Below are 51,547 nucleotides of genomic sequence, written 5' to 3' on the forward strand. Positions count from 1 at the left end.
TCCACGGATACCTCGGCGACGTCCCGCCCGCCGAGTTCGAGCACGCGTTCTATGCTGTCCAAGCCGACCGCGAACAGCTGGTCGGAATCAAATAGCGCGAGTCTCCATCAAACCCAGGGCGCTTCAGCGAGTCGCCTTTGCGGCTCGTCGTGCGAGCTTTCCCTAGGCCTGTTGAGCGAGTTCTTCCTTAGGCCCGCTGCGCGAGCATTTCCTTAGGCCTGTTGAGCGAGCTCTTCCTTCGGCCAGTTGAGTGGGTTCTTCCTTAGGCCAGTTGAGCGAGCGGAGCGAGTCGAAACAGACATGCACACATGTTTCGACTCGCTGCGCTCGCTCAACAAGCCTTGAGGAGGACTCAACAAGCCTGCGGGAGACTCACCGAGCGCGGGCAAGCGGTCAGACGCGCGGACGCGTCGTGGCGGTCAGATGCGGATAGCCCTTGCGGCGGTTCAGGATCGACAGGTCGTATCCGTCGGCCACCCGGTCGGTGTACATGTTCACCTTCGCGGGCAACAGGATCGGCTTCCCGAAGCGGACCGAGTACACGACCGATTCGGGGAGCTGAGCCTCGACGTTCGCGAGCACGGCGGCCGCACTCCACATGCCGTGGGCGATGGCGCGGCTGAAGCCGAAGGCCTTCGCCGTCAGGTCGGCCATGTGGATCGGGTTCCGGTCGCCCGAGGCGTTCGCGTACTGGCGGATCAGACCGAGGTCGACGCTGACTACGCGATCGGGCGGCGGCGGTGCGACGTCCTTGGGCGCCGGGCCTCGTTCGGCGTCCGACAGGCTCGTGCGCTGCTGCTTGAGGAATGTGCCGGTCTGGACGGCGACCAGTTCGCGGCCGACGCGGAACTCCGAGACCACGTCCACCAGCATGCCCTTGCGGTGCTCCCGGAGGTTCTCGGCGTGAGTCGAGACGGTCAGCGGCTCGTCGACGCCGATGGCCCGGATCCGCTCGATCCGGTTCTCCAGATGCACCGCGCCGACCGCGCCGAACGGGAAGTCCGGCGAGACCATCACGGTCATCGCGAGCGGGAACTGCAGAACGAACAGGTATGTCAACGGTACCTGCGCACCGAACTGCAGACCCGTGGTGCGGCAGTACTCCTTGAGCTGCGCCTCGTCGACGCGCAGGTTCTCGATCCGGTAGACGGTGTCGGGCAGTGACGCGTCCGCGCTGACGCGGGCCGGCTTGCCGATCACCGGGAGCATCGCGCTCACGGCTTTCGGGTAGATCTGGCCCGCGCCCGGCAGGGACGTCAGAGTGACGGTCTTGGTCATGGCAGGGTCCCGTCAGGCGCCGAGGAGGCTCTGACCGCACACGCGGACGACATTGCCGGTGACCGCGTTGGACGCCGGGTTGGCGAAGTACGCCACGGTCTCGGCGACGTCGACGGTCTGTCCGCCCTGCTGCAGCGAATTCATGCGACGGCCCACCTCGCGCGTGGCGAGCGGGATGGCGGCGGTCATCGCGGTCTCGATGAAGCCCGGGGCGACGGCGTTGATGGTGATGCCCTTCTCAGCCAGGATCGGGGCGTAGGTGTCGACGAGGCCGATCACGCCGGCCTTCGACGCGCCGTAGTTGGTCTGGCCGCGGTTGCCCGCGATGCCCGCGATGGAGGAGACGTCGACCACGGCGCCGCCCGACCGGAGGGCCTTGCGCTCGACCAACTCGTTCACCAGCGTCTGCGGTGCGATCAGGTTCACGCTGATGACCGAGTTCCAGCGGCCGGCGTCCATGTTCGCGAGCAGCTTGTCGCGCGTGATGCCCGCATTGTTGACGATGATGTCCAGGCCGCCGTGACGCTCGAGAACGTGCTCGGCGACCTTGGCTCCCGCGTCCTCGGCGGTCACGTCGAGCGGCAGCGCGGTGCCGCCCACCTTGTTCGCCGTCTCGCTGAGGGCCTCGCCCGCGGCCGGGACGTCGGCGGCGATGACATGGGCGCCGTCGCGCGCCAGCACCTCGGCGATCGTGGCGCCGATGCCGCGTGCGGCACCGGTGACCAGGGCCACCTTGCCGGCGAGGGGCTTGTCCCAGCTCTCCACCGAAGCGGCGTCGGCGGCGCCGACCCGGATCACCTGGGCGTCGACGTAGGTCGACTTGGCCGACAGCAGGAAGCGGAGGGTCGACTCGAGACCGGACAGGCCGGTCTTGGCGTCGGGCGAGACATAGACCAGCTGGGCGGTGGCGCCGTTGCGGAGCTCCTTGCCGAGCGAGCGGGTGAAGCCCTCGAGTGCGCGCTGCGCGACGTGCTCGTCGGGCTCAGCGGTCAGCTCGGGTGTGGTGCCCAGCACCACGAAGCGCGCCGAGTTGCCCACCGAACGCATGATCGGCGTGAAGAACTCGAAGAGCTGCTCGAGATCGGCGGGCTTGGAGATGCCGGTGGCGTCGAAGACCGCGGCGCCGAGCTTGTCGGCGCTGCGTCCGCCGGCGTTGTTCTCGACCAGCGTGTAGTCGTCGCCCGCGCTGAGGATCTCCCGCACCGGCTCCACCAGACGTCCGGCGCCGCCGAGCAGGACCGGACCGGCGAGAGCGGGCTGAGACGGCGAGTACCGACGCAGTGCCGGCGGCTGCGGAAGACCGACGCGCGAAGCGATGAAAGCGCCCGGGCCGCTGTTGACGATGGACGAATACAGGTCGGTGTTGCCTGCCACGACTATCTCCTTCGATGTCTGTGAAACGAATCCGTGTCCCGTGTCGGGTACCGGTCCTGCCGGAGACCCTAAGCGGATGCCGCCGACGAGCAGTAGCCCGCTCGTCTGTGACATGTGCCGCAGGTTCAGGAGTCGACAATTAACTTACTCGGGAGTAAGAATACTCTCAAGGTCGATCTGTCGACATCCGAGACTCTCCAGGAGAAGTTGTGGCCTCGTACACGCCCCGCCAGCCGGAAACCCGTCAGCAGCGCCCGGTCGCCATCCTCGGCGGCAATCGCATTCCGTTCGCGCGTCAAGACCGCGCGTACGCGACCGCGAGCAATCAGGACATGTTCACCGCCGCCCTCCAGGGGCTGGTCAGCCGTTTCAGCCTGCAGGGCGAGCAACTCGGCATGGTCGCCGGCGGCGCGGTGCTCAAGCATTCGCGTGACTTCAACCTCATCCGCGAGTCGGTGCTCGGTTCGTCGTTGTCGCCCTACACCCCGGCGGTGGACGTCCAGCAGGCGTGCGGCACCGGTCTCCAGGCCATTCAGATCGTGGCCGACGGTATCGCCGCAGGCCGCTACGACGTCGCGATCGGCGGCGGCGTCGACACCACCTCCGACGCCCCGATCGGCGTCTCCGAGGACATGCGCAGGCAGATGCTCGAGGTGAACCGGGCCAAGAGCACCGTGGACCGGATCAAGGCCGCACTCGGTCTGGCGACCAAGCTGGGCATCGAGATCCCGCGCAACGGCGAGCCGCGTACCGGCCTGTCGATGGGCGAGCACGCCGCCATCACCGCCAAGGAGTTCGGCATCAGCCGCGCCGAGCAGGACGAGCTGGCCGCCGCCAGCCACCAGAAGATGGGCGCCGCCTACGACCGCGGCTTCTTCGACGACCTCATCACCCCGTTCATGGGCCTCACCCGCGACGAGAACCTCCGTCCGAACTCGTCGGTGGAGAAGCTGGCCACCCTCAAGCCGGTCTTCGGCGTGAGCCTGGGCGACGCCACCATGACCGCGGGCAACTCCACCCCGCTCACCGACGGCGCGTCGGCCGTCCTGCTCGCCACCGACGAGTGGGCCGCCGAGAAGAACCTCCCGGTGCTGGCCTACCTGCGCGACACCGAGACCGCCGCGGTGGACTACGTGAACGGCCCCGACGGGCTGCTCATGGCACCGACTTACGCGGTCCCCCGCCTGCTGCAGCGCAACGGCCTCACCCTGGCCGACTTCGACTTCTTCGAGATCCACGAGGCTTTCGCCTCCGTGGTCCTGGCGACCCTGCAGGCGTGGGAGTCGGAGGAGTACTGCACCGAGCGTCTCGGCCTGGACGGGGCGCTGGGCTCGATCGACCGCAGCAAGCTCAACGTCAACGGCTCCTCGCTGGCCGCCGGGCACCCGTTCGCCGCCACCGGCGGCCGGATCATCGCGCAGGCCGCCAAGCAGATCAAGGAGAACGGCGGCGGTCGTGCGCTGGTGTCGATCTGCGCCGCGGGCGGCCAGGGCGTCACGGCCATCGTCGAAGGCTGATCCCCGCATCGGATCGCAGGCCCCGGTCGGCCGCCGCACGGCGCTGACCGGGGCCTTCGCGATCATCGATGAGAACTCCGAAGTTTTTTCCGCGGATGTGTAACGCCCCCGCACCCGCCACCTATAAACCGGATAGCTCCGGCTGAACCGCCAGACCCCCGACCCGGCGGTTCAGCCGGAGCTCTTGTTCCCGGCTAGGATTCGACAGTTGTGACCTCTTCCGACGATCGCTCCGATCACCGCCGGTGGGTCGCCCGCGCGCTCATCGGCGCGCTGCTGCTCGTCGGCGCGATCTTCGGGATCGACGCGATCCTCACTCACGGCCACACGGCCCGCGGCGCACACATCGCCGAGTTCGATCTGGGCGACCTCACCGAAGATCAGGCGCGCGCGAAGCTCACCGGACTGACGGTGGCCGCACACAGCCCGGTCTCGGTACGCACCGACTCCGGCTCGGCGCAGATCGATCCGGCCGCGCTCGGTGCCGATTTCGACGTCGAAGCAACGCTCGCGCGCCTCATGGACCAGCCGCGCAATCCCTGGGACCGATTCCTCGGCATGATCGGCCTCTCCCGCGATGTGGCCCCGGTCGTCTCGCTCGACGACGCCGACTTCAACGCGGCGCTCGACGAGCATCGGGAGTCGCTCGAGAAGGCGGCCGTCGAGGGCGGTGTCCATTTCGACGGTCTGCAACCGGTCGGCGACTTCCCGTCCAAGGGACTGCGTATCAAGCGCGAGGCCGCGAAGCAGGCCATCGCCGACAACTGGCTCAGCGGTCACCCGATCGACCTCGAGATGGAGCCCTTCTCGCCGACCGTCTCGGCTGAGATGGTTCAGGCCACACTCGACGGGCCGGCCCAGAACGTGACGGCGTCGGCGGTCCCGCTCGCCGGACGCGGAGCGCGAGTGATCGTCTCACCGCGGGAGGCGGGCGCGCTCGTGTCGTTCGTGCCCGACGGCCACGGCGGTCTGACCCCGCACGTGGATCCCAAGAAGGCGCGGGAAGTCCTCGGCGACCGCGCAGCCAAGACCGAGTCGACCCCGGTCGATGCGAGTTTCCGGCTGACCGGCGGCGCGCCCGTCGTGGTGCCGTCGTCCGACGGCGCCGCGGTCGACTGGACCCGGACAGCCGCCGAGATCGAGAAGCTGGCTGTCTCCGCCGACTCCCGATCGGGCCGGGTGGCCTACAAGATCACCCGACCCAAGGTCGACACGAAGCGGGCGAAGAAGCTGGGGGTGAAGGAAGTCGTGTCCGAGTTCACCACCGGCGGGTTCAGCGGACCGTCGGGGGAGAACATCCGGCTCGTCGCCGAAGAGGTGGACGGCGCGCTGGTGCTGCCCGGCCAGACCTTCTCGCTCAACGGTTATACCGGACCGCGCGGGACGGCCCAGGGCTACGTCGAGTCGGGGATCATCGATCACGGCCGTCCGTCCGAGGCGGTCGGCGGCGGCATCTCGCAGTTCGCCACGACGCTGTACAACGCCTCGTACTTCGCCGGGCTGGAGGACGTCGCCCACACCGAGCACAGCTACTACATCTCGCGCTATCCCGAGGCGCGCGAGGCCACGGTGTTCGAGGGCGCCATCGATCTGCAGTTCAAGAACAACACGCCGTACGGGATCGTCATCGACACGTCGTGGACGCCGTCGAGCATCACCGTCCGGATGTGGAGCACCAAGACGGTCGAGGTCCAATCGGTGACGGGCGACCGCACCGATCCGACCTCACCGACGACCGTGGAGGTCCCGGCGGGGCAGAGCTGTGTGCCCAGCAGCGGTCAGCCCGGCTTCACCGCGTCCAACACCAGGATCATCCGCAGTCTCAAGACCGGCCAGGAGACCTACCGGCACACCCGGACCGTCAAGTACGACCCGGAACCGGTGGTCCGCTGCCGCTGATCGGCCCTGCGGAAGCCGCGGACTGAAACGTGTTTCAGCCCCGGCGCTGTGCTGCCGGTCACCGGCAGATATGCTCCCCGACATGGATATCAATGGAGCAAGTGCAATCGTGACCGGAGGTGCCTCGGGCATCGGCGCCGCGACGGCTCGCCGGCTCGCCGCGCGGGGCGCCAAGGTCGTCATCGCCGACCTGAAGGCCGAGGACGGCGAGGCCCTGGCCAAGGAGATCGACGGCGTCTTCGTCGCTGTCGACGTCACCGACACCGCACAGATCGAGGCGGCGGTCAACAAGGCTGTCGAGCTCGGACCGCTGAAGGCCGTGGTCAACTCGGCCGGTATCGGCTGGGCCCAGCGCACCATCGGCCGCGACGGCGAGTTCGCCTCGGCGCACAACCTGGACCTCTACAAGAAGGTCATCGCGATCAACCTGATCGGTACCTTCGACACGGTCCGCCTCGCCGCCACCGCGATGAGCCGCAACGAGCCGAATGCGAACGGAGAGCGCGGCGCCATCGTCAACCTCGCATCCGTCGCGGCCTTCGACGGCCAGATCGGCCAGGCCGCGTACTCGTCGTCGAAGGGCGGCGTGGTCGGCATGACGCTGCCGGTCGCCCGCGACCTGTCGGCGGCGGGCATCCGCGTGAACTGCATCGCCCCCGGCCTGATCGACACCCCGATCTACGGCTCGGGTCCGGAGTCGGAGGCGTTCAAGGCCAAGCTCGGCGAGAGCGTGCTGTTCCCGAAGCGACTGGGCGTGCCGGACGAGCTCGCGTCGATGGTCGAGGAGCTCATCACGAACTCGTACATGAACGCCGAGGTGGTCCGCGTGGACGGCGGCATCCGGATGCCACCGAAGTAGAGTCTCCGCACCGGATCGACGCCTGCGACGGCCCCGCACGAATGCGGGGCCGTCGCTCGTCTTTCAGCGGTGCTCGGCCGGCGGTCGCAGCCGCAGTGCGCGGGCGGTCTCGGCCGTCGCGCGGCGCACGTCGTCGTGGGTCCACTCCTCGACGCGCAGATCGGGCACTGCCGCGTGCAGGTCCTCTGCCCACCGCTGCGACCATTCGGCGGGGAAGGCGCGTCGGAGCAGATCGATCATGATCGGCACGGCCGTCGATGCACCCGGCGATGCGCCGAGCAGTCCGGAGACCTGCCGGTCGGCGCTCACGATCAACTCGGTGCCCTGCTGCAGCACTCCGGCGACTCCCGGGCCGGGCGTGACGAGCTGCGCGCGCTGGCCGGCGTGCACCAGGGTCCAGTCCGCGTCGCGGGCCTCGGGGAGGTACCGCTGGAGCTGTGCGAAGCGTTTCGCGCGCCCCGCGAGCAGTTCGGAGACGAGGTACCGGACGAGATCCAGGTTCGTCGCCGCGGCCGACATCACGGTCCACAGATTCCGCGGATGCAGTGTGGCGAAGAAGTCCCACAGGTGCCCGCCCTTGAGCAGCCGGGTGCTGAACGTGGCGTACGGGCCGAACATCAGATGGTCGCGGCCGCGAACGGTCCGGCGATCCAGATGCGGCACAGACATCGGCGGGGCGCCGATCGGGGCCTGCCCGTAGACCTTGCCGTCGTGCCGTGCGACCACCTCCGGCGCGTCGCACCGGAGGAAGGCCGCTCCGACCGGCAACACCCCGTAGCGGCTCACCTCGTCGAGCTTCGCTTTCTGCAACTGCCGCAGGGCCTGTCCGCCCGCGCCGACGAAGACATGCCGAGCGCGGATGCGGAAGCGGCCCGCCCGACCGCGGCCGGTGACGGTGGACCGGCCGTGAGCGTCGCGGGCGATCCGGCGCACCCGATGGCCGAACAGGACCTCGGCACCGGAGGTCTCGAGCAGACCCGTCGACAGCGCCCCGAAGTCGACGTCCGTCCCGTCCGGATGCCGCGTGGCGGCGATCGGTCCGGGCGCGCGACCGTCGGTCACCAGTGGGGCCCATGCGCCGACGGGATCGTCGGTGAATTCGAGGCGGTCGAAGAGCGGCGACCGGCGCAGTGTGGCGTGACGGCGCCGCAGGTAGTCGGTGTCCCCGTCGAAGACGACGCTCAGGTGCCCGGTGGTGTGGATGAACGACGCGGGGTCGAGCCCGCCGGCCGCTGCCAGATGTGCCCACCATTCGCGGGTCAGGAGGAACTGCGCCGCGATCGACTCGGCCTTCGCGGAGTCCTCCGGGTCGGGCATGTAGTTGAGTTCGCAGAAGCCCGAGTGGCCGGTGCCCGCGTTGTTCCACGGATCGCTGCTCTCGGTTGCGGCGCGATCGGCGGCTTCCAGCACCACCACCGACCACTCGGGTTCCAGGTGACCGAGCATCGAGGCCAGGGTGGCGGACATGATGCCCGCGCCCACCAGGACGACGTCGGCGTCGGGAAGGTCGACGGCTGCGGTACGGATTCTCATCGGGCTCTCCTTCGCGTCGAGGTGACGTATTCGATGCTCGTCCGCCGCTAATGATCCGTCTAATGTGATTCGTCTGGAATATGATCCGATTGTGCATGAATGGACCGGGGAGCTGTCCCCTCGGCTGCGCGCGCTGACCGCACTCGAATCCCACGGCGGTTCGATGACCGCCGCGGCGGCTGCGCTCGGCGTCTCGCAGAGTTCGATGAGCAGGCGCCTGCACGCGCTCGAAGCGCAGATGGGCGTTCCGTTGTTGATCAAAGACGGACGCAAGGTGCGGTTGACTCCGGCCGCGCTGTCGTTGGTCGCCGACATCCGCGCACCGCTCGCCGCGCTCGAACACGCTGTGGAGCGCGCGGTCGACGCAGGAGACGGGAGCACCGGATCGGTTCGTTTCGGCTTTCCGCTGACGATGGGTTCCGGCGAGGTGCCCGAACTGCTGGCGGCCTTCCACCACCGCAATCCGGGGATCCGCCTGGAGCTCAAACAGGCTCACGGCGCACAGTTGGTGGCCGATCTGCAGTCCGGGGAGCTCGATCTCGCGATCACCATTCCGCTCGCGCACGAGGTGGAGCACGCGATGGTCGGCTCACAGGAGATCGTCGTGGCGGTACCCGAGAATCACTGGAGTGCGCGGCGTTCCTCGGTGGCGCTCGCGGAGCTGTCGGGCGAAGACTTCATCGCGAACCCGGAGACGTATCATCTGCGGCGCGCGACGCAGGAGTGGTGCGCCGCGGCGGGATACACGCCGAGGGTCGCGATCGAGATCACCGAGTTCGCGACCGCCCGCGAGTTCGTCGAACGAGGTCTGGGCATCGCGTTGCTGCCGCGGGCCGGGCGCCCGATCGCCGGCGTGGCCGAGGTCCCGGTGGCGCCGGAGACGCTGCGCCGCGACATCGGGCTGGCCTGGGCCTCGACGATCCGTACGCCGGCTGTGGAGAGATTGAGCCGATTCCTCCGGGAGAACCTGCCGGTGCGACCGCCCGCGTGAGCATTCCCCGATACGCTTCGACCATGCGGAATCTGGTGCTGTCGGTGATCGGGGACGACCGTCCGGGGCTGGTGTCGGCGCTCGCCGATGCGGTCGCCGCGCAGGGCGGCAATTGGGAGCGCAGTCAGCTGGCACAACTCGCGGGCAAGTTCGCGGGCATCGTCGTCGCGGCGGTTCCCGACGAGCGCGCCGACGCACTGATCGCCGCGGTCACCGGACTGGACGGGCTGCTGGAGGTGGCGGTCCATTCGGCGGACGGCGCCGAACCGAGCACCGCCGATTGGCCGGCGCTCACGATCGGACTGCTCGGGAACGATCGTCCCGGCATCGTTCACGAACTCTCGGCGGCGCTGAGCGCCGGCGGGGTCTCGATCGAGAAGATGACGACCGGCACCCGGGAGGCCCCGATGGCCGGTGGGATGCTGTTCGAGGCGGAGTTGGAGGTCCGGCTGCCGCCGAATGTCGACCCCGCGCGCATCCGTGCCGATCTGGAGCGGATCGCGGAGGAACTGCTCGTCGATCTCGGCATCGAGGGCTGACGGGTCCTTCCGCCCTAGGCACCGGCCGCGGGCACCCGATCCGGCCGACCGCCTCGGAGGCCGAGCACCGCTGCCGTGAAGCACGCCAGGGCCACGGCACCGGCGAACCACGGGAACACCTCGGCGGTTCCGTACGACGACGACAGCGCCCCGGCGATGACGGTCGGAACGCCCATCGCCAAGTAGCCGAGCAGGTAGTACGCGCTCATCACCCGGCCGCGCGCATCCGGGGGCGTGACGTCGTTCAGATGCCGCAGAGACCCTCCGAAGGCCAGACCGAAGGCCGCGCCGAGCACGATGGAATCGACGATCACGAATGCCGTCGACCCGGTGTGCAGCGCCCAGATCGCCGACAGCAGTGCGACGATCATCCCCAGGTCGCCGGTGATGGCGGCGGTGCGGGGATCGAGCCGGCCGCCCACCCACTGGGACGCCGCGGAGGCAGCGGCCATCACGGCCACGACGACGCCGACGAAGATCACCGACGTGTGGCCGGTGGCGTGCTGGGTCAGCGCGGGGTAGAGGCTCAGGAAGACGCCGAGGACCGACCACGCCGTCATGATGCCGATTCCGGAGAACCAGAAGTCGGAGGTGATCTCCTTCGGGATCGACGGACGCTGCAGGCGGATGCGGCCGCCGGTGCGTTCGGTGTGCGGTTCCACGAGTGCGATCACGGCGACCAGCATCACCACGACCACGGCGCCGACGATCGCGAAGGGCACGCGCAGCGGGTTCGACGCCCACTGCGCCGCGGCGGCGGCACCGAAGACGGTGATCGTGATCCCCACGTTGAGGGCGATACCGCTGGCCATGCCGTTGCGGGCGCCGTCGCGCGGTCGGACGTCGAGCAGTGCCGCGCCCGCCACCACGGTGATGGCACCGATCGCGCCTCCGTGCAGGAAGCGGGCGATCATCAGCTCCCACGCATCGGTGGCGATGAGGAACAGGCCGAGTCCGGCGAGGATGGAGATCAGTGCGGCGATGAGCACGGGTTTGCGGCCCACGGCGTCGGAGACCGGGCCCACGGTCAGCGCCGATCCGAGCGCGCCGATCGCGTACACCGCGAAGACGATGGTGATCGTCAGCGGGCTCATATGCCATTCCGACTGGTAGATCGGATAGAGCGGCGACGGCAGTCCGGAGCAGCCCAGTGCCAGCGCGAGAAGCGCGAGCAGGAGCAGGTACGACCACGCCTGCGGATGCGTGGTCCGCTCCACCGGTCGGTCGGTGACGGTGCTGCTGGTCATGGCGTCCTCGAGTATGTTTGATAGAGATCGAACAGTGACGACAGTACCGCAACTGTTCGACAACCATCAAACTGTTTTCGAGGAGGTGGACCCGTGACGGGGACGACTGCGCGGTTGGACGTCGCCGACCTGCACGCGGTGCTGAGCGCGTTGGCCGATCCGGTCCGTCTGGAGATGGTGCGGCGGTTGAGCCGCGCGGGCGCGCCCGTCTCGTGCGCCGGGTTGTACGACACCGTCACGAAGGCCACCGCGAGCCATCACTTCAAGATCTTGCGCGAGGCGGGCGTGATCGAGCGCCGACCCGCCGGCCAGGGAGCCGAGTACGTGCTGCGCGACGCCGAGATGGAAGCCGCCTACCCGGGACTGCTGACCGCGGTGATCGCGGCTGCGAACGCGCGGTAGCGGATCGTCGCTACGCGGTGAGCACCACCTTCAGCGCCTTGGTCTCCGCGGCGCGTTCGAAGACGTCATAGGCATCCATCATGTCGTGCAGTGCGAACCGGTGGCTGATGAACACGTCCGGGTCGATCTTCCGCTGCGCCACCATCTTGAGCAGGGTGCCGAGGGTGTCGGTGTTCACCAGTCCCATCGTCATCGTCACGTTGGTGATCCAGAGATCCTGCAGCGGCAGGTCGACGCCGGTGCCGTGCACGCCGACGTTCGCGACGTGTCCCGCCGGGCGCACGATATCCAGGCACATGTTCCAGGTCTGCGGCACTCCGACCGCTTCGATGGCGACGTCGACGCCGAGGCCGTCGGTCATCGCGAGGATCTGCTCGCGCCAGTCGTCGTCGGACGATACGACGCCGTCCGTGGCGCCGAACCTGCGGGCCTGCTCGACGCGGCCTGCATCCACATCGACGGCGATGACGCGGCTCGGGCCGTAGAGTCCCGCCGTGGCGATGGCGGCCAGGCCGACGGGGCCGGCACCGATGACCGCGACCACGTCCCCGGGCTTCACCGCGCCGTAGCGGACGCCGATCTCGTGACCGGTCGGAAGGATGTCCGAGAGGACGACGCCCTGTTCCGGACGCATGGTGTCGGGCAGCCGGTACACGGAGGTCTCCGCGTAGGGCACACGGACGTACTCGGCCTGCGTCCCGTCGATGAGGTGGCCGAAGATCCAGCCGATCCCCGAGGTGCCCTCGTCGCCGAGGCAGTGCGAGAACACGCCCTGCTTGCAATAGGCGCACTTACCGCACGCGCTGATGCAGGAGATGATCACCTGATCGCCGACAGACAGCGTGGTCACCGCCGCGCCGACCTCGGTGATCGTCCCGACGCCCTCGTGGCCGAGGATGCGTCCCGGCGTGACAGCGGGGACGTCGCCCTTCAGAATGTGCAGGTCGGTGCCGCAGATCGTCGTCGCGTCGATCTTCACGATGACATCGGTGGGCGCCTGGATCCGGGGTTCGGGCACGTCGTCCCACGACTTGTTCCCGGGCCCGTGATAGACGAGTGCTTTCATTGCCTCGCGCTCCAATCGGACGAAGTTCCCCCGATCCGACCGTAGACCGGATTCGGTGACGAGAGAACCCCGCCGGGAAACTGGCTGCTCCCGGCGGGGTCCCTGCGCTTGCGCCGGTCGGAGTGGACCGGATCTGAACCGCCCGATCAGAACGCGGCTTCGTCGAGCTCCATCAGGTCGTTGTCGACGTTGTTCTCGACGATCTGGCGAACGGAGCTCAGCAGCGGCAGCATGTTCTTCGCGAAGAACACACCCGAGGCCACCTTGCCCTCGTAGAACGCCTTGTCGTCACCGGAGGCACCGGCGTCGAGCGCGGCCTGCGCGACGACGGCCTGACGCAGCAGCAGCCAGCCGATCAGCAGATCGCCGACGGCCATCAGGAAGCGGACCGACGCGGTGCCGATCAGGTACAGCTGCTTCGGATCCTCCTGCGCGCTCATCAGCCAGCCGGTGAGCTTGGCGGCCATGGCCTGGACGTCCTCGTTGGCGGTCTTGAGCAGTGCGCGCTCGGCCGCAAACTGTTCGCCACCGTTGCCCTGGCCGTTGTCGATGAAGTCCTGGATCTGGCCCGCGACGTGGGCCAGTGCCTGGCCCTTGTCGCGGATGATCTTGCGGAAGAAGAAGTCCTGCGCCTGGATGGCGGTGGTGCCCTCGTACAGCGAGTCGATCTTCGAGTCCCGGATGTACTGCTCGATCGGGTAGTCCTGCAGGAAGCCCGAACCGCCCAGCGTCTGCAGGGACTCGGTCAGCTTCTCGTAGGCACGCTCGGAGCCGACGCCCTTGACGATCGGGAGGAGCAGGTCGTTCACCTTGTGCGCCATCTCGGCGTCCGCGCCGGAGACGATCTTCGCGGCGACGGCGTCCTGGTGCGACGCGGTGTACAGGTACACGGCGCGCAGACCCTCGGCGTAGGCCTTCTGGGTCATCAGCGCGCGGCGCACGTCCGGGTGGTGCGTGATCGTGACGCGCGGAGCGGCCTTGTCGGTCATCTGCGTCAGATCGGCGCCCTGCACGCGCTGCTTGGCGTAATCGAGAGCGTTGAGGTAGCCGGTCGACAGCGTCGAGATGGCCTTGGTGCCGACCATCATGCGGGCGTGCTCGATGACGTCGAACATCTGGGCGATACCCTTGTGGACCTCGCCGACGAGCCAGCCCTTGGCCGGGGTGCCGTGCAGGCCGAAGCTGACCTCACAGGTGGCCGAGGCCTTGATGCCCATCTTGTGCTCGACGTTGGTGACGAAGGCGCCGTTGCGCTCGCCCAGCTCGCCGGTCTCATGGTCGAAGTGAAACTTCGGAACGAAGAACAGCGACAGACCCTTGGTGCCCGGTCCGGCGCCCTCGGGGCGGGCCAGGACCAGGTGGAAGATGTTCTCGGTCATGTCCTGGTCGGCCGAGGTGATGAAGCGCTTGACGCCCTCGATGTGCCAGGTGCCGTCTTCCTGAAGGGTGGCCTTGGTGATGCCCGCGCCGACGTCCGAGCCGGCGTCCGGCTCGGTCAGGACCATGGTGGCGCCCCAACCGCGCTCGGAGCAGATGGCGGCCCACTTCTTCTGCTCGTCGGTGCCGTTGTCGTAGAAGATGTTCGAGAAGCCCGAACCGGCGGCGTACATGAACACCGGCGGGTTGGCGCCCAGGATCATCTCGCCGATCGCCCAGTACAGCGAGCGGGGTGCGGGCAGGCCGCCGAGTTCCTCGTCGACGCCGACCTTGTCCCAGCCGGCCTCGATCAGGGCGTTGTACGACTTCTTGAAGCTGTCGGGAATGGTGACGCTGTGGTCCTCCGGGTTGAAGACCGGGGGATTGCGGTCGGCGTCCGCGAACGAGTCGGCGATGACGCCCTCGGCGAGGTGCTTGACTTCGCGGAGCATGTCGACCGCGGTGTCGTGGTCGAGGTCGCCGAACTCGCCGGAGGCGAGGACCTCGTCGAGCTTGTACATCTCGAAGAGGTTGAAGTGCAGATCGCGCAGGTTGGACTTGTAATGGCCCATGGTTTTCCTTACTCGCTGTTCTAGAAGTTCGTTTCCCGGGGGCGTGGCTCCGGTGGCTGACTCGGTGCCGACTATGTTACTTGCCGGTAACTATTGACAGCGTACCGCTAGCCGTTCAGACGGACAATATGAGTGCGGTGTGGCCCCGCTAACAAATGCAAGCGGACGGCGCCCGGTGCCCGTCAGAGCGATCGCAGATACGCCAGATCGTCGGGAATGCCGTCGGCGGGCGTCTCCAGCACACCGGGTGCACCGGCGGTCTTCATCAACTCGGCGAGCACCTCCGCATCGATCTGGCCGGACTCGAGGTTGGCGTGCCGGTCGCGGCCCGAGTCGAACTCGTCACGCGAGTTGTTCAGATGGATCAGATCGATCCGGCCGGTGATCGACTTGATCCGTTCCACGAGGCCGACGAGGTCTTCACCGCCGGCCCAGGCATGGCAGGTGTCGAGGCAGAACCCGGCCTCGGGGAAGTCTCCGACGGCGTCCCACAGGCGCTCGATCGACTCCAGTGTCCGGGCCATCGCGTGATCGCCGCCCGCGGTGTTCTCGATCAGGATCGGCACCCCGAAGCCGCCCTTGTCCGCCTGTCGTTCGAACAGCTTGCGCCAGTTGGCGAATCCGTCGGCCGCGTCCTCCCCGTCCTTCAGATGGCCCCCGTGCACCACGAGGCCGATCGCGCCGAGGTCGGCGGCCGCCGCGGCCTGCTGCTCCACAGCCTTGCGTGACGGCATCCGCAGGCGGTTGTTCAGGCTCGCCACGTTGATCTGATAGCTCGAGTGCACGACCACGTCGATCGGCGACTCGCGGATCTGCTCGGCGTGCGGATGCGGCTCGGGCTTCTTCCAGCTCTGCGGATCGGTGACGAACATCTGGAAGATGTCGATCCCGAGTTCCTCGGCGGTGGCGACGGGGTTCTCGTCCTGGCGAAGATGGGCTCCGACTCGCATGAACCCAGCCTATCGTCTGGCCGACCGCCTCCGGGGTGGCCGCAAGGAAGACATCCGGTGCACTGACAGCCAATTCCCGGAGAACTTCTATAGAGTTCGCCATGGACGGTGGCACCGTCCTCGACTGGGGCAGGAGGCTCGGGCGTGAGCGTGGACACGGCGTCGCCGGGTACGGCGGGTGGATCCGACCCCGACCCAGACGATCCTCCCGCCGGTGCGGACTCGATCCCGGATCTCCCCCCGGACGACGCGCCCATCGAAGTCGTCGAGGAGAAGGTGCGCGACTTCCGGTTGCTGCGCCGGATCCTGCTGACGATCTGGGCGGTGAGCCTGGCCGTCTACTTCTGGCGGTACGGCATCGCCGCCGACCGGACGAGTCTCATCTTCTTTCTCGCGTTCGGGATGGCGGCCGCCACCATCGGGCGCCGTCGCGTCAGCACCGTGCTGATCGACTGGCTGCCCTTCGTCCTGATCCTGATGCTCTACGACTGGACCCGGAACATCGCGGTGTGGCTCGACATGCCGACGCACTGGCAACTCGCGCCGGACGTCGACCACTGGATCTTCGGGACCAACCCGACCGTCTGGCTTCAGTCGCATCTGAAGGAGTCCTCGCCGCCGTGGTGGGAGGTCATCACCAGCGCGGTCTACATGTCGTACTTCATCGTTCCGTACGCGACCGCCGCGGTGCTGTGGGTGCGCGATCGGGCGCTGTGGCGCCGGTTCGCCGCGTGCTTCATCGCGGTGAGCTTCCTCGGCCTGGTCGGTTACACGCTGGTCCCGGCGGCGCCGCCGTGGGCGGCGGCCCGCTGCACCGTCGCGCAGGTCGCCGACAGTCCGCACGATCCGCCGTGCATGTACCGGGCCGACGTCGAGGTGCCCGGCAACCTGCTCGGTGAGGTGCATCCGGAGAATCCCGGCGCCGAACCGTACGTGGAGCGGATCTCCGACCGCGGCTGGAGTGTGATCGGCTTGGACATGGTGCTGCGGGCGGTCCGGTTCGGTCAGACGAAGTCGAATCTCGTCGCCGCGATCCCGTCCCTGCATGCGGGGCTGACGATGCTGCTCGCGCTGTTCATGTGGCCGCGAACGCGCTGGTTCGGCAAGACGATGTTCATGGGGTACGCGCTCACCATGGCGTTCGCGCTGGTCTACAGCGGCGAGCACTACGTCTTCGACATCCTGCTCGGCTGGGGCCTCGCCGGAGCGGTCTTCACGGCCTATTGGCTCATCGACACCCGGTACATCCTCCCGCGCAATGCGCGCCGGCGGGCGGAGAGAGCAGACGCGGCTAAGCAGGAGCGTCGAGATACGGCTCCGTCTCAATCGTGATCGGCACCCTCGCGGCGATCAGCAGCCGGCACTCGGCCTCGCTGTCGGGGTAGAGGTTGAGCCACTCGTGGCCCGCGCTCCCGTCGGCGTAGACCTTGTCGAGCGCGCGGTGAAGGCGGGCTTCCGTCTCGCGATTGATGATGAAACGACGATCGCCGTACCTGAGATACCTGTTCGTCACGACAGCCTCCGGAAATAGCTCGCTGTGACTTAGAACACTACTCGCCCAGGTGTGGTCGCCGCCGGTTCTCCCGGGTCAGCTCAGTTCGGGGGCCCGGTTGGTGTACGGCTTCACGGTCGTGAAATCGATCATCGCGCGGGTGTTGTCGACGGCGGTCACCATTCCCACCCCGAACTGTCCGTGCTCGTCGTACAGGTTGGCGGTGCCGACGGAGACGCCCGCGTTCTCGATGTGCGAGTCGGCCTCCACGCCGACGCGGACGCCCTCCGGCAATCGGGCGACCGCGACGGTCAGATCGCAGTTGATGAACCCGATACCGCCGTCGCCGATGTTCGTGACCAGGCTCGTCGACTCGGCGGCGATCACCGCGCGCTGGAAGGGCGTCAACTCCTCATCGGGGACGGCGTTGAACGGCCTGCTCCAGATCGTGAGCCGCTCGGAGTTCTGGTACTCGCCCATGTCGTTGGACCACGTCCCGCCCTCGGTCCGGAACCACGGCCGGTAGCCGTCACCGGCGTCGGCGGGCGGGGTGAAGGTCCGCTCCCGCGCGGGGCGCTCCCATCGCTCGCCCGGCGGATTCGAACCCGTCTTCAGGAACACGACGTTGCCGCGCGCGACGAGGATCTCGGCGTCGCCGTCGTACTGCCGTACCGACACCTCGATGACCCGGATGCGGTGACCGTCGCGCAGGACGGTCGTGGTGGGCACGGTGGGCAGCCGTCGTGCGCTCTTGAACAACTCGAGGGTGAACCGTGCGGGAGTGAAATCGGCACTGCCGCCAGCGTTCTCGGCGGCGCGGGCGGCGATCGCGCAGACCGACGGTCCGTTCAGCGCGTCCGGGCCCCACAGTCCCACCGCATACCCGGTGGGGTCGTACCGACCGGCGCCGTCGACGGTGAAGAAGGCCTTATCAGTCATAGGTCTGCACGCTACGCTGCGTGCATGACCACTCAAGCATCGCCGTCGGTTCTCCCGAACGACGCGGTCGGCGCCGTGCGGACCTTCGTCATCTTCTCCTCGCTCGTCGGAATCGCGCTGGGCATCGTCGCGCTCGTCTGGCCCGCCGCGACACTGGCCGTGATCGGTGTGCTGTTCGGCATCTCGCTCATCGTCGCCGGGCTCTTCCGGCTCTTCGTCGCCTTCGCGCTGACCCGGGCGACCGCGGGGACCCGGCTGCTCCTCGGCGTGTTCGGCGGAATCGTGCTCGCCGTCGGCGTACTCGCCACCATCAACCCGTCCAAGTCGCTGGTGCTCCTGGGTGTCTTCATCGGCATCGGATGGATCATCGGCGGTCTGCAGGATCTGCTCGGGTCGCGCTTCACGGTCACCATGGCGCCCCGCTGGTTGGTGATGCTCTCGGGTGTGGTCTCGGTGCTCGCGGGTATCGCGATGATCGTGCTGCCCGCCGTCTGGACCCTCTCGACCATCCTGTGGATCCTCGCGGTGCTGCTCATCGTGGTCAGCGTCGTCACGCTGTTCACCGTGCCGGGCAAGGTCAGCGCGCTGGCCGCCAGGATCGAGCGTGAGGAACCGGTGATCTGACCGAGCTCAGCCGGTGAGCGCCAAACCGTCCAGGGTGAGGGTCGGCTCGGCGTCTGCGTGTTCCGCGAGCCGTTCGGCGACGGCGCCCAGCACCGCCAGCAGTTCGTCGGTGTGCGCGATCGGGACACCGTCCACCCGGCCCCGCCACACCATCTCGGCCGGTCGGGCGTCGGGGACGACGGCCGCCGCGCCGATGAGACGGCGCGCGCCCGGCGCGTCCGCATCCCACATGGCGTCGGCGGTGGTCAGATACAGTGCTGTGGCCGGTCGCAGGTCGTGGCGGTGCACCATCGCCCACGCCCAGTGTTTGGCGACGTCGACCGTCACCTCCTGACCGCGACCGAGCGTGCGCACGTACTTGCTGTGCAACTCGCTGCACAGGAGGTCGGCGTCGTCCCACATCTCCAGCATCGACATGCAGCGGACGCTGTTGTGGAGTGCCTCGAGGTACTTCACCGAATACGGGCCCTCGCGGCGTGAACGGATCTCGCGGAGCACCGAGAAGCCGGCGAGTGCCGTGCTGAACTCGCCGGAGTCGTAGTCGGCGCGGGCCTGGTCGTTCAACTCGTCGAGCATGCTTCAATGCTCCCCCTGTGCGGAAGAATCCGCAGCGTAATGCCGACTTTCCGTGGCGTCGGATGGTGCGCGACCCGCCGGCGTGCGGGATGATTCCGGTGTGGTGGAACAGACACGGGACCTGACCAGGTGGGCACTGCTGAGCATCGTGACGGCGATCGTGGTGATCGCGCTGAAGATGGTCGCGTGGTGGATGACCGGATCGGTGGGTCTGCTCTCCGACGCCGCCGAGTCGGTGGTGAACCTCGTGGCCGCCGTGGTGGCGTTCATCGCCCTGCGCATCGCGGCGAAGCCGGCCGACGACGAGCACAACTTCGGTCACGTCAAGAGCGAGTACTTCTCCGCGGTGGTCGAAGGAGTGATGATCGTGGTGGCCGCGATCGTCATCATCGTGACGGCCGTCGACCGGCTGCTCAATCCGCGTGACCTCGAATCGGTGGGCGTCGGTCTGGCGGTCTCGGTGCTGGCGTCGGTGATCAACGCCGCGGTGGCGTGGCAGCTGATCCGCGCGGGCCGACAGCACCGGTCGCTGACGCTCGAGGCCGACGGCAAGCATCTGATGACCGACGTCTGGACCACCGCGGGCGTGATCGCCGGAGTCGCGGTGGTGGCACTCACCGGCTGGACGATCCTCGATCCGCTCATCGCGATCGCCGTCGCGGTCAACATCGTCTTCGTCGGCTACCGCTTGGTGCGCCAGTCGACGCGCGGGCTGATGGACTCGGCGGTGCCCGATGCCGAACGCGCGGCGATCGACCGGGTCCTCGACCGATTCCGGGGCGACGGCGTCGACTTCCACGACGTACGCACGCGCGAGGCCGGCCATCTGCGATTCGTCCAGCTGCACATGCTGGTGCCGGGCCAATGGACCGTGCAGCGCGGACACGACCTGCTCGAGGAGGTCGAGGCCGCGCTGCACGATGAGGTCGAGGACCTCGTACCCACGATTCACCTGGAACCGATCGAGGATCCGCGCAGCTACGAGCCGTGGCGAAGGTAGCGGAGAACACGTCCACGCGCGGACGCCGAAGCATTAGCCTGGAAGTATGAGCGCTCGTGATTCGTACGAAGGTGGCGAGTACGACCAGGACGACACCGATCAGTTGCAGCCGGCGGACACTCTCGCCGACAGCGAACTGTCGGACGTCCTCGACCGCGGTTACTCGCCGCCCGACTACGCGCCTGCATCCCACGAGCACGACTGTCTCGACGAGAGACTCGCTGAAGAGGTGCCCGACGTCGGCTATGCAGACGAGGACGGCGACCCGGACTTCCCAGAGCGCGACGAGGTCGGCGACCGGCGGGCGGGGCGATTGATCGCGCCGGACGAGGGCGTCGGTCCGGATGTGGACAACCAGTTGCTCGCGACCGACGCCGGCGTCGACGGCGCGGGCGCTTCGGCCGAAGAGGCGGCCATGCACTACATCGACGAGGAGTGAGTGATTCTCGTCCAATCGAGACGAGACATCCGCCCGGAACGGTAGTGGGATTCGATACCGTTCAACCCATGGATCGTGACCGGTTGGTGGAAGTGGGCGTCGCACTGGTGTCGCGCTTCGGGGCCAAAGCCCTCAGCCTGACCTCGGTGGCGCGGCAGGCCGGCGTCGCACGCGCCACGGCCTACCGCATGTTCGGCGGGCGCGATGCGCTCGTCGCCGCGATCATGGCGCGCGAACTCGAGCAGCTCCGGACGCAGCTGCGGGTGTGGGGTGCCGATCAGCCCGACCCCGGCGAGCGGATCCGTGAACGCGTCCGCGGCAGCCTCGCCTACATCCGCGAGCACGAGGCGCTGCAGTACGTCCTCCGGAACGAACCCGAGGAAGTGGTGCGGGCCCTGATCACCACGCACGATTCCGAGCGGCCGTCGCTGATCGAGATGATCGTCGACGCCACGGCGCCCGATGTGCAGGACGACGAGGCAGCGGTGCTGTACCCCGACCCCCGCGCGGGCAGCGAGTTCATGGTCCGCGTGGTGTACTCCTGCATGCTCGTCCCCGACAGCGTGATGTCCGACGACGAGATCGCCGAAATGGTGGTGCGTGCCGTCGTCCGGTGACGGGCCGGAGGCGGCCGGTCCGAGCAATGCGTCCCGACCGACTACGCTCGGATGCATGACTGGCACGGGCGCCCGCAGCATCTACGTCGCGTCGGCGGAAGGCGATACCGGCAAATCCACGATCGCGCTGGGGGTGCTCGCCGTCCTCACGGCGGCGGGCGGACGGGTCGGCGTCTTCCGGCCGATCTCTCGGGCCGCCGCCGGCGAACACGACTACATCCTCGACCTCCTGCACCAGTTCGCGTCGGTCGACATTCCGTACGAGCAGTGCATCGGCGTCACCTACGACGACGTGCACGCCGACCCCGACGCCGCCGTCGCCGAGATCGTCGACCGGTACCACACCGTCGCCGAGCAATGCGACAACGTCCTGGTGATCGGATCCGACTACACCGACGTCGCCTCGCCGTCCGAACTGAGTTTCAACGCGCGGATCGCGGCCAATCTGTCGGCGCCGATCATTCTGGTGGTCAAGGCCTTCGAGCGCCAGCCGCAGGAGGTGAAGGCGGTCGCCGAGATGCTGATGGCCGACATCAAGGCCGCGCACGCCACCACTGTCGGCGTGGTCGCCAACCGTTGCGATCCCGACCGGTTGCTCGAGGTGGTGGCCGCGCTCGGATCGGTGGACGTGCGGACGTGGGCGCTGCCTGACGAGCCGCTCCTGGTGGCGCCGACGATGGCCGAACTCTGCGAAGCGCTCGACGGAGTTCTGTACTCCGGCGAGGCGGATCTGCTCGAACGCGAGGCGCTGGAGGTGATGGTCGGCGGCATGACCGTCGAGCACATCCTCGAGCGGCTCAGCGAGTCGATGGTGGTGATCGCACCGGCGGACCGGTCGGACGTTCTGCTCGCACTGGTGAACGCCAATGCGGCGGAAGGCTTTCCACGGCTGTCCGGGATCATCATCAACGGCGGTCTGCGACCGCACCCGATGATCGACGCCCTGGTCAAAGGGCTCCGTCCGACGCTGCCGATCATCGCGTGCGATCACGGAACCTATGAGACGGCGCGGATCGCCGCGCATACCCGAGGCGCGATGGTCAGCGGGTCGGTCCGCAAGATCGACGCGGCGATGAGTCTGATGGAACGGTACGTCTCCCCGCAGGACCTGCTCGCCGAACTCGATCTGCACACACCGGAGGTGGTCACCCCGCAGATGTTCGAGTACCAGCTGCTGGCGCAGGCCAAGTCGGACCGTCAGCGGATCGTCCTGCCCGAAGGCGGCGACGATCGGATCCTGCGGGCCACCGACCGGCTCGTGCGTCGCGGTGTGGCGGAGTTGACGCTGCTCGGCGACCCGGACTCGGTGCGGCGCCGCGCCAACGAACTCGGCGTCGACCTGTCCGAGGTGGACATCATCGACCCGGCGACCTCGGAGCTCGCCGAGGAGTTCGCGCCGATCTACGCCGAGCTGCGCAAGCACAAGGGAATGACGCTGGAACGGGCCTCGGAGGTGGTGCGCGACGAGTCGTACTTCGGCACCATGCTGCTGCACACCGGCCGCGTCGACGGCATGGTGTCCGGTGCCGTGCACACCACCGCCCAGACCATCCGGCCGGCATTCGAGATCATCAAGACGGTGCCCGGGGTGTCGACGGTGTCGAGCGTCTTCTTCATGTGCCTGGCCGATCGGGTCCTGACCTACGGCGACTGCGCGGTGGTTCCCGACCCGACGGCCGAGGAACTGGCCGACATCGCGGTGTCGTCGGCGCAGACGGCCGCGGCCTTCGGGATCGAGCAGCGGGTCGCGATGCTCTCGTACTCGACGGGCGGGTCGGGCTCCGGCAAGGATGTCGACAAGGTCCGCACCGCCACCGAGCTGGTTCGCGAGCGAGCGCCGGAACTGCTGGTGGAGGGGCCGATTCAATACGACGCGGCGATCGAACCCTCGGTCGCGGCGGCGAAGATGCCCGATTCGCCGGTCGCCGGGCGCGCGACGGTGCTGATCTTCCCGGACCTCAACACCGGCAACAACACGTACAAGGCGGTGCAGCGCAGCGCCGGTGCGATCGCCATCGGCCCGGTGCTGCAGGGACTCAACAAGCCGATGAACGATCTCTCTCGCGGCGCACTCGTCTCCGACATCGTCAACACCGTCGCCATCACCGCGATTCAGGCGCAGAACATCAAGAAGGCCCTCGCCGCCACGGAGCGGGGACCGCGAACCGAGACCCCGGGCGGGGAAGAGAACGGGAGCGACGCATGAGCCGGACACCGATCGACGGGACGGTGCTCGTGGTCAACGCCGGGTCGTCGTCGCTGAAATACCAGGTCCTCGATCCGGTGACCGAAGAGGTGATCGCCGACGGGCTCGCCGAGCGGATCGGGGAATCGGCGTCGCGGATCAAGCACTGGTACCGCGGTCACGACGTGGAGGTCGAGGAGACGCTCGCCGACCACGAGGCGGCGATCGCGCGGGTTCTCGCACTCTTCGCCGCCGACGGTGTGGACGTCGCCGACTCGGGGTTGGCGGCGGTCGGCCATCGCGTGGTGCACGGCGGGCGGTCGTTCTTCGAGCCGACTCTGATCGACGACGTGGTGCGCTCGGAGATCGAGCGGATCTGCCCGCTGGCCCCGCTGCACAATCCGGCCAATCTCGTCGGCATCGACGCGGTGTCGGCACTGTTGCCGGACGTGCCGGCGGTCGCGGTCTTCGACACCGCGTTCTTCCACGACCTGCCCGATGCGGCGGCCACCTACGCGCTCGACGCCGCCGTGGCCGAGGAGTACGCGGTGCGGCGTTACGGTTTCCACGGCACCAGCCACGAGTACGTCTCGCGTCGGGCCGCAGAGTTCTTGGGGCGCGACTACGCCGACGTCGACCAGATCGTGCTGCATCTGGGCAACGGCGCCTCCATGTCGGCGGTGGCGGGCGGGCGCCCGGTCGACACCACGATGGGGATGACGCCGCTCGAGGGGCTGGTGATGGGCACCCGTACCGGAGACATCGACGCCGGGATCGTCTTCCAACTCGCGCGGGTGGGCGGGATGTCGGTCGATGAGATCGACACGCTCGTCAACAAGCGATCCGGGCTCAAGGGACTGTGCGGGGAGAACGACTTCCGCGCGATTCTCGAGCGGGTCGAGGCGGGCGACGCCGCGGCGCGCCTGGCCTACGACGTGTACCTGCACCGACTGCGCCGGTACATCGGGGCGTATCTGATCGAATTGGGCGGCGCCGACGCCATCGTGTTCACCGCCGGAGTGGGGGAGAACGCGGCGGCGGTGCGCGCCGATTCGCTGGCGGGGCTGGAGAAGTTCGGCATCGAGATCGACGCCGAACGCAACGCGGTCCGCAGCAGTGAGCCGCGTGTCATCTCCACCGACTCCTCCGAGGTGACGGTTCTCGTGGTGCCGACCAACGAAGAACTCGCCATCGCCCGCCAGGCCGTCGCTGTCGCCGGCTCTACCTCACAGGCCGGTTGAGCGACTTCCCCCGCAGGCTGGTTGAGCGACTCCCACCCCCTCTCAGGCCTGTTGAGCGAGCGGAGCGAGTCGAAACTGCGTTGTGCAGTCGACTCCCTCCCCCCTCAGGCTTGTTGAGCGACCCTCCCTCAGGCCTGTTGAGCGAGCGGAGCGAGTCGAAACTCCCGCACCCCGGCAGAGTCACACGACCAGGTCCTCGTACCGGAACTCGGTGACGATCTCCTCTCCCGCCGCATGCGACGCGGCTTCGCGCTGCTGCAGTTCCACACGTCGAATCTTCCCGGAGATGGTCTTCGGGAGTTCGAAGAACTCGACGCGGCGCACTTTCAGATACGGCGCCAGATGGTCCCGGGCGTACTCCATGATCGTCTTCGCGGTCTCGGCGGTGGGCTCCCATCCCTCCGCGAGTGCGACGTAGGCCTTCGGCACCGCGAGACGGGTGTCGTCCGGTTGCGGAACCACCGCGGCCTCCACCACGGCGGGATGCTCGATCAGCACGCTCTCCAACTCGAACGGCGAGACCTTGTAATCGGACGACTTGAAGACGTCGTCGGTGCGGCCGATGTACGTGATGTAGCCGTCCTCGTCGCGGTGCGCCACATCGCCGGTGTGGTAGTAGCCGCCGGCCATCACCTGCTCGTTGCGTTCCGGATCCCCGAGATAACCGGTCATCAGGTTCATCGGGTGCCGGGCGAGGTCCAGACAGATCTCGCCGTCGTCGGAGACCTCACCGGTCAGCGGATCGACGAGCGTGACCGGAACGCCCGGCATCGGACGGCCCATCGAACCCGCCTTCACCGGCTGGCCGGGTGTGTTGCCGACCTGGAGCGTGGTCTCGGTCTGCCCGAAGCCGTCGCGGATCGTGAGACCCCACGACTGTTCGACCTGGCGGATCACGTCGGGGTTCAGCGGTTCGCCCGCGCCGAGCAGTTCGCGCAGCCCCTCCGGCCGTTCTCCCAGATCCGCTTGAATCAGCATGCGCCACACCGTCGGCGGGGCGCAGAAGGTGTTGACGCGGGCCCGTCGCAGCTGCCCCATGAGGGCGGCGGCGTCGAACCGTGAGTAGTTGTAGACGAAGATCGTCGCCTCCGCGATCCACGGCGCGAAGAACAGGCTCCACGCGTGCTTGGCCCAGCCGGGCGAGCTGATGGTCAGGTGGACATCGCCCGGCTTCACGCCGATCCACGCCATCGTCGTGAAATGGCCGACGGCGTAGCTGATCTGCGAGTGCTCCACCAGCTTCGGCCGGCTGGTGGTGCCCGAGGTGAAGTAGATGAGCATCGGGTCGCCCACCAGGGTGGTCGACTCGAACGGTCCGGCCGACTCGGCATCGGCGCTGTGGGCGTACGACGTCCAGCCGGCGACGTCGTCGCCGACCACGATGCGCCGATAGTCGCCCTCGACCGTGTCGAACTTGGCGGTGTCCGCGGCGTTCGCGATCACACAGCTCGCGCCGCCCCGCTTGATCCGGTCGGTGAGATCGGCCGGGCCCAGAGCCGCGGTCGTCGGCATCACGATCGCGCCGAGCTTCATGATCGCGAGCATCAGCTCCCACAGTTCCACCTGATTGCCGAGCATCAGGACGATGCGGTCGCCCTTCGTGATGCCGAGACCCCGCAGCCACGTCGCCACGCGATCGGAGTTCGTGGCCATCTCGTCGAACGTGACTCTGACCTCCGACCCGTCCTCTTCGGTGATCCACAGAGCGAGACGGTCGTTGCCGCGGGCGAAGCTGTCGAACCAGTCGATGGCCCAATTGAACGTGCCGGTGATCTCCGGCCAGCGGAACTCGCGGACGGCGCGGTCGTAATCGTGGATCAGCTCGATCATCTGGTCGCGGCTGCTGCGGTAGAGCTCAGTGTTCGTGGTCATGGTCACATGATCCACATCACAGTCCGGTGCGGCCACCCTCCGAAGAGGGGTGTGGGTGTGGTGGGCGGGTGCGGTGGGTGGGTGCGGTGCCGGTGGTTTCGACTCGCTGCGCTCGCTCAACCAGCCTGGGGGAGGACGAGCTCAACGAGCCTGGGGGCGCTCTACCAGCCTGGGGAGTTGCGGCGGTCAGAACAGGGTGGCGGGCCGGATCAGGTTCGCGAGGTCGACCAGCAGGAAACGGTGGGCGCGATTGTCGCGGGTCGCCTTCGCCAGCTCGCGGAGAGAGCGTTCGGTTCCGGCCCGCAGACCGTGCTCGTTGAACGGGAAACCGAGGAAGTCGTCGGCCGGATAGTCCTCGTCGACGTGAGCGTCGATCCACCCGAGAGCCGTGCCGAGGATGATGAGCTGGAGGCGGCCGCGCCGGGGATCGTCCCAGCTGATCTCTTCGAAGCGCTCGGCCGCCTCGAACAGCTCCGACCTCGTCACCTCGCTCGGCGGGCGACCGTGGACGAGGGTGATAATCGCCGAGATCTGCGCGGTGCCGTAGTGCCGGCTCGTGGTGGGTACCTCGTCGAGGGGCTCGATGGCGGCGTCGTACCGTCCCTCCGCCAGGATCATCCTGGCCAGCCCGAAAGCTGCGGACACGATGCTGTGATCGGTCAGCCACAGATCGTGATAGTTCTGCCGCGCGATCTCGTACCAGCGTTCCACCTGCGCCATCTGGTCGTTGGAGGTGTACTCCTCGGCGGAGAGCCAGTAACCGATCAGCTCGGCGGTGCCCGCCACCGCCAGTTTCGGCGCCACCTCACCGGGCATCGCCTCCAGCACTTCGTGAAAGCGGTCGAAGGCGAGTTCCGGCTCGGCGTTGAGCAGCGAGCAGATGCCCAGATACCAGTGCAGCCGCCACGAGTCCCCGTGATGGACCGCGACCTCCCGAAGCAACTGCAGCGCCGTGTCGAGATTGCCGAGCTCCAGATGGGCGCGCGCTTCGGCGAGGTCGAGTTCCATCGACGGGTGCTGCGGTCCGGCGCCGTCGTCGGCGTCGTCCGTCGCGATGAGCGCCTTGTACCCGTCGGCGCGCGCGGCGCGGATGGTGTCGAGCGTTTGCCGCGGGTACGAGAGAGCGGCCGAGGTCAGGACGCTCGCGGCGGGATCGGTCGGGTCCACGAGCGGCACCGGCAGCGCTCGCGCGATGTCGGCGGGGTCGTGGATCGCCGCGTCCTTCGGGTCGAAGAAGCCGTCCACGGGCGCCAGCAGGAGTTCGGTGCCGAACGTCGAGCGCTGCGGGGTGAAGACCGTCGACATGGAGGGCCGGGGGACGCCGGTGTGCAGCGCCACGGTCTCCCGCAGCACGTTGAGCACCTGCGTGGTCATCTCCTCCGCGGACGAGAAGCGCTCGGCGGGGTCGGGGGATGTAGCCCGGTGCAGTAGGAAGTAGAACGACGGATTCTCCACGAACAGCGGAGTGGTTCGCGGGTCGGGCAGTCCGTCGAGGTATCGGCCGTCGGCCATCGGCATGTCGACGGTGAGGACGGCCAGCGTGCGGCCGATGCTGTAGATGTCGGTGACGATCTGCGGGCCCGTCTGCACGATCTCCGGAGCCTGGAACCCGGGCGTGCCGTAGAGATGCCCGGTCCCGTTGATCGCGGAGACCGCACCCAGGTCGATGAGCTTGACCTCATCGCTGGTGATCATGATGTTGTCGGGTTTCACGTCGTTGTAGACCAGGCCCACCGAATGCAGGTATCCGACGGCCGAGAGCACTTCGAGGATGTAGGCCATCGCCTGCTCGATCGGGAGCAGCGATGAGGTGCCGTCCTCGTTGGTGGTCAGCTGTTTGAGCGTGTGACCACCGACGTACTCCATCACGATATAGCCGACGGACCGCCCGTCCTCCGTGACGCCCTCCACGAAGTTGAAGATCTTCACGATGCCCGGATCGTTCACCGAGGCGAGGAACTGCCGTTCGGCGATGGCTACCGCCTGAGCCTGTGAGTCCGACGAGTTCAGCAGGCCCTTCAGGACGACGGGGCGGTCGGAGACGTTGTGGTCCACAGCCAGGTAGATCCATCCGATGCCGCCGTGCGCGATCGCGCCGGCGATCTCGTACTGATCGGCGACCATCGTGCCCCGTTTGAGACCGGGGACGAACGAGTACCGCGACCCGCAGTTCCAGCAGGTGCCGCTGAGCGGTCCCTTGCCGCGGCCCGACTTCCGGCCCACCGGCTCGCCGCAGTTCCAGCACTTGCGCTTGCTCGGCGCGATCACCGGGTCGGCCAGGACGGCGTCCGCGGGGTCGATGTCGGTGATCTCGGGAAGCTGGACCAGTTCACTGCCGAGGCGGCGGTCGTGGACGTGGGCGCTCTTGCGGCTCTTCCTGCGTGAGGCGGCGATGTCGTCGAGGATCCGCCGCACCTGCGTCGACTGGGTGACGGTCGCCGTAGGCGCGGTGTCCCCGACAGTGCCCATCGGCGCGGGGACGGTGCCCGCCTGTGTCTGGACCGACTCGGAGGCCTCGGTCTGTGCGGGTTCGACTGCCGAGGCCTGTGTCTCGGCCGGGAGCTCGGTCGCCTCGGTGGCGACCGGCTCGGCGTCGCGGTTCTTGTTGCGCTTCTTCTTGATATCGCTCATCACGTCAATCCCGGTACATCGTCGGCGGCGGGGATCCGGGCCCGAGGATCGACAGCCACTCGTCGTAGGACCGCTGCCAGCTGCCGTCGGCCTCGCGGGCCGCGATCACGCCGTTGATGAATCGCGCGAAGTCATCCTGCCCCTTGGGTATCCCCACTCCGTAGTACTCCGTTCCGAGGCTGTCGCCGACCACGTGGACCCACGGGTCCTGCGCGGCGATCCCGGCGAGTATGGAGTCGTCCGAGGTGATCGCGTCCACCTGCCCCTGCTGCATCATCACCAGGCAGTCGGCCCAACTCGCGGTGGTGAGATATTTCGCGCTCGGAACAGCACGTTCCACACGCGCGATGGAAGTGGAGGAGCGAGTGGCGCAGACGTTCTTCCCGGCGAGATCGGATGCCTGTGAGATACCCGAATTGCGGTACGCGAGGATCTGCTGGGCGGCGGCGTAGTAGGGCACCGAGAAGTCGATGGACTTGAGTCGATCGCACGTGATCGACATCGTTTTGACGACGACGTCGACCGCGCCGTTCTCCAGCGCCTGGATGCGGTTCTCGTTGGTGATCATCCGGTACTCGATCAGATTCGGATCCCCGAAGATCGCCTCGGCGATCCAGTGCGCGACGTCGATGTCGAATCCTTTGACGTCGCCGGTGATCGGATCGCGGAAACTCAGCGGATTGCTGCCGAGGTCGGTGCCGACGATCAGCCGTCCGCGCTTGGCGATCCGGTCCATCGTCGATCCGGGCGGCATCTGCCGCGGTTCGGGCAGCGGTCCCGGCCGGAGTCCGGCGATCGTGGCGCAGTCGGAGTCGGGCGCCGGCGCGTCGGGCTGCGCGCCGAAACCGACGTCGGGCGGGAACGGCGCGTGCGCGGTGGTGGACGGCGGCTCGCTGGGGGTGCTGGTCACGGTGGCGCATGAGGTGAGGCCGGACGCGATGAGACACAGCAGTACGATCAGGCGGCGGGCGGACGCGGAGGCTGTCATCGGTACTCCCGGATCCGGGGGAACAGGCCGATCGCGACCGCCACGGCGGCCACCCCGCACAGCACGCCGATACCAGTGCCGGTGAAGCCGAGCAGACGCTGGGCGGTGCTGATGTTGTCGCGGAACGTGGTGCGGGCCTGGCCTATAGCCTTGACCAGCGCGTCGTTGACCTCGTTGTATCCGGTTGCGGTGCTGATCTTGCCGTTGCCGATGGTCAGGGCCCGCGCGGCCGTGTAGTCACCGCTCGCCAGCCGACGGCCCACCTCCTCGTGGGCACTGCGCCAACGTTCGAGCGCCGACTGGACGTCGGTGAGCGGCTGCGTCAGGCCGTGGTCGTCGGCGTGGTCGGGGTCGTTCGCGAGTTGGTCGGCGTGATCGTGGATCTCCTCGAGATCCTTGCTGAAGCCGACGTCGAGTTCTCCCGGATCGGACCGGCGGACCAGCGACAGCGTCTCGGCCGACCGCGCCTGCTGTGTGAGGATCCGCATGGTGGTCAGCGTGTGCAGCGGATCGGCACCGGCGGTCTTCGCCGTGTTGGCCGCGGCCACCGACAGCAGTCCCGAGATGAGCAGCCAGACCGTGCCGAGGATCATCGCGGTGAGCGCGCCGATGAGACCGATGTTGAAGTGGCGCCGCGTGCGCCGGGCCAGATAGCGTCCGGTGACGATCAGCATCGCGATGATGATCAGCAGCGCCACGTAGACGCCCCACGGTGGGACGGTGAGGGTGCGCTGGGGGTCGGAGATCGCCGACGACCGGTCCTCGTAGAGGCGTTGCGCCGCGGGCAGGATGGTCTCGATCATCAATGACGAGGCCTCGCTGAGGTAGGCCGATCCGACGGGGTTCGCGAGCCGGTTGTTGGTGCGTGCGGTCTCGATGAGGCCCGTGTACACCGGGATGTTGGTGGCGATGGTGTCGAGATCGTCACGCGAGGGCTTGTCGCGCTCGGACACCTCCGCCGCCGTGGACAGTCCGTCCGCGGCGGCGATGAGCGCGGAGGACGCCGTCGCGATGGAGTCGGTGTACTCCGCGCGGAGGTCGGGGGACTCGCGGCCGCCGGAGATGAACGCGGAGTTGGCCGCGGCGTCGGCCACCGACAGCGAACTGTAGAGGACCTCGGCGGCCTCGGCCTGCGGCTCGGCGCGGTCGACGAGTGCTTCGAGGGTCTGGCTTCGCTCGGTGAGCGAGACGGACGAGTACCAGCCGGTGAGACCGCATGCGAGGACCATCGCGAGCAGGATGATGACGAGTTTGCCGGGCGTGGTGGTCGCGTAGAAGCGCATCGTCAGCAACGGCGACGAGACCCGCTCGCGGGTCATGGCGGCGATCTCGCGCCGGTCGGCGATCACCTGGCGCAGAGTGGGGCTCGGCGCGCCACGGTCGGGCAGCACACTGCGGCCCGCATGCGTGAGTGCCGAGCGCACTCGGTAAACCTGGCCGGCCACGAGTTGTCCCTTTCGGATGTGCTGCGCTCAACCCTAGTCGGCGCGGCTGCGAGTAGACGGACAGCCCGGTACGGTGATTCGTCAGAGAAGCCGATCTGAAGTCGGTGGGTCGGTGCAGGAGGTCGCAGGGTGCGCGGTGACGGTGACGGCTGGGTGTTCGGTGCGGACGGTGCGCGCTACTGGGGACGCTTCGGGGCGGCGGGTCTGCTGCTGTGCGCGCCGGCCGACTCAGGCGTCGTGGTGCTGCTCCAGCATCGCGCCGTGTGGTCGCATCAGGGCGGCACGTGGGGGCTGCCGGGCGGTGCCCGCGACTCGCACGAGAGCGTGGAACAGGCCGCGGTGCGTGAAGCGCACGAGGAAGCCGGGATCGCTGAGTCGGACGTCGCGGTGATCGAGTCGATCGTCACGCACTCGGCGCCGGAGTGGAGTTACACGACGGTCATCGCCAAGGCCGATTCGCCGGTCGCGACGGTCGGCAACGGGGAGTCCGCCGAACTGCGCTGGGTGCCCGCCGAGTCGGTGGCCGAGCTGCCGCTGCATCCCGGTCTGGCGAAGGCGTGGCCGGGGCTGCTGGCCCGGCTCACCTGAGTCCGGCCCGCCCGAGCTCGGGCCCACCTGAGCGAGCTCACGCCAGCTGATTGGCTCCCGCGATCAGCGCGTTGATGGTGGCCTCGTCGCCGGTGCGGCCCCGGCCGTACGACCAACTCCGGTGCAGATCGCGTTCGCAGAGCAGGTAGGTGACGGTCTCGCCGTCCTCCTGATGCTGGTACAGCGAGACGATCTCGACGCCCGCGCCCAGTGCGTACAGCACCTCGGTCATCGCGCCGATGGCGCCGACCGCGGTGGCGCTGACGTCGTGGCATCGTCGGCCGAGATTGATCCGTGCGCGGCAGGTGACGGTGTCGCCGCGACCCGGCTCGATCGTGATCGCCTCCAACGCGATGTCGCCGGCGGGTGCGTAGGTCTGGTCGAAACTCGAAGTGGTCATGTCGGCCGCCTCCCGTGGAAACCAATTCGGCAGTCGCCGAGAGGAGCGGGACTGCTGCGGACGGTCGTATCCGTTACGGGTACAGGATGTCGGCAGGATCTGAATGGAACGCATCGGGAGCCTTCATTTCGGTCGAAGATTCGATGACCGACGAGCTCAGATATGTGGAGAGACGACAACCCCGCAGCGGGGGGTCGGTCGAATCAGACCCCGCTGCGGCGGGCTACAAGAAGCTTCCACGTCATGATGGCAAGCAGCTTACTCCGCCGTGCCGGAAAGGCAAGCCGTCCGGAGGTCGCGCGCGGCGGTCGCGGGATCGTCGGCACCGGTGATCGCCCGGACCACCACGATGCGCTCGCCGCCCGCGTCGGTGACCTCTCGGACGCGGGGCAGGTCGATGCCGCCGATCGCGAACCACGCCTTGCTGGGCCGCGCCGCGGCGACCGCGCTGACGAACTCCAGTCCGGTGGCCGCCCGGCCCGGTTTGGTCGGCGTCGTCCAGCACGGGCCGGTGCAGAAGTAGTCCACGTCGGGATCGGCATCGGCGGTGAGCGCCTGCTCCACGGTGTGCGTGGAGCGGCCGATCACCACGTCGGGGCCGACGATGCGCCGGGCGGTGGCGGGCGGCAGATCGTCCTGGCCGACGTGGAGGACGTCGGCGCGGGACGCGACCGCGACGTCGGCCCGGTCGTTGACCGCCAGCAGCGCACCCGCGGCGTGCGTCAGTTCGCGCAGCCGCCGCAGCAGTTCCAGCTCCTGCACGGCGGTGAGCTCGCCGAACTCGCGTTCCCCGGGCGAATTCTTGTCGCGCAGCTGGACGATGTCGACGCCGCCCGCGAGAGCGCTCCGGACGAAGTCGATCAGGTCGCCGCGCTCGCGCCGCGCGTCGGTGCACAGGTACAGGCGGGAGGTGGCGAGACGAGTGCGGGCATCCATGACCGACACCGTAGTCGCCGATGCCGGGCGGTAGACTGTGAGGCGTTATCGACACGGGAGTCCGGAGGTCCGCCGGGCTGAGAGTGCGCTGCGCCGGCGCTGACCGTCACACCTGATCCGGGTCATGCCGGCGAAGGAAGGCTGACGTCATGTCTGGTGAAAGCGCATCCGGCGAAGAGTTCGCCTCCCCGAGGGGACATAGCACCGAGCGGCTCGGTGAACTGTCGGTGATCGGGGGCGGCGTCGTCGGCCTCACGTGCGCCCTGTCCGCCGCCGACCGCGGATGGCGGGTGCGCGTCTTCGACGCCGGACCGCAGGAGCGGGCCGCGCACGTCGCGGGCGGCATGCTCGGCTGCTTCGCAGAAGGACATCCCGGCGAGGACCGGCTGCTGGCGATCTCGCGGGACTCGGTGGCGCGATGGCCCGCCCTGCTCGAACGACTCGGCGATCCGACCGTGCGGACGGCCGCCGACAGCTTGCTGATCGGTGCCGCGCCGGCCGATCTGGAGCACCTGCGGACACAGGTGCGGTTCGGGCTGTCCACGTCGCCCGGCGACGCCGACCGGCTGCCCGCGATGACACCGGCCGAGCTGCGTGCAGCCGAACCCGCGCTGGTGCGCGGCGTGGCCGGAGGGTTTCACGCGGTCGGTGAGGGGTCGCTCGACAACCGGCGGCTGATCGCCGCGCTGCAACGCGCGCTCAAGAGCCGCGGAGTGATCTGGGAGCGCGGGCGGGTGACCGATCTGTCGACGATCCCCGGGGATCAGGTGCTGGTCGCGGCCGGCCTCGGTTCCCGCAGGCTGCTGCCGAGCGTGGAACTCCGCGGTGAGAAGGGCGAGATCCTCCGACTGCGCCGCACACGTTGGTCGGTGCCGCCGCCGACGCATGTGATCCGGGCCCGCTGGCATGGGCGCGCCCTGTACCTGGTGCCGAGGGATGACGGGGTGGTCGTGGGCGCCACCCAGTACGAGGCCTACGACGACGGTGATCGGATGCCGCTGGCGGGCGGGGTGGGCGATCTGCTCGCCGACGCCGCCGAGCTGATGCCGGGACTGCGCACCTACGAACTCGCCGAGGCGGGCGCGGGGATCCGCCCGTCGTCGCCGGACGGTGTGCCCGTGGTGCGGCGGGTGGACGAGCGGATTCTCGTCGCCGCCGGGCACGGCCGCAACGGCATCGCGCTCGCCCCGTGGACCGCGGCGCGCGTGGCCGCCCTCCTCCGACCGCCGGATCGGCGCGGACCGGACTCGCGGGTGGATCCGATCGCAACTGACAACACCGACAACAGGGAGCCGACATGGAACTGACCGTCAACGGCGACACCGTCACCTTCGATGACGCGCCGACCGTCACCGGGCTGCTGGCCCACCTCGACCTGCCCGACTGCGGAGTCGCGGTGGCCGTGGACGGGGTGGTGCGTTCCAAAGCCGAGTGGGACCGACCGCTCGGTGCGTACGCCGAGATCGACATCCTGACGGCGGTGCAGGGTGGCTGACACAGCACAGGGACCGGTCGGGGAGGTGCCGCCGCTGTCCGTGGCCGGCCGCGAGTTCGGTTCGCGGCTCATCACGGGGACCGGCGGCGCGCCGAATCTCGCTGTGCTCGAACGTGCATTGATCGCCTCCGGAACCGAGCTGACGACGGTGGCGATGCGCCGCATCAGTCCGGAGTCCGGGACCGGTGTGCTCGACCTGCTGCGTCGCCTCGGAATCGCGGTCCTGCCGAACACGGCGGGCTGTCACACCACGGCCGAGGCGGTACTGACCGCGCAGCTCGCCCGTGAGGCGTGCGAGACGGATCTGGTCAAGCTGGAAGTGGTGGCCGACGACCGCACGTTGCTGCCCGATCCGCTCGAGTTGGTGGACGCCGCATCGGCGCTGGTCGCCGACGGCTTTCAGGTTCTCGCGTACACCAACGACGACCCGGTCCTCGCTCTGCGTCTGCAAGACGCGGGGGTGGCCGCGGTGATGCCGCTGGGCTCGCCGATCGGGACCGGGCTCGGCATCTCCAATCCACACAACATCGAGATGATCGTCGCGCGGGCCGAGGTGCCGGTGGTGCTCGACGCCGGCATCGGGACGGCGAGCGACGCGGCACTGGCCATGGAACTCGGCTGCGACGCCGTCCTGCTGGCCTCGGCGGTCACGCGCGCGGACGACCCGGCGGCGATGGCCGCGGCCATGCGCCACGCCGTCGTCGCCGGATACCTGGCCGCGCACGCCGGCCGGATCCCGAAGCGGTTCTGGGCGCAGGCATCCTCGCCGAGCCGTTCCGCGATCTGCTGAGGACGCGTCAGCGGTCCGCGTCGTCGACCTGCTCGCGGCCGCGGCGCCATCCGCCCTTCTCCGGCGGGGCCTCCCCGAAGTGGTCGGGGTCGCCGGTGCCGTACCAGGCGACGAGGACCGCGCCGACCACGGCGCCGATGAAGCCGACCACCGCGAGCCAGCCGAGACCGGGGTGTGCGCTGTCGCCCAGGAAGGCCACGCCGATGATGCTGGGGCCCGCGGTCTCACCGACCACCAGCATCGCGGTCACGCCGCTGACGGCACCGACCTGCAGCGCCACCGTCTGCACGTAGAAACCGATCGCTCCGGCGATCGCGATCGACCACGCCGCGGGGTCACCCAGGATGGTCAGGATGTCGAACTTCTCCAGGCCGTCGAGCACCCGGACCGAACACGCGATCACGCCGAACAGCAGCCCCGCGCCGGCACCGCCGATCGGCGCGGCCAACTTACCGCCCCGGTACACGCCGACCAGGGAGACGGTGCACAGCAGGATGGTCGCGATCATCAGACCCCAGTGGAAGGTCATCGACGCGCTGTCCTTGACGCCCGGGGACGACGACACGCCGAGCAGGAACAGGGAGAGCACCACGAGCCAGATCGCGACCCAGTCACGGGTGTGCAGAACGATATTGAGCAGGAGTGTTCCGAGCAGTGCCGTGACGACGAGGTTGGCGGACACGATCGACTGAGCCAGGAACAGCGGCAGGAAACGCGCGGCGACGGCGCCGCCCGCGAAGCCGACGATGACCATGACAGTCCCGAGGATGAACGCGGGATCGACGAGCGTGGAGAAGGTCGACTCGACCGACGGCGAGTTGTCGCCGCCGACCCCGGCCTTGCCCTCTTCCCGCTGCTCCACCGCGACCCGGCGGGCGCCGAGTGCTCGGAGCACGGTCGAGACTCCGTAGGCCACCGCGGCCATCGACGCCGCAATGATCCCGATTACGTACAACGAAGAATCCCCTGAGTCGTGAATGAGTACTCGGTAAGAACACGCTACACGTGAGGCTTGTTCACTTGTCTACTCTGTATCTGTGGTCTCCGGTACGCGCAAACATGTCCTCATCACCTTCGGCAGGTCGTTTCTGACGCTCAACCTGGCGCGACAGTTCGCCGCTGCCGGGCACACGGTGTCGACGTGCGACAGCCTCCCGATCACGGTGAGCCGCTTCTCGAACGCCGTCTCGTCGTTCCATCGGGTCAGTCCGCCCAAGTTCAAGCCGCAGGAGTACTGCCGCGAGATCGCCGAACTGGTCAAGTCCGAGGGCATCGACATGGTGATCCCCATCCACGAGGAGACCGACATCCTCTCGATGATGGCCGGTCTGTTCCCGCCGACATGCGAGCTGTTCCTGTCGCCATTCGAGGTGGAGGACATGCTCCACAACAAGTTCTCCTTCCAGGAGGCGCTGGTGGAGCGGGGCTTTCCCACGCTCAAGTTCAAGAAGCTGGCCTCGGCGCAGGACACGGTCGGGCTCGACTTCGACACGCCCTTCGCCATCAAGCAGACGTACTCCCGCGGCTCGCAGAAGGTCTACAAGGCGCAGCCGGGCGAATCCCTCGACTTCCTCACCTACGACGAGACCAACCCGTGGATCGCCCAGGAGTGGATGGAGGGCGACCGGTACTGCACCTACTCGGTGTGCCGTGACGGCGAGGTCTTCGCCCACGCCACCTATCCCGTCGACTACGCCATCGACGGCAGCTCGTGCCTGACCTTCACGCAGGTCGATCACCAGCCGATCCTCGACTGGGTGCAGCGCTTCGCGAAGTCGGTGAACTTCACCGGCCACATGGGACTCGACTTCATCGACCACCCCGAGAAGGGGCTGTACACGATCGAATGCAATCCGCGGGGCACCAGCGGAATCATGATGTACACCAGGCAGAATCGCCTCGACCGCGCGTTCTTCGGCGAGAACACCGAGATCATCAGCCCGCCCGAGAACCGCACTCGGATGATCGGCGTCGGCATGACCCTCTACGGCTGGCGCAAGTCCAGCCGAGGTGGGCGCAGCCTGCGGCAGTTCGTGCGCGACTTCCGTGCGGCGAGCGACGTGATCTGGGATTCCGAGGACCGGCTGCCCGCGCTGATGCTGATTCCGGCCTACATGGCGATCCTGAGTCACGGATTCCGATACAAGGTGGGCCTCGCGGAGGCTTTCATGCACGACCACGAGTGGGACGGGCACAAGGTCTGAGAGCCGCACTCCCCGAACGGAGCCGCGCGGCTACGACGCCGTGACCTTGCGGCAGAACTCGACCAGCAGGGCCGTCGCGCGGCGATCGGGGTCGAGCATGAGCCCGCCGTGCGCGAGTCCGTCGAGTTCGTGGAAGTCGGCGATCGGCATGTGCGACGCGGCTTCGCGACTGCCCGACGGCGGAAAGAAGACGTCGTGCTGGTAGGCGACGACGAGCGCCGGAACGTCGATCGCGGCGAGGCGTTCGGGCGTCGGCTCCTTGGCCAGCATCCATCCGTGAGACGCCGAGAGCTGGCCCTTGAGGCCGTCCGGTGACGCCCACACCGGCTCGCCCGCCGTCAGCACCTCGCGCCAGGCGCGGACGGTCAGGTCGTCGCCGAGCATGCCCGGTCCGAGAGTGGTCATCAGTTGTTCGAAGACGGCGACCGCTTCGGGGATCTCACCGAGCCGCTCGATGAGCCCGAGTTCCATCTCGTTCACCATCTCCCCGATGGCGGACGACCGAAGCCCGGCGATCATTGCGAGACCGCGGATCCGTCCCGGCCACGACGACGCGAGGACCTGGGAGATGTAGCAGCCCATCGAGTAGCCGGCGATGACGGCGTCGTCCACCCCGAAGTGGCCGAGCACGGCGGCGGCGTCATCGGCCATCTCCGGGACCGAGTAGGGCGCGGGCGGCGCGGACGACGGCACGAGTCCGCGCGCCGAGTAGGTGATGACGGAGAACCCCGCCTCCACCAGTGCGGCGGGCACGCCGGTGAACTGCCAGACACCCGCCGGCATGCCGAGCCCGCCGTTGAGAAGAACGGTGGGGCCCTCACCGACGCGTGTGGCGGCGATACGAACGTCGGCGGCTGTCTGGATCAGTTCTGGCTTCGACTCTGGCTTCGACGCGGTCACGACTGCCGACGTTACTCGCGGCCGCGCAGACCCTCGACGATTCGCTGGAGACTCTCCGGCGTTCTCGCCATGACGGTCCCGGCGTCAGTGACGACCAGCGGCCGCTGGATGAGCGACGGGTGCGCGACCATCGCGTCGAGCAGCGCATCGTCGTCGGCTCCGTCGAGACCGAGGTCGGCATACAGCGGCTCCCCGCTCCGGACCGCGTCGCGCACCGACAGGCCCGCGGCCGCGATCAGTTCGGCGAGTGCGTCTCTGTCGGGGGTGTCGGTCAGATACTCCACGACGGTGACGTCGGCGCCGGCGTCGCGCAAGGCGTCGAGGGCGGTGCGGGACTTGCTGCAGCTCGCGTTGTAGTAGATGGTCGCGTCCACCGCGTCGTCCTTTCGGTATGTGTCTGCGGACGAGCGCAGAACGGGTGTCAGATCAGGCTCGACAAGGGTACTTCGGGGTCGGCCAGCGCGGCGGCGTCCACCGGGCGCCGTGCCTGCACCAGGGCTGCGATGTCGTCGCCGGCGTCCCAGATGTTCACGTTCATCCCGGCCAGAACGGTTCCGGCGTCGTCGAGCCAGAAGGCCAGGAACTCCAGCCCGGAGACGTCGCCGCGCGTCACCACGCGCCGGTAGCCCTCGGCGAGGCCCCGGTATTCCATTCCGAGGTCGTACTGATCGGTGAAGAAGTAGGGCATGCGGGTGTACTCGGTGCCGCGCCCGACGATGTTCTCCGCGACCACGGCGGGCTGGTTGAGAGCGTTGGCCCAGTGCTCGGTGCGGACCCGCGTCCGCAGGATCGGGTGCATGGCGGCGGCGATGTCGCCGGCCGCGTACACGTCCGCTGCGCTGGTCCGCAGCCGGCTGTCGGTGGCCACCCCGCCGTCGGCGAGCGTGAGCCCGGCGGCTTCGGCGAGCCCGGTCTCGGCCCGGGCTCCGACGGCGATGAGGACCGCGTCGGCCGTGACGGTCGCTCCGTCGTCGAGTTCGAGGCCGGTGGCCCGGCCGTCGGCGACGGTGATCGACGAGACCTTGCGCCCGGTGCGCAGGTCGACACCGTGCGCGCGATGCAGATCGGCGAAGGCAGCGCCGATCTCGGGTCCGAGCGCGGCCCGCAACGGCTGATCGGCGGCCTCCACCACGGTCACCTCCGTGTCGCGGCGCCGGGCCGCGGCCGCCACCTCCAGGCCGATCCAGCCTCCGCCGATCACCGCGAGCCGCTTGCCCTCGCCGAAGGTCTCCAGAAGTGCGGACGCCTCGTCCACGGTGCGGAGATAGTGAACGCCCGCCGCGTCGGCGCCGTCGATCGGCGGATGCACGGACGTCGACCCGGTGGCCAGCACCAGTGCGGAGTAGGCGACGGCACCGCCGCCGCTGAGACGCACGGTCCGCGATGCGGTGTCGACGGACTCGGCGCGCACGCCCAACCTCAGGTCGACGTCGTTATCTGCGTACCAGGCCTCGTCGTGGACGGTGAACTCCGGCAGCGACTTGCTTCCGGCTAGGAACTCCTTCGACAGCGGTGGGCGCTCATAGGGTGCGACGCGCTCGGCGGCGATCAGCACCACGCCGCCGGAGTATCCGTTCTCCCGCAATTGCTCGGCGGTCTTCGCTCCGGCGAGCCCGCCGCCGATGATCACGACGGGGTCGGAGGGTCGGTTCGGTCCGGTCATCTCACTTCTCCTCACTTCGCCTGTACAGCCGAGTCTAGAGACGTCCGGTGCGCGGGGAGAGGTGTACAGCGGCGTCGTCTGGCGCGCTGGGTGCGACTCAGGCTCCGGCGATCAGCATCACGCCGAGAGCGGCCATCACGGCGGCGATCGCGGTGTCGAGGACGCGCCACGCGCGCGCAGAGGCGAACACCGGCGCCATCCGCCGGGCGCCGAGGCCCAGCATCAGAAACCAGATCAGGGATGCGGTGCATGCGCCGATCGTGAACGACCACTTGGCGCCGCCGTGACTGTTGGCGATCGATCCGAGGGTGAGAACCGTGTCGAGGTAGGTATGGGGGTTGAGCCAGGTCAGAGCGAGTGCGGTGCCCAGTGCCGCCCACAGCCCCACGGTCCGTCCGGAGCCGGAGCCGGAGCCGGAGTGCGCGGGTCCGGAGCCAGGGCGAAGAGCGCGCCGCGCGGCGAGGGCGGCCAAGACGAGCAAGTAGCCGCCGCCGACGACCTCAGCGATCGCGACGGCGCTCGGATGAGCGGAGACCAAGGCGCCGAGCCCCGCCGTTCCCGCGCTGATCAGGACGATGTCGGAGACCACGCAGACCGCGATCACCGGGAGTACGTAGGCACCACTCACGCCTTGCCGGATGACATAGATGTTCTGCGGTCCGATCGCGATGATGAGGCCCGCGCCGGTCACGAGGCCGGCGACCGCGGCGAGAAGGTACGTGCTGATCACGTGAGTCCACGCTAGGAACGTCGACCTCATTAGTCCAACAAATGAGTCTTAGTAAAGATTAGAATGACTTAATATGGAGTTTCCGGTTGAAGGACTCGTGACGCTGGCCACCGTCCTCCGTGAGGGCACATTCGAGGCGGCGGCGGCATCGCTGCACGTCACGCCGTCCGCGGTGAGCCAGCGGATCAAGGCGCTGGAGCAGTCGGTGGGGAGAGTGCTGGTGCGCCGCACCAAGCCCGCGACGCCGACCGTCGACGGCGAGGTGCTCGCCCGGCTCGGCGAACAGTGGGAGGTCCTGGTGGCCGAGGCCCGGGGCGCGCTGATCGGGACCGCGCCGGAGTTCGACGGCGACCCAAGGCATCTGCCGCGGGTGGAGCTGTCGATCGCCTGCAACGCAGACTCGTTGGCGACGTGGTTCCTTCCGGTGCTCGCCGAACTCCACCGCGAGCACGCCGTCTCGATCGACGTCAACCGTGACGACGAGTCGATCACCACCGCGCTGCTTCGGTCGGGCGACGTGATCGGGGCCGTCACCTCCGACCCGGTCGGTGTGCGGGGCTGCGAGACCATCGAACTCGGTTCCCTGCGGTACTTCGCGGTCGCTTCGCCGGCGTTCATCGAGTACTGGCTGCCCCACGGCGTACGGGCCCGCGACATGCGCTACGCGCCGATGGTGATGTTCGACAGCAACGACCATCTGCAGATCAAAACGCTGAAACAGCTCGTCGCCGAACCGATCTCACCGCCCGTCCACTACATTCCGGCGGCCGCGGAGTACCGGCGGGCCATCGCCGCCGGCATCGGTTGGGGAGCGGTTCCCGAAGTGGATCTCGACGACGAGCACACCGGGCGAGACCTGGTGAAACTGTCGCAGACGCCGGTCGACGTACCGCTGTTCTGGCAGTACTGGAAGCTGCGGTCGCCGGCCGTGACCGCACTCACCGAGATCATCGTCGCGCACGCGCGGGCCGGCCTGGTGCCACGCCGTCGCGCGACCGCCGTGCAGGCCCGCCCGTCTGGCAGCCGCTGAGCGCGTCAGCCGACCGCGGTCGGTCAGCCGGCCGATTCCAGAATCATGGTGACGGCCATGCCGCTGCCCGCGCAGATCGAGACCAGCGCGCGCGAGCCCGGTTGGGAGGCGAGGAGTTTGGCGACCGTTGCGACGATGCGGCCGCCGGTGGCGCCGAAGGGATGACCGGTGGCCAGCGAGCCGCCGCGCACATTGAGGCGGCTGCGGTCGATCTCGCCGAGTGCCCGGTCGCGGCCCAGAGCCGTCCTGCAGAACTCATCGTCGTTCCAGGCGGCCAGCGTCGAGAGCACCTGGGAGGCGAAGGCCTCGTGGATCTCGTAGAAGTCGAAGTCCTGCAGGGCGAGGCCGTTGCGGCGCAGCAGTTCGTCGACCGCGTACACCGGCGCCATCAGCACGCCCTGCGTCTTCGGGTCGCCGTCCACGTAGTCGACCGCCCAGCTCTGTGCGTCCACCAGCCGGGCGAGCGGGGGCAGATCGCGGCTCTGCGCCCACGCGGCCGTGCCCATCAGAACCGACGACGCCCCGTCGGTCAGCGTGGTCGAGTTCGCCGGCGTCATTGTGCCGTCGGGCCCGCCGAAACACGGTGCGAGCGCCGCGACCCGTTCGGCGGTCAAACCGCGTCGCAGGTTGTCGTCCTCGGCGAGCCCGGCGAACGGGGTCAGCAGGTCGTCGAAGAATCCGTCGTCGTAGGCCCGCGCCAGATTGTGGTGGGAGTCGAGCGCGATGCGGTCCTGGTCGGCGCGAGTGACGTTCCACGCCGCGCCGGTCACCGCCTGGGCGGCCCCGGGAACGAGGTTGGTTCGGCGCTCGGCGGGGCTGGGGACGTCGAAGTCCAATGACAGCGGGATCTGCACGGCCTCGCGCAGGCGGTCGGGGAGGCTGCGGGCAGCGTTGACCCGGACGAGCCGGTTGCGCAGCCGAGGACCGAATCCGATCGGCGGATCGGAGGTGGTGTCGGCACCGCATGCGACGCCGGACTCGATCTGGCCGCACGCGATCTTGTTCGCGATGTGAACCACGGCCTGGCCTCCGGTGGCGCACTGCTGCTGCACGTCCACGGTGGGAGTAGCCCGCGACAGCGGGGTGTCGAGAAGGCTTTCGCGGGTGAGGCTGTGGTCGCGGGCGAGCTTGACGACAGCGCCGCCGGCCACCTCGCCCAGGCGTACGTCGTGGAGACCGAAGCGGTCGACGAGGCCGTTCAGCGCGGCGGTGAGCATCGTCTGGTTCGTCTCGCCCAGGTAGGCGCCGTTGGAACGAGCGAAGGGGATCCGGTTACCGCCCAGGACATAGACGTTCTGGAGTTCGCGAGGTGACATGGTCCAGAAAGCTACCATCAGCCGATGTAAACGTTCTCGGGGCCGTCGACGGGACTCGGCGCGAACCGGTCGGGCGCCGACCTCGGTAGACTCCGACGTCGTGCACGGATTACGAGCCAGATCCGCCTTCGTCGGCGCGATGCTGGTGTTGGCGGGGGTCTGCTACTCGTCGTGGGTGCTCGACCTGTTCCTGCATTCCGGACTCGATCCGATGCGCTCGTTCCTGTCCGAGCTCGACAGCGGCCACATGCCGCACCGCGATGTCTACGTGACCGGCGACGTGCTGACCGGGGTCTTCTCGCTGCTCGCCGCGTTCGGCCTCGGTTGGCCGCCGTCGCTGGTGCGCAACAGGTTCTCGATCACCGCCGCGGTGGCGATCGGCGCGTTCGGTGCGTCGACCATCGCCGACGCGCTGATGCCGATCGAGTGTCTGGCCGGTCGCGACCCGGGGTGCCCATCCGAATCACGCGGCCTGCTGCCGCAGTTGCAGCACGTTCACGCCCTCACGAGCTCGCTCGCGGTGTTCGCGATCTTCGTGGCGATGGTCGCGGCGTCATTGGCGGCCTGGCGGCGGGGCGACTGGGCGTGGCTGCGTTACGGGGGCGGTCTGGTCTTCGCCGTCGTCGTGCTCGCGACCGTCTGGATGCTGGCCGCCGACCGGCTCGGCGGCGACTACCGGCTGGGACTGGCCCAGCGGATCCAGGTCGGCGGGATGAGCCTGTGGCTGGCGTTCTGGGGCGTCGCGATCGCCCGGTGGGGACGCGGCGCGCGTGCCGCCTCCGCGAAGTCGGCGGACGACGGCACCGCAGGCTAACGGCCCTTGGGTCGCGTCTCGCCGCGCAGCCAGGCCGGGATGTCGGTCTCCAGTCGCGGCCGGGCGGGATCCATCACGACGCGGACCACATCGCTGTTCAGGCGCGGCACCATTCGCGCACCGAGGAGATCGTGCACCGCGTCCGGAACGTCGACCACCGAGCCGACCACACCGACGAGGTCGCCGAGTGATTCGCCGAACGGGTTCACCAGGCTCACGTCGAGCGGGTTCTTGACCGAGAGAGCGATCGGGCCGTCGTCGTGCTGCGTCCGCTGGAACAGGAATCCCACGCTGGTGCAGGAGTCGGTCACCGAGTTTCCGGAGCGGACCTCGGCGGTGCCGAAGGCCGCCGTACAGATCGCGCCGTTGCCGGGCCCCTTGCCACTGCTCGCCGAGGTGACCCCGCCGAACGCCGTGGTCGTCGTGGTGCGTCCGCGGGCGTCGGCGGTGCTGAAGGCGAGTGCCGCGGGGAGGGCGGTGGCCTCGGCGCGCGCGCCCGTCACCGTTGCCACCGCCACGGAGGCTCCGAGCACCGTCGCATTGGCCGAGGCCTTTCCGCCGAGGAGACCGGCGGCGACACCGAGGCTCAGCACATTGGCGAGCGAATGCGCCTCACCGCCGGTGACCGCGATCGCGGCGGTGATCCCGCCGCCCGCGATGGAGGCCTTGGTCGGCAGTGCCGGACCGACGGCGATCGCCTGGTTGAGGTCCCGCAGGATCGGTTCCTGACCGAACAGGCGGAGCAACCCGTCACCCAGTGCCGCCGTGACCGGTGCCGCCCGTTTGCAGTCGGCGGTGATCGGGATCAGGACGTTGCCGTTGATCGGATTGCGGATGCTCGCATCGGCCGATTCACCGGGTGCGCATGTCGCCGATACCCCCGGAGTCGACGCCGCGTGCGCCGGTGCCGCTGACGCGCCTGCGGCGACGATGGCCACGGCGGAGGCGGCCAGGATCCGTCGAGTCGTGAGCTTGGACATCTGAAGCCTCCCCTGGTCGGCGACCCGCGACGAGATGCGACGAACGACTGAGATGGATTGCTTGAAACTAGCGCCGTCAGTCGGTCGGGGGAGGGGTTTTCAGTGAAAAGTCCGATGGATCGGGACTGTGCGGTGTAGGTACTTCGACGTCAGCGCCGGTACGTCGTGGTGAAGGCCTCCGTCGGCCCGGACGCGTTCGCGGCCACTTCGTGGGCCGTCAGAACCACCGATGTGGAATCGATCGCGAGCGTCATGAATCCGCGGTCGCGGTAGTTCTCGTACTTGGCCCGGAAGCGGCCGGCGGAGCGGCCGTTCACCGACTTCGCCGCGGCCCCGGACACGATCTGGCGCGTGCCCTTGAGCCCGGAGACGTTCTCGAGGACCTGCTGGCTGTGATCGTGTCCGGAGAACAGGAAGTGCGCGCGGCCCGCGACGTGCTTCTCGATGAACCGCTTCATCTCCACGCCGTTCAGCGGGGCCGGGAGGCCGTCGAAGTCGCCCGCCGGCCCGTGTGGTCCGTTGTTCGCGTACGGGTGATGGGTGCAGACGATCTTCCAGGGTGCGGTCGAAGTCCGCAGCGCGCGGTCGAGCCACGCCGCCTGGCGCGTCATGTAGTGACCGCCGGGCTCCCACTCGGGGGACAGGAAGGGCGGAATGTAGGCGGCGAGGGGGTTCATGTCGAGGACGAAGACGTCGGCGACGCCGAGCGGGACGCTGTAATAGCGCGCGGGCATGTACCAGCGGCGGGAGCGCCGGTGGTAGGCCACCTCGGCGTCGCCGCGCAGCAGCCAGCCGCCGTCGCCGGGGAACACGGCGGTGTTGTCGTGATTGCCGAGCGTCATCAGCCACGGGAAGTCGAGACCGGCGTTCGGCTTCTCGAACTTGGTGGTGAATTGATGGTCGTCCGGGCCCTTCGGGCCGGTCTCGTAGATGTTGTCGCCGAGACCGAGGGCGAGGTCGAACGGAGTGGTCGCGTGGATCCTCCGAGCGGCGGCGGTTACCGCGTACTGGGGCTTCTCGCCGGTGCCCGCGTCGCCGGTCACCAGGACGTGGAGGCTCGACGCCTTCGACGGGAGGGGGAAGCGGGACGCGGCGGAGGCGGTTCCGGCTCCCCGGGCGGTGGATCCCAGTGCTCCGAGGCCGGCGGCCGCGCCGGTGGCGGCGGCGCCCGCGAGGAAGGTGCGTCGATCGAGGCCGCGGCGGTGCGGCTGGGGGCTGTTGTCGGTCATGGGCGTGATGGTTCCACGTCTACGTGAACGAAAGGTGTTCGATTCCAGCACTATTCGCCATGTCGGCGCCGACTTGCGTTTACTGACGAGTAACCTGCCTCTGCCAGCCTTCTCGCGATGTCTGAGAAACGAACCTCCCTCCCTGTCTCCCGGCGTGCCTTCATGGGCGCCGCCGGGGCCGGCGCGCTGGCCCTCGGTGTTCCCTCTGTCGTCGCGGCGGGTGTCGCCCGCGGCGCGCCCGGCCCGCGGGCGGCGTTCCAGCACGGAGTGGCCTCCGGCGATCCGCTGCCGAACGGTGTCATCCTCTGGACGCGCGTCACTCCGACCGCGGAGGCGACGCCCGGCTCCGGACGCGGGCCGTCGTCGAATCTGGTCTGGGAGGTGTCGGCGGACGAGCACTTCGGATCGACGGTCGCCTCGGGCTCGGTCACCACCGACGCCTCACGCGATCACACGGTGAAGGTCGACGTCGGCGGACTCGCGCCGGCCCGCGTCTACTGGTACCGGTTCCGGGTCACCGGAGGGCCGGCTGCGGGCGCCGTGTCGCCGGTCGGCCGCACCAAGACCGCGCCCGCCACCGACGCCGATGTCGCGAAGGCTCGCTTCGGAGTCGTGAGCTGCTCCAACTGGGAGGCGGGCTATTTCGCGGCCTATCGGCACCTGGCCAAGCGGACGGAGCTCGACGCCGTCATTCATCTCGGTGATTACATCTACGAGTACGGCGCAGGCGAATACGGCGGGAAGAACGGCCCGGTGCGGATCCACCGCCCGGCGCACGACATCGTCTCGCTGGCGGACTACCGCATCCGACACGGCCAGTACAAGACCGACCCCGACCTGCAGCAACTGCATCGCGCGCTCCCATTCATCGCGACCTGGGACGATCACGAGACCGCCGACAACTCGTATCGCTCGGGGGCGGAGAATCACGATCCCGCCAGGCAGGGGTCGTGGGCGGCACGAAAGGCCAACGCGGACAAGGCGTATTACGAGTGGATGCCGGTGCGGCCGGTCGTCTCGGCGAACAACCGGCACATCTACCGGCGATTGCGTTACGGGAGGCTGCTCGAGTTGTCGATGCTCGATCTGCGGACCTATCGGGACCGCGAGGCGTCGAGGTTCAGCAAGCAGTCCGACGCCGGCGCCACCACGATCACCGGTCGTGCGCAGATGGAGTGGGTCACCGGCGGCATCGTCACCTCCACCACCCGATGGCAGCTCATCGGCAACTCCGTGATGATCTCGCCGGTGCTGTTGCCGCCGCTGAACCCGGACACGACCAAGGCGATCACCGATCTGATCGGTATTCCGGAGAACGGCGTGCCCTTCAACACCGACCAGTGGGACGGCTACACGAAGGATCGAGCGCGACTGCTCGACGCCGCCGACCGCGCGGGCAAGAAGAATCTGGTGTTCCTCACCGGCGACATCCACATGTCGTGGGCCAATGAGATTCCGCGCAAGCCCGCCGACTATCCGGGCGCGGGCACACTCGGCACGGAGTTCGTGGTGACCTCGGTGACGTCGAACAATCTCGACGACATGGTGAAGGCGCCCGAGCACACGGTCGGGAACGCCGCCGCGGCCGCCATCACGGCGACGAATCGGCACGCCCGCTGGGTCGACACGGACGCCCACGGGTACGGGGTGCTGACCGTCGATCCCGCAGCGGCCCAGATGGACTGGTACTCGCTCAACGACCGCGCCGACCGGCACACCGGCGAGTATCACGCGCAGTCGTGGAAGGTGCGCTCCGGAACCCGCCGCATGACCAAGGTCTCCGGCCCGGCGAGCTGACTCATGCGATCAGCCGTGCCGCTGATAGCTCAGTGATATCATCCTGCTAGTGGTGGACGACCGGTCCGCCGTCGACGGGAGGGTGTCGCTGTGGACTTTCGGAATGCATGGCGGACCAACGGGTTCATCGGTCTGCTCGGATCGCTGGTGGTGGTGATCGCCTGCGTGGTGGCGGTGATCGCGACCATCGCGGCGGTGTCGGACGGGGCGTCGCCCGCGCTCATCGTCGTCACCGTGCTCGCGGTGATCGTGGGCTTCGCGGCCCTGCTGACGATGACCGGTCTGACGACGGTCAGCCCCAACGAGGCCAAGGTGCTGCAGTTCTTCGGCCGCTACATCGGTTCGGTGAGCGACGCGGGCTTCTTCCTCGTGACGCCGCTGACCGATCGCCGGACCATCTCGCTGCGTATCCGCAACTTCGAGACTCAGAAGCTCAAGGTCAACGATGCGGACGGCAATCCGGTCGAGATCGCGGCGGTGGTGGTCTATCGCGTCGTCGACAGTTTCAAGGCTGCGTTCGCTGTGGACGACTACGAGGAGTACGTCGCCATCCAGTCGGAGGCGGCGGTACGTCATCTGGCTACGAGCTATCCGTACGACTCGCATCAGACCGACACCATCAGCCTGCGCGACGGTGCCACCATCGCGGAGGAGATGACCGTCGAACTGCGTGAGCGCACCCAGATGGCGGGCATCGAGATCATCGAGGCTCGGATCACGCACCTGGCCTACGCGCCCGAGATCGCGCAGGCGATGCTCGTCCGACAGCAGGCCGCGCAGGTGGTCGCGGCGCGTCAGCAGATCGTCGAGGGTGCGGTGGGGATGGTCGGTCTCGCGCTCGACCGGCTCGCCGAACAGGGCGTCGTCGAGCTGGACGAGGAGCGTCGCGCGGCGATGGTCTCGAATCTGCTGGTGGTGCTGTGCGGTGACCGTGCCACGCAGCCGGTGGTCAACGCGGGAACCCTGTACGCCTGATGACCGAGCAGTCGGGCGCTTCCCGTCCGGCGAAGCGCGAGCAGAAGAAGGTGCTGCTGCGGCTGGACCCGGACGTGCATGCGGCGATCGCCAAATGGGCGGCGGACGACCTGCGCAGCGTCAACGGTCAGCTCGAGTACGCGCTTCGGTTGGCACTGAAGCAGGCCGGGCGGTGGCCGGATTGAGTGCCGGTCATCGTGCGGGCATCAGGCAGCTGGCCGGGGCTGCCACCAGTGAGCACACGGTCGCGGGACGGGTCGGCCGGTAGCGCGGCCCGACGCCGCCCTCGGCGGTGATGCCACGGAAGGCGGTCACGGCGTCGGTGGGGATCCGCCGGAGCGTGGGGTCGGTCTTGACGTTCACGGTGTAGAGACCGAATCTCGGTGTGTAGCTGCCCCATTCGTAGTTGTCGGTGAGACTCCAGTAGTTCATGCCGATCACCGGGAGTCCGTCGCGGCGGGCGCGCTGGATCCAGTAGACGAGGTCGCGGAGATGGTCGGCGCGCCGGTACCCGTCCGGCCGGGGCTTGCCGTTCTCGGTGGCCATGCCCGCCTCCACGACGTAGAGCGGCTTGCCCGGGAAGCGGTGCGCCATGTCGCGGAGCGCGTAGTACACGCCGTCGGTCGCCGCCGACGCCTTCCAGAACTCGCTCGTCGCGGCGTACACGGCCGTGGGGTCGGTCGGGGAGATGGAGTAGTAGTAATCGAGTCCGACGTAGTCGAGCTGGTTGCGGATGCGGTTGAGGAAGGCCTGGTCGAGGCCGGGCTCGATGGTCGGAATGTAGGCGACATTGGAGCTGACCTGGGCGCCAGGGTCTTTGGCGTGAATGTATCGGTAGATGGTCTGGTGGGCCTTGACGAGTCTGTCGACCATCAGCGTCACCGATTTCTTCGGTATGCCGCCGAATTGGACCTCTTTCAGGACGTACGCGGCCGGTTCGTTGATCGTGATCCAGAGCGGGTGGTACTTGGCGTAGCGGTCGACGACGATCCGGTTGTGCCGCAGCCAGGCGTCGAGTGTGCCGGGGTCGGACCATCCGCCGCGGTCGGCGATCCAACCCGGGTACACCCAGTGGTCGAGGGTGATCATCGGCCGCATTCCCGCGGCGACGATGGTGCGCACGACGTCGTCGTAGTAGTCGAGTTCTCGTGCAGCCAGGTGGCCGGGGCGCGGTTCGATGCGGGCCCATTCGATGCCGATGCGGTAGACCTTGGCGCCGAGGCTCTTCGCCAGCGCTATGTCTGATGCGTAGCGATGCCGGAAATCGACGGACGTCCCGATCGGATCGTCCGTCGCACCCTTCGCGATGTAGCGAGTCCAGTTGCTGTCGGGGGAGTCGCCTTCGGACTGGAAACCGGAGGAGGCGACACCCCAGAGGAACGTGGATGGCAGTGAGCCGGCCGGCTTGGCCTCGGCGGAGGCGGTGAGACTGGACGGGATCGCCGGGGTCAGTGCGGCACTCAACGCGAGCGCGAGGGCGAGAGCCGCAGCCAGGAGCAGAGCAGGATTGACTCGGACCGACATGGCGCGACGGCGCGACGGAGCCCCTCCCATGAGTGTGACGATAGTCTCATTTCGGGGGAAGTGGCTGCATTCGCGGTCCCGCGCGCCCGATCAGGCCGCGTGGTGCGGACGGGATCCGGCTCTCGGCTGTGCGGGTTGCGTCTGCGGAGGTGGTTGGGGGAGTTCTCGTGGGTGCAGGTGCCGTGCTTGTCCGGCGTGGTGGATGGGGTTGAGGAGCCAGGGTTCGTTAGTGGTGGCTGGTCGCCAGGCCATGCGTCCGGTGTGGGGTCCGTCGGGGAGGATGGTGGTTTCCCATTGTCCGCGTTTGGTGCCGACGGCGCGGTTGTGGCGTCCGCAGGCGGCGCCGAGGGCGTCGATTGAAGCGCCCTGGGTTTGTTGGAGGCTCCTGACCTTGGAAACGAGGATGGAGTTATGCCGAAGGAACTGGCGAATGGGAAGCCGACGACTCGTCGCTACTCGGTCGAGGAGAAGGCCGCCGCGGTGC

General features: G+C 68.4%; 48 protein-coding genes, 1 pseudogene and 1 riboswitch. Of the genes and pseudogenes, 23 read left to right on the forward strand and 26 right to left on the reverse strand.

Annotated elements, in window-relative coordinates; all coding sequences use genetic code 11:
- Window positions 1–393 precede the first annotated feature (393 nt).
- Both ABFX36_RS16790 and ABFX36_RS16795 read right to left on the reverse strand, forming a co-directional pair.
- Complete coding sequence (locus tag ABFX36_RS16790; protein ID WP_006897042.1) at window positions 394–1,278, reverse strand: MaoC/PaaZ C-terminal domain-containing protein; 885 nt, start codon at window positions 1,276–1,278, stop codon at window positions 394–396.
- 12 nt (window positions 1,279–1,290) lie between these two features.
- The gene (locus ABFX36_RS16795) at window positions 1,291–2,658 is read right to left on the reverse strand and encodes a 3-oxoacyl-ACP reductase (RefSeq protein WP_346077524.1); all 1,368 of its coding nucleotides are present in this window, start codon (window positions 2,656–2,658) and stop codon (window positions 1,291–1,293) included.
- A gap of 203 nt (window positions 2,659–2,861) precedes the next feature.
- Here ABFX36_RS16795 and ABFX36_RS16800 point away from each other — a divergent pair, with 203 nt between their 5' ends.
- From ABFX36_RS16800 to ABFX36_RS16810, 3 genes are all read left to right on the forward strand, one after another.
- Window positions 2,862–4,169 (forward strand): acetyl-CoA C-acetyltransferase, encoded by a 1,308-nt coding sequence (locus ABFX36_RS16800; RefSeq protein WP_006897040.1) that lies wholly within the window; start codon window positions 2,862–2,864, stop codon window positions 4,167–4,169.
- 210 nt (window positions 4,170–4,379) lie between these two features.
- A complete protein-coding gene (locus ABFX36_RS16805) occupies window positions 4,380–6,068 on the forward strand; it encodes a VanW family protein (protein WP_346077487.1) in 1,689 nt (562 codons plus the stop codon).
- An 82-nt stretch (window positions 6,069–6,150) separates the two neighbouring features.
- A complete protein-coding gene (locus ABFX36_RS16810) occupies window positions 6,151–6,927 on the forward strand; it encodes an SDR family NAD(P)-dependent oxidoreductase (RefSeq protein ID WP_039867696.1) in 777 nt (258 codons plus the stop codon).
- A gap of 63 nt (window positions 6,928–6,990) precedes the next feature.
- Here the strand turns inward: ABFX36_RS16810 and ABFX36_RS16815 are convergent, their stop codons facing one another.
- On the reverse strand, window positions 6,991–8,460 hold the full coding sequence (locus ABFX36_RS16815) for a malate:quinone oxidoreductase (RefSeq protein ID WP_346077490.1): 1,470 nt from the start codon (window positions 8,458–8,460) through the stop codon (window positions 6,991–6,993).
- A 91-nt stretch (window positions 8,461–8,551) separates the two neighbouring features.
- On the opposite strand from ABFX36_RS16815, the gene ABFX36_RS16820 reads away from it, so the two are divergent.
- Together ABFX36_RS16820 and ABFX36_RS16825 are read left to right on the forward strand one after the other, a co-directional pair.
- Window positions 8,552–9,451: a LysR family transcriptional regulator gene (locus tag ABFX36_RS16820; protein ID WP_006897036.1), complete on the forward strand. Its 900-nt coding sequence runs from the start codon at window positions 8,552–8,554 to the stop codon at window positions 9,449–9,451.
- Between the two features lie 23 nt (window positions 9,452–9,474).
- Window positions 9,475–9,990, forward strand: coding sequence for a glycine cleavage system transcriptional repressor (locus ABFX36_RS16825; RefSeq protein WP_346077492.1), 516 nt, complete (start codon window positions 9,475–9,477; stop codon window positions 9,988–9,990).
- Between the two features lie 14 nt (window positions 9,991–10,004).
- On the opposite strand, the gene ABFX36_RS16830 is transcribed toward ABFX36_RS16825, so the two are convergent.
- The gene (locus ABFX36_RS16830; protein WP_346077494.1) at window positions 10,005–11,237 is read right to left on the reverse strand and encodes an MFS transporter; all 1,233 of its coding nucleotides are present in this window, start codon (window positions 11,235–11,237) and stop codon (window positions 10,005–10,007) included.
- A gap of 93 nt (window positions 11,238–11,330) precedes the next feature.
- On the opposite strand from ABFX36_RS16830, the gene ABFX36_RS16835 reads away from it, so the two are divergent.
- Window positions 11,331–11,639: an ArsR/SmtB family transcription factor gene (locus ABFX36_RS16835; RefSeq protein ID WP_006897033.1), complete on the forward strand. Its 309-nt coding sequence runs from the start codon at window positions 11,331–11,333 to the stop codon at window positions 11,637–11,639.
- 10 nt (window positions 11,640–11,649) lie between these two features.
- On the opposite strand, the gene ABFX36_RS16840 is transcribed toward ABFX36_RS16835, so the two are convergent.
- From ABFX36_RS16840 to ABFX36_RS16850, 3 genes are all read right to left on the reverse strand, one after another.
- Window positions 11,650–12,705 carry a zinc-dependent alcohol dehydrogenase family protein gene (locus ABFX36_RS16840; RefSeq protein ID WP_006897032.1) on the reverse strand — a complete coding sequence of 352 codons (1,056 nt, stop codon included), beginning with the start codon at window positions 12,703–12,705 and terminating at the stop codon, window positions 11,650–11,652.
- Between the two features lie 146 nt (window positions 12,706–12,851).
- The gene (locus ABFX36_RS16845) at window positions 12,852–14,693 is read right to left on the reverse strand and encodes an acyl-CoA dehydrogenase (RefSeq protein WP_346077497.1); all 1,842 of its coding nucleotides are present in this window, start codon (window positions 14,691–14,693) and stop codon (window positions 12,852–12,854) included.
- A 182-nt stretch (window positions 14,694–14,875) separates the two neighbouring features.
- Entirely contained in the window at window positions 14,876–15,643 is a 768-nt protein-coding gene (locus ABFX36_RS16850) for a deoxyribonuclease IV (protein WP_006897030.1), read from the reverse strand.
- Between the two features lie 144 nt (window positions 15,644–15,787).
- Between ABFX36_RS16850 and ABFX36_RS16855 the strand changes: the two genes are divergently transcribed.
- Entirely contained in the window at window positions 15,788–16,975 is a 1,188-nt protein-coding gene (locus ABFX36_RS16855; protein WP_346077499.1) for a phosphatase PAP2 family protein, read from the forward strand.
- On the opposite strand, the gene ABFX36_RS16860 is transcribed toward ABFX36_RS16855, so the two are convergent.
- Window positions 16,935–17,156 (reverse strand): hypothetical protein, encoded by a 222-nt coding sequence (locus ABFX36_RS16860; protein ID WP_346077501.1) that lies wholly within the window; start codon window positions 17,154–17,156, stop codon window positions 16,935–16,937. The genes ABFX36_RS16855 and ABFX36_RS16860 overlap by 41 nt on opposite strands.
- A 75-nt stretch (window positions 17,157–17,231) precedes the next feature.
- Window positions 17,232–18,074 (reverse strand): acyl-CoA thioesterase domain-containing protein, encoded by an 843-nt coding sequence (locus ABFX36_RS16865; protein ID WP_045537229.1) that lies wholly within the window; start codon window positions 18,072–18,074, stop codon window positions 17,232–17,234.
- A 24-nt stretch (window positions 18,075–18,098) separates the two neighbouring features.
- Here ABFX36_RS16865 and ABFX36_RS16870 point away from each other — a divergent pair, with 24 nt between their 5' ends.
- Window positions 18,099–18,698 (forward strand): HdeD family acid-resistance protein, encoded by a 600-nt coding sequence (locus ABFX36_RS16870; RefSeq protein ID WP_045537231.1) that lies wholly within the window; start codon window positions 18,099–18,101, stop codon window positions 18,696–18,698.
- A gap of 6 nt (window positions 18,699–18,704) precedes the next feature.
- Here the strand turns inward: ABFX36_RS16870 and ABFX36_RS16875 are convergent, their stop codons facing one another.
- A complete protein-coding gene (locus tag ABFX36_RS16875; RefSeq protein ID WP_045537233.1) occupies window positions 18,705–19,274 on the reverse strand; it encodes a hypothetical protein in 570 nt (189 codons plus the stop codon).
- Between the two features lie 100 nt (window positions 19,275–19,374).
- Here ABFX36_RS16875 and ABFX36_RS16880 point away from each other — a divergent pair, with 100 nt between their 5' ends.
- The 5 genes from ABFX36_RS16880 (at window position 19,375) to ABFX36_RS16900 (ending at window position 24,756) form a co-directional block, all read left to right on the forward strand.
- Window positions 19,375–20,274: a cation diffusion facilitator family transporter gene (locus tag ABFX36_RS16880; RefSeq protein WP_006897024.1), complete on the forward strand. Its 900-nt coding sequence runs from the start codon at window positions 19,375–19,377 to the stop codon at window positions 20,272–20,274.
- A 46-nt stretch (window positions 20,275–20,320) separates the two neighbouring features.
- Entirely contained in the window at window positions 20,321–20,713 is a 393-nt protein-coding gene (locus tag ABFX36_RS16885) for a DUF5709 domain-containing protein (RefSeq protein WP_045537234.1), read from the forward strand.
- A 68-nt stretch (window positions 20,714–20,781) separates the two neighbouring features.
- Window positions 20,782–21,330 carry a TetR/AcrR family transcriptional regulator gene (locus ABFX36_RS16890; protein WP_006897022.1) on the forward strand — a complete coding sequence of 183 codons (549 nt, stop codon included), beginning with the start codon at window positions 20,782–20,784 and terminating at the stop codon, window positions 21,328–21,330.
- A gap of 55 nt (window positions 21,331–21,385) precedes the next feature.
- Complete coding sequence (pta, locus tag ABFX36_RS16895) at window positions 21,386–23,536, forward strand: phosphate acetyltransferase (protein ID WP_045537235.1); 2,151 nt, start codon at window positions 21,386–21,388, stop codon at window positions 23,534–23,536.
- Entirely contained in the window at window positions 23,533–24,756 is a 1,224-nt protein-coding gene (locus tag ABFX36_RS16900; protein ID WP_346077506.1) for an acetate kinase, read from the forward strand. The genes pta and ABFX36_RS16900 overlap by 4 nt, the downstream gene beginning before the upstream one ends.
- Before the next feature lie 180 nt (window positions 24,757–24,936).
- Here the strand turns inward: ABFX36_RS16900 and ABFX36_RS16905 are convergent, their stop codons facing one another.
- From ABFX36_RS16905 to ABFX36_RS16920, 4 genes are all read right to left on the reverse strand, one after another.
- Window positions 24,937–26,628: an AMP-binding protein gene (locus ABFX36_RS16905; protein WP_006897019.1), complete on the reverse strand. Its 1,692-nt coding sequence runs from the start codon at window positions 26,626–26,628 to the stop codon at window positions 24,937–24,939.
- Window positions 26,629–26,814: 186 nt separating this feature from the next.
- Window positions 26,815–29,259: a serine/threonine-protein kinase gene (locus tag ABFX36_RS16910; protein WP_346077508.1), complete on the reverse strand. Its 2,445-nt coding sequence runs from the start codon at window positions 29,257–29,259 to the stop codon at window positions 26,815–26,817.
- Between the two features lie 4 nt (window positions 29,260–29,263).
- Window positions 29,264–30,247, reverse strand: coding sequence for a glutamate ABC transporter substrate-binding protein (locus ABFX36_RS16915; protein ID WP_045537237.1), 984 nt, complete (start codon window positions 30,245–30,247; stop codon window positions 29,264–29,266).
- Entirely contained in the window at window positions 30,244–31,692 is a 1,449-nt protein-coding gene (locus ABFX36_RS16920) for a hypothetical protein (protein ID WP_006897016.1), read from the reverse strand. Before ABFX36_RS16920 ends, ABFX36_RS16915 begins: the two co-directional genes overlap by 4 nt.
- Before the next feature lie 129 nt (window positions 31,693–31,821).
- Between ABFX36_RS16920 and ABFX36_RS16925 the strand changes: the two genes are divergently transcribed.
- On the forward strand, window positions 31,822–32,280 hold the full coding sequence (locus ABFX36_RS16925; RefSeq protein WP_006897015.1) for an NUDIX hydrolase: 459 nt from the start codon (window positions 31,822–31,824) through the stop codon (window positions 32,278–32,280).
- Window positions 32,281–32,317: 37 nt separating this feature from the next.
- Here ABFX36_RS16925 and ABFX36_RS16930 read toward each other — a convergent pair whose 3' ends face one another.
- Both ABFX36_RS16930 and thiE read right to left on the reverse strand, forming a co-directional pair.
- Window positions 32,318–32,680, reverse strand: a complete 363-nt coding sequence (locus tag ABFX36_RS16930) for a hypothetical protein (RefSeq protein WP_039867667.1) — start codon at window positions 32,678–32,680, stop codon at window positions 32,318–32,320.
- 258 nt (window positions 32,681–32,938) lie between these two features.
- A complete protein-coding gene (gene thiE / locus ABFX36_RS16935) occupies window positions 32,939–33,616 on the reverse strand; it encodes a thiamine phosphate synthase (protein ID WP_006897013.1) in 678 nt (225 codons plus the stop codon).
- Window positions 33,617–33,659: 43 nt separating this feature from the next.
- A riboswitch (TPP riboswitch) is annotated at window positions 33,660–33,773 on the forward strand.
- Here thiE and ABFX36_RS16940 point away from each other — a divergent pair.
- The 3 genes from ABFX36_RS16940 (at window position 33,766) to thiG (ending at window position 35,901) form a co-directional block, all read left to right on the forward strand.
- Window positions 33,766–34,923, forward strand: coding sequence for an FAD-dependent oxidoreductase (locus tag ABFX36_RS16940; protein ID WP_006897012.1), 1,158 nt, complete (start codon window positions 33,766–33,768; stop codon window positions 34,921–34,923). (Overlaps the previous riboswitch by 8 nt.)
- Window positions 34,914–35,111 (forward strand): sulfur carrier protein ThiS, encoded by a 198-nt coding sequence (thiS, locus tag ABFX36_RS16945; RefSeq protein ID WP_006897011.1) that lies wholly within the window; start codon window positions 34,914–34,916, stop codon window positions 35,109–35,111. The genes ABFX36_RS16940 and thiS overlap by 10 nt, the downstream gene beginning before the upstream one ends.
- On the forward strand, window positions 35,104–35,901 hold the full coding sequence (gene thiG, locus ABFX36_RS16950; protein WP_006897010.1) for a thiazole synthase: 798 nt from the start codon (window positions 35,104–35,106) through the stop codon (window positions 35,899–35,901). The genes thiS and thiG overlap by 8 nt, the downstream gene beginning before the upstream one ends.
- 7 nt (window positions 35,902–35,908) lie before the next feature.
- Here thiG and ABFX36_RS16955 read toward each other — a convergent pair whose 3' ends face one another.
- A complete protein-coding gene (locus ABFX36_RS16955) occupies window positions 35,909–36,856 on the reverse strand; it encodes an EamA/RhaT family transporter (protein ID WP_346077513.1) in 948 nt (315 codons plus the stop codon).
- 82 nt (window positions 36,857–36,938) lie between these two features.
- Between ABFX36_RS16955 and ABFX36_RS16960 the strand changes: the two genes are divergently transcribed.
- A complete protein-coding gene (locus tag ABFX36_RS16960; RefSeq protein ID WP_278125930.1) occupies window positions 36,939–38,105 on the forward strand; it encodes an ATP-grasp domain-containing protein in 1,167 nt (388 codons plus the stop codon).
- Window positions 38,106–38,135: 30 nt separating this feature from the next.
- On the opposite strand, the gene ABFX36_RS16965 is transcribed toward ABFX36_RS16960, so the two are convergent.
- The 4 genes from ABFX36_RS16965 to ABFX36_RS16980 form a co-directional block, all read right to left on the reverse strand.
- Window positions 38,136–39,005, reverse strand: a complete 870-nt coding sequence (locus ABFX36_RS16965) for an alpha/beta fold hydrolase (RefSeq protein ID WP_346077514.1) — start codon at window positions 39,003–39,005, stop codon at window positions 38,136–38,138.
- Window positions 39,006–39,016: 11 nt separating this feature from the next.
- Complete coding sequence (arsC, locus tag ABFX36_RS16970; protein WP_006897006.1) at window positions 39,017–39,379, reverse strand: arsenate reductase (glutaredoxin); 363 nt, start codon at window positions 39,377–39,379, stop codon at window positions 39,017–39,019.
- A 47-nt stretch (window positions 39,380–39,426) separates the two neighbouring features.
- The gene (locus ABFX36_RS16975) at window positions 39,427–40,668 is read right to left on the reverse strand and encodes an NAD(P)/FAD-dependent oxidoreductase (RefSeq protein WP_346077516.1); all 1,242 of its coding nucleotides are present in this window, start codon (window positions 40,666–40,668) and stop codon (window positions 39,427–39,429) included.
- A 97-nt stretch (window positions 40,669–40,765) separates the two neighbouring features.
- Window positions 40,766–41,428: a LysE/ArgO family amino acid transporter gene (locus ABFX36_RS16980; protein ID WP_346077518.1), complete on the reverse strand. Its 663-nt coding sequence runs from the start codon at window positions 41,426–41,428 to the stop codon at window positions 40,766–40,768.
- Window positions 41,429–41,471: 43 nt separating this feature from the next.
- Here ABFX36_RS16980 and ABFX36_RS16985 point away from each other — a divergent pair, with 43 nt between their 5' ends.
- Window positions 41,472–42,428 (forward strand): LysR family transcriptional regulator ArgP, encoded by a 957-nt coding sequence (locus ABFX36_RS16985; RefSeq protein WP_346077519.1) that lies wholly within the window; start codon window positions 41,472–41,474, stop codon window positions 42,426–42,428.
- Window positions 42,429–42,451: 23 nt separating this feature from the next.
- On the opposite strand, the gene ABFX36_RS16990 is transcribed toward ABFX36_RS16985, so the two are convergent.
- Window positions 42,452–43,744 (reverse strand): acetyl-CoA C-acetyltransferase, encoded by a 1,293-nt coding sequence (locus ABFX36_RS16990; protein ID WP_346077521.1) that lies wholly within the window; start codon window positions 43,742–43,744, stop codon window positions 42,452–42,454.
- Between the two features lie 139 nt (window positions 43,745–43,883).
- Between ABFX36_RS16990 and ABFX36_RS16995 the strand changes: the two genes are divergently transcribed.
- Window positions 43,884–44,558 (forward strand): DUF998 domain-containing protein, encoded by a 675-nt coding sequence (locus ABFX36_RS16995; RefSeq protein WP_045539986.1) that lies wholly within the window; start codon window positions 43,884–43,886, stop codon window positions 44,556–44,558.
- Here the strand turns inward: ABFX36_RS16995 and ABFX36_RS17000 are convergent.
- The gene (locus ABFX36_RS17000; RefSeq protein ID WP_006897000.1) at window positions 44,555–45,538 is read right to left on the reverse strand and encodes a hypothetical protein; all 984 of its coding nucleotides are present in this window, start codon (window positions 45,536–45,538) and stop codon (window positions 44,555–44,557) included. The two genes, ABFX36_RS16995 and ABFX36_RS17000, sit on opposite strands and share 4 nt — an antisense overlap.
- A gap of 149 nt (window positions 45,539–45,687) precedes the next feature.
- Window positions 45,688–46,767: a metallophosphoesterase gene (locus ABFX36_RS17005; RefSeq protein WP_045539989.1), complete on the reverse strand. Its 1,080-nt coding sequence runs from the start codon at window positions 46,765–46,767 to the stop codon at window positions 45,688–45,690.
- 162 nt (window positions 46,768–46,929) lie between these two features.
- Between ABFX36_RS17005 and ABFX36_RS17010 the strand changes: the two genes are divergently transcribed.
- The 3 genes from ABFX36_RS17010 (at window position 46,930) to ABFX36_RS17020 (ending at window position 49,724) form a co-directional block, all read left to right on the forward strand.
- Window positions 46,930–48,564, forward strand: a complete 1,635-nt coding sequence (locus ABFX36_RS17010; protein WP_346077527.1) for an alkaline phosphatase D family protein — start codon at window positions 46,930–46,932, stop codon at window positions 48,562–48,564.
- 90 nt (window positions 48,565–48,654) lie between these two features.
- On the forward strand, window positions 48,655–49,539 hold the full coding sequence (locus tag ABFX36_RS17015) for an SPFH domain-containing protein (RefSeq protein ID WP_006896997.1): 885 nt from the start codon (window positions 48,655–48,657) through the stop codon (window positions 49,537–49,539).
- Window positions 49,539–49,724: a type II toxin-antitoxin system antitoxin gene (locus ABFX36_RS17020; RefSeq protein WP_006896996.1), complete on the forward strand. Its 186-nt coding sequence runs from the start codon at window positions 49,539–49,541 to the stop codon at window positions 49,722–49,724. Before ABFX36_RS17015 ends, ABFX36_RS17020 begins: the two co-directional genes overlap by 1 nt.
- 7 nt (window positions 49,725–49,731) lie before the next feature.
- Here ABFX36_RS17020 and ABFX36_RS17025 read toward each other — a convergent pair whose 3' ends face one another.
- A complete protein-coding gene (locus ABFX36_RS17025) occupies window positions 49,732–51,063 on the reverse strand; it encodes a family 1 glycosylhydrolase (RefSeq protein ID WP_222110904.1) in 1,332 nt (443 codons plus the stop codon).
- A gap of 90 nt (window positions 51,064–51,153) precedes the next feature.
- Window positions 51,154–51,420, reverse strand: a pseudogene (locus ABFX36_RS17030) (HNH endonuclease signature motif containing protein); the annotation flags it as partial.
- Window positions 51,421–51,547: the final 127 nt, after the last annotated feature.

The sequence above is a fragment of the Gordonia cholesterolivorans genome, from assembly GCF_039531975.1.
Taxonomy (GTDB): domain Bacteria; phylum Actinomycetota; class Actinomycetes; order Mycobacteriales; family Mycobacteriaceae; genus Gordonia; species Gordonia sihwensis.

What these genes read in the sequence shown, in the direction of transcription:
- ABFX36_RS16790 (WP_006897042.1), bottom strand. Translation starts at nt 1,278, where the DNA reads ATGACCAAGACCGTCACTCTGACGTCCCTGCCGGGCGCGGGCCAGATC.
- ABFX36_RS16810 (WP_039867696.1), top strand. Translation starts at nt 6,151, where the DNA reads ATGGATATCAATGGAGCAAGTGCAATCGTGACCGGAGGTGCCTCGGGC.
- ABFX36_RS16815 (WP_346077490.1), bottom strand. Translation starts at nt 8,460, where the DNA reads ATGAGAATCCGTACCGCAGCCGTCGACCTTCCCGACGCCGACGTCGTC.
- ABFX36_RS16825 (WP_346077492.1), top strand. Translation starts at nt 9,475, where the DNA reads ATGCGGAATCTGGTGCTGTCGGTGATCGGGGACGACCGTCCGGGGCTG.
- ABFX36_RS16830 (WP_346077494.1), bottom strand. Translation starts at nt 11,237, where the DNA reads ATGACCAGCAGCACCGTCACCGACCGACCGGTGGAGCGGACCACGCAT.
- ABFX36_RS16840 (WP_006897032.1), bottom strand. Translation starts at nt 12,705, where the DNA reads ATGAAAGCACTCGTCTATCACGGGCCCGGGAACAAGTCGTGGGACGAC.
- ABFX36_RS16845 (WP_346077497.1), bottom strand. Translation starts at nt 14,693, where the DNA reads ATGGGCCATTACAAGTCCAACCTGCGCGATCTGCACTTCAACCTCTTC.
- ABFX36_RS16850 (WP_006897030.1), bottom strand. Translation starts at nt 15,643, where the DNA reads ATGCGAGTCGGAGCCCATCTTCGCCAGGACGAGAACCCCGTCGCCACC.
- ABFX36_RS16865 (WP_045537229.1), bottom strand. Translation starts at nt 18,074, where the DNA reads ATGACTGATAAGGCCTTCTTCACCGTCGACGGCGCCGGTCGGTACGAC.
- ABFX36_RS16870 (WP_045537231.1), top strand. Translation starts at nt 18,099, where the DNA reads ATGACCACTCAAGCATCGCCGTCGGTTCTCCCGAACGACGCGGTCGGC.
- ABFX36_RS16875 (WP_045537233.1), bottom strand. Translation starts at nt 19,274, where the DNA reads ATGCTCGACGAGTTGAACGACCAGGCCCGCGCCGACTACGACTCCGGC.
- ABFX36_RS16885 (WP_045537234.1), top strand. Translation starts at nt 20,321, where the DNA reads ATGAGCGCTCGTGATTCGTACGAAGGTGGCGAGTACGACCAGGACGAC.
- ABFX36_RS16890 (WP_006897022.1), top strand. Translation starts at nt 20,782, where the DNA reads ATGGATCGTGACCGGTTGGTGGAAGTGGGCGTCGCACTGGTGTCGCGC.
- pta (WP_045537235.1), top strand. Translation starts at nt 21,386, where the DNA reads ATGACTGGCACGGGCGCCCGCAGCATCTACGTCGCGTCGGCGGAAGGC.
- ABFX36_RS16900 (WP_346077506.1), top strand. Translation starts at nt 23,533, where the DNA reads ATGAGCCGGACACCGATCGACGGGACGGTGCTCGTGGTCAACGCCGGG.
- ABFX36_RS16905 (WP_006897019.1), bottom strand. Translation starts at nt 26,628, where the DNA reads ATGACCACGAACACTGAGCTCTACCGCAGCAGCCGCGACCAGATGATC.
- ABFX36_RS16910 (WP_346077508.1), bottom strand. Translation starts at nt 29,259, where the DNA reads ATGAGCGATATCAAGAAGAAGCGCAACAAGAACCGCGACGCCGAGCCG.
- ABFX36_RS16915 (WP_045537237.1), bottom strand. Translation starts at nt 30,247, where the DNA reads ATGACAGCCTCCGCGTCCGCCCGCCGCCTGATCGTACTGCTGTGTCTC.
- ABFX36_RS16930 (WP_039867667.1), bottom strand. Translation starts at nt 32,680, where the DNA reads ATGACCACTTCGAGTTTCGACCAGACCTACGCACCCGCCGGCGACATC.
- thiE (WP_006897013.1), bottom strand. Translation starts at nt 33,616, where the DNA reads ATGGATGCCCGCACTCGTCTCGCCACCTCCCGCCTGTACCTGTGCACC.
- ABFX36_RS16940 (WP_006897012.1), top strand. Translation starts at nt 33,766, where the DNA reads ATGTCTGGTGAAAGCGCATCCGGCGAAGAGTTCGCCTCCCCGAGGGGA.
- thiS (WP_006897011.1), top strand. Translation starts at nt 34,914, where the DNA reads ATGGAACTGACCGTCAACGGCGACACCGTCACCTTCGATGACGCGCCG.
- ABFX36_RS16975 (WP_346077516.1), bottom strand. Translation starts at nt 40,668, where the DNA reads ATGACCGGACCGAACCGACCCTCCGACCCCGTCGTGATCATCGGCGGC.
- ABFX36_RS16980 (WP_346077518.1), bottom strand. Translation starts at nt 41,428, where the DNA reads ATGAGGTCGACGTTCCTAGCGTGGACTCACGTGATCAGCACGTACCTT.
- ABFX36_RS16985 (WP_346077519.1), top strand. Translation starts at nt 41,472, where the DNA reads ATGGAGTTTCCGGTTGAAGGACTCGTGACGCTGGCCACCGTCCTCCGT.
- ABFX36_RS16990 (WP_346077521.1), bottom strand. Translation starts at nt 43,744, where the DNA reads ATGTCACCTCGCGAACTCCAGAACGTCTATGTCCTGGGCGGTAACCGG.
- ABFX36_RS16995 (WP_045539986.1), top strand. Translation starts at nt 43,884, where the DNA reads ATGCTGGTGTTGGCGGGGGTCTGCTACTCGTCGTGGGTGCTCGACCTG.
- ABFX36_RS17000 (WP_006897000.1), bottom strand. Translation starts at nt 45,538, where the DNA reads ATGTCCAAGCTCACGACTCGACGGATCCTGGCCGCCTCCGCCGTGGCC.
- ABFX36_RS17005 (WP_045539989.1), bottom strand. Translation starts at nt 46,767, where the DNA reads ATGACCGACAACAGCCCCCAGCCGCACCGCCGCGGCCTCGATCGACGC.
- ABFX36_RS17010 (WP_346077527.1), top strand. Translation starts at nt 46,930, where the DNA reads ATGGGCGCCGCCGGGGCCGGCGCGCTGGCCCTCGGTGTTCCCTCTGTC.
- ABFX36_RS17020 (WP_006896996.1), top strand. Translation starts at nt 49,539, where the DNA reads ATGACCGAGCAGTCGGGCGCTTCCCGTCCGGCGAAGCGCGAGCAGAAG.
- ABFX36_RS17025 (WP_222110904.1), bottom strand. Translation starts at nt 51,063, where the DNA reads ATGTCGGTCCGAGTCAATCCTGCTCTGCTCCTGGCTGCGGCTCTCGCC.